58 protein-coding genes (1 of these 58 running past the window's edge) are annotated in these 54,753 nt (G+C 67.2%); 40 read left to right on the plus strand and 18 right to left on the minus strand.

Going from position 1 to position 54,753, the window contains the following annotated elements; genetic code table 11:
* The 3 genes from ACYVGT_RS03905 to ACYVGT_RS03915 form a co-directional block, all read left to right on the plus strand.
* Window positions 1-824, plus strand: the 3' portion of a protein-coding gene (locus tag ACYVGT_RS03905; RefSeq protein ID WP_460854988.1) for a hypothetical protein. It extends 478 nt beyond the left edge of the window; the window shows 824 of its 1,302 coding nt (coding positions 479-1,302); its start codon lies beyond the left edge, outside the window; its stop codon occupies window positions 822-824.
* 223 nt (window positions 825-1,047) lie between these two features.
* Complete coding sequence (locus ACYVGT_RS03910) at window positions 1,048-2,283, plus strand: acyltransferase family protein (RefSeq protein ID WP_460854989.1); 1,236 nt, start codon at window positions 1,048-1,050, stop codon at window positions 2,281-2,283.
* Between the two features lie 14 nt (window positions 2,284-2,297).
* The gene (locus ACYVGT_RS03915) at window positions 2,298-2,912 is read left to right on the plus strand and encodes a TetR/AcrR family transcriptional regulator (protein WP_460854990.1); all 615 of its coding nucleotides are present in this window, start codon (window positions 2,298-2,300) and stop codon (window positions 2,910-2,912) included.
* A gap of 132 nt (window positions 2,913-3,044) precedes the next feature.
* Here the strand turns inward: ACYVGT_RS03915 and ACYVGT_RS03920 are convergent, their stop codons facing one another.
* Window positions 3,045-3,272: a hypothetical protein gene (locus ACYVGT_RS03920; RefSeq protein ID WP_460854991.1), complete on the minus strand. Its 228-nt coding sequence runs from the start codon at window positions 3,270-3,272 to the stop codon at window positions 3,045-3,047.
* Between the two features lie 437 nt (window positions 3,273-3,709).
* Here ACYVGT_RS03920 and ACYVGT_RS03925 point away from each other — a divergent pair, with 437 nt between their 5' ends.
* From ACYVGT_RS03925 to ACYVGT_RS04010, 18 genes are all read left to right on the plus strand, one after another.
* Window positions 3,710-4,798 carry a hypothetical protein gene (locus tag ACYVGT_RS03925; protein ID WP_460854992.1) on the plus strand — a complete coding sequence of 363 codons (1,089 nt, stop codon included), beginning with the start codon at window positions 3,710-3,712 and terminating at the stop codon, window positions 4,796-4,798.
* A gap of 46 nt (window positions 4,799-4,844) precedes the next feature.
* Entirely contained in the window at window positions 4,845-5,618 is a 774-nt protein-coding gene (gene cpaB, locus ACYVGT_RS03930; protein WP_460854993.1) for a Flp pilus assembly protein CpaB, read from the plus strand.
* Between the two features lie 10 nt (window positions 5,619-5,628).
* The gene (locus ACYVGT_RS03935) at window positions 5,629-7,278 is read left to right on the plus strand and encodes an AAA family ATPase (protein ID WP_460854994.1); all 1,650 of its coding nucleotides are present in this window, start codon (window positions 5,629-5,631) and stop codon (window positions 7,276-7,278) included.
* A gap of 66 nt (window positions 7,279-7,344) precedes the next feature.
* The gene (locus ACYVGT_RS03940; protein WP_460854995.1) at window positions 7,345-7,731 is read left to right on the plus strand and encodes a TadE/TadG family type IV pilus assembly protein; all 387 of its coding nucleotides are present in this window, start codon (window positions 7,345-7,347) and stop codon (window positions 7,729-7,731) included.
* 52 nt (window positions 7,732-7,783) lie between these two features.
* A complete protein-coding gene (locus ACYVGT_RS03945) occupies window positions 7,784-9,115 on the plus strand; it encodes a CpaF family protein (protein ID WP_460854996.1) in 1,332 nt (443 codons plus the stop codon).
* Window positions 9,112-10,041 (plus strand): type II secretion system F family protein, encoded by a 930-nt coding sequence (locus tag ACYVGT_RS03950; RefSeq protein ID WP_460854998.1) that lies wholly within the window; start codon window positions 9,112-9,114, stop codon window positions 10,039-10,041. The genes ACYVGT_RS03945 and ACYVGT_RS03950 overlap by 4 nt, the downstream gene beginning before the upstream one ends.
* Window positions 10,042-10,068: 27 nt before the next feature.
* Complete coding sequence (locus ACYVGT_RS03955) at window positions 10,069-10,977, plus strand: type II secretion system F family protein (RefSeq protein WP_460854999.1); 909 nt, start codon at window positions 10,069-10,071, stop codon at window positions 10,975-10,977.
* 6 nt (window positions 10,978-10,983) lie between these two features.
* The gene (locus ACYVGT_RS03960) at window positions 10,984-12,363 is read left to right on the plus strand and encodes a sensor histidine kinase (protein ID WP_460855000.1); all 1,380 of its coding nucleotides are present in this window, start codon (window positions 10,984-10,986) and stop codon (window positions 12,361-12,363) included.
* A complete protein-coding gene (locus ACYVGT_RS03965; RefSeq protein ID WP_460855001.1) occupies window positions 12,360-13,052 on the plus strand; it encodes a response regulator in 693 nt (230 codons plus the stop codon). The genes ACYVGT_RS03960 and ACYVGT_RS03965 overlap by 4 nt, the downstream gene beginning before the upstream one ends.
* A 162-nt stretch (window positions 13,053-13,214) precedes the next feature.
* Window positions 13,215-13,487: a hypothetical protein gene (locus tag ACYVGT_RS03970; protein ID WP_460855002.1), complete on the plus strand. Its 273-nt coding sequence runs from the start codon at window positions 13,215-13,217 to the stop codon at window positions 13,485-13,487.
* A 98-nt stretch (window positions 13,488-13,585) separates the two neighbouring features.
* A complete protein-coding gene (locus tag ACYVGT_RS03975) occupies window positions 13,586-14,725 on the plus strand; it encodes a pilus assembly protein TadG-related protein (RefSeq protein ID WP_460855003.1) in 1,140 nt (379 codons plus the stop codon).
* 32 nt (window positions 14,726-14,757) lie between these two features.
* Complete coding sequence (locus ACYVGT_RS03980) at window positions 14,758-15,789, plus strand: OmpA family protein (RefSeq protein WP_460855004.1); 1,032 nt, start codon at window positions 14,758-14,760, stop codon at window positions 15,787-15,789.
* Window positions 15,790-15,809: 20 nt separating this feature from the next.
* On the plus strand, window positions 15,810-16,358 hold the full coding sequence (locus ACYVGT_RS03985) for a hypothetical protein (RefSeq protein WP_460855005.1): 549 nt from the start codon (window positions 15,810-15,812) through the stop codon (window positions 16,356-16,358).
* 49 nt (window positions 16,359-16,407) lie between these two features.
* Entirely contained in the window at window positions 16,408-17,013 is a 606-nt protein-coding gene (locus tag ACYVGT_RS03990) for an aggregation-promoting factor C-terminal-like domain-containing protein (RefSeq protein WP_460855129.1), read from the plus strand.
* A gap of 4 nt (window positions 17,014-17,017) precedes the next feature.
* The gene (locus ACYVGT_RS03995) at window positions 17,018-17,404 is read left to right on the plus strand and encodes a hypothetical protein (RefSeq protein WP_460855006.1); all 387 of its coding nucleotides are present in this window, start codon (window positions 17,018-17,020) and stop codon (window positions 17,402-17,404) included.
* 56 nt (window positions 17,405-17,460) lie between these two features.
* On the plus strand, window positions 17,461-18,276 hold the full coding sequence (locus ACYVGT_RS04000; RefSeq protein ID WP_460855130.1) for an HTTM domain-containing protein: 816 nt from the start codon (window positions 17,461-17,463) through the stop codon (window positions 18,274-18,276).
* Between the two features lie 173 nt (window positions 18,277-18,449).
* Window positions 18,450-19,838: a C2 family cysteine protease gene (locus ACYVGT_RS04005; RefSeq protein WP_460855007.1), complete on the plus strand. Its 1,389-nt coding sequence runs from the start codon at window positions 18,450-18,452 to the stop codon at window positions 19,836-19,838.
* A gap of 55 nt (window positions 19,839-19,893) precedes the next feature.
* On the plus strand, window positions 19,894-20,349 hold the full coding sequence (locus tag ACYVGT_RS04010; RefSeq protein ID WP_460855008.1) for a hypothetical protein: 456 nt from the start codon (window positions 19,894-19,896) through the stop codon (window positions 20,347-20,349).
* A 197-nt stretch (window positions 20,350-20,546) separates the two neighbouring features.
* Here the strand turns inward: ACYVGT_RS04010 and ACYVGT_RS04015 are convergent, their stop codons facing one another.
* Window positions 20,547-21,437: a hypothetical protein gene (locus tag ACYVGT_RS04015; protein ID WP_460855009.1), complete on the minus strand. Its 891-nt coding sequence runs from the start codon at window positions 21,435-21,437 to the stop codon at window positions 20,547-20,549.
* A 399-nt stretch (window positions 21,438-21,836) separates the two neighbouring features.
* On the opposite strand from ACYVGT_RS04015, the gene ACYVGT_RS04020 reads away from it, so the two are divergent.
* Window positions 21,837-22,001: a hypothetical protein gene (locus ACYVGT_RS04020; protein ID WP_460855010.1), complete on the plus strand. Its 165-nt coding sequence runs from the start codon at window positions 21,837-21,839 to the stop codon at window positions 21,999-22,001.
* A 364-nt stretch (window positions 22,002-22,365) separates the two neighbouring features.
* Complete coding sequence (locus ACYVGT_RS04025; protein WP_460855011.1) at window positions 22,366-22,953, plus strand: hypothetical protein; 588 nt, start codon at window positions 22,366-22,368, stop codon at window positions 22,951-22,953.
* 84 nt (window positions 22,954-23,037) lie between these two features.
* Here ACYVGT_RS04025 and ACYVGT_RS04030 read toward each other — a convergent pair whose 3' ends face one another.
* The 7 genes from ACYVGT_RS04030 to ACYVGT_RS04060 form a co-directional block, all read right to left on the minus strand.
* The gene (locus tag ACYVGT_RS04030; protein WP_460855012.1) at window positions 23,038-24,249 is read right to left on the minus strand and encodes a PI-PLC domain-containing protein; all 1,212 of its coding nucleotides are present in this window, start codon (window positions 24,247-24,249) and stop codon (window positions 23,038-23,040) included.
* Entirely contained in the window at window positions 24,246-25,634 is a 1,389-nt protein-coding gene (locus tag ACYVGT_RS04035; protein WP_460855013.1) for a hypothetical protein, read from the minus strand. Before ACYVGT_RS04035 ends, ACYVGT_RS04030 begins: the two co-directional genes overlap by 4 nt.
* 326 nt (window positions 25,635-25,960) lie before the next feature.
* Complete coding sequence (locus ACYVGT_RS04040) at window positions 25,961-26,362, minus strand: hypothetical protein (protein ID WP_460855014.1); 402 nt, start codon at window positions 26,360-26,362, stop codon at window positions 25,961-25,963.
* A 115-nt stretch (window positions 26,363-26,477) separates the two neighbouring features.
* A complete protein-coding gene (locus ACYVGT_RS04045) occupies window positions 26,478-27,932 on the minus strand; it encodes a hypothetical protein (RefSeq protein WP_460855015.1) in 1,455 nt (484 codons plus the stop codon).
* Between the two features lie 299 nt (window positions 27,933-28,231).
* Window positions 28,232-28,951, minus strand: a complete 720-nt coding sequence (locus ACYVGT_RS04050; RefSeq protein ID WP_460855017.1) for a hypothetical protein — start codon at window positions 28,949-28,951, stop codon at window positions 28,232-28,234.
* A gap of 140 nt (window positions 28,952-29,091) precedes the next feature.
* Window positions 29,092-29,427, minus strand: a complete 336-nt coding sequence (locus ACYVGT_RS04055) for a hypothetical protein (RefSeq protein WP_460855019.1) — start codon at window positions 29,425-29,427, stop codon at window positions 29,092-29,094.
* A 3-nt stretch (window positions 29,428-29,430) separates the two neighbouring features.
* Complete coding sequence (locus tag ACYVGT_RS04060) at window positions 29,431-30,627, minus strand: ParB N-terminal domain-containing protein (RefSeq protein ID WP_460855131.1); 1,197 nt, start codon at window positions 30,625-30,627, stop codon at window positions 29,431-29,433.
* 272 nt (window positions 30,628-30,899) lie between these two features.
* Here ACYVGT_RS04060 and ACYVGT_RS04065 point away from each other — a divergent pair, with 272 nt between their 5' ends.
* The 10 genes from ACYVGT_RS04065 (at window position 30,900) to ACYVGT_RS04110 (ending at window position 37,897) form a co-directional block, all read left to right on the plus strand.
* Window positions 30,900-32,111, plus strand: a complete 1,212-nt coding sequence (locus tag ACYVGT_RS04065; RefSeq protein WP_460855021.1) for a hypothetical protein — start codon at window positions 30,900-30,902, stop codon at window positions 32,109-32,111.
* A 19-nt stretch (window positions 32,112-32,130) separates the two neighbouring features.
* Window positions 32,131-32,640 carry a hypothetical protein gene (locus ACYVGT_RS04070; protein WP_460855022.1) on the plus strand — a complete coding sequence of 170 codons (510 nt, stop codon included), beginning with the start codon at window positions 32,131-32,133 and terminating at the stop codon, window positions 32,638-32,640.
* 364 nt (window positions 32,641-33,004) lie between these two features.
* The gene (locus ACYVGT_RS04075; protein ID WP_460855023.1) at window positions 33,005-33,364 is read left to right on the plus strand and encodes a hypothetical protein; all 360 of its coding nucleotides are present in this window, start codon (window positions 33,005-33,007) and stop codon (window positions 33,362-33,364) included.
* Between the two features lie 625 nt (window positions 33,365-33,989).
* Window positions 33,990-34,502: a hypothetical protein gene (locus ACYVGT_RS04080; RefSeq protein WP_460855024.1), complete on the plus strand. Its 513-nt coding sequence runs from the start codon at window positions 33,990-33,992 to the stop codon at window positions 34,500-34,502.
* 28 nt (window positions 34,503-34,530) lie between these two features.
* Window positions 34,531-35,028, plus strand: a complete 498-nt coding sequence (locus tag ACYVGT_RS04085; RefSeq protein WP_460855025.1) for a hypothetical protein — start codon at window positions 34,531-34,533, stop codon at window positions 35,026-35,028.
* 46 nt (window positions 35,029-35,074) lie between these two features.
* On the plus strand, window positions 35,075-35,707 hold the full coding sequence (locus tag ACYVGT_RS04090; protein WP_460855026.1) for a hypothetical protein: 633 nt from the start codon (window positions 35,075-35,077) through the stop codon (window positions 35,705-35,707).
* A 79-nt stretch (window positions 35,708-35,786) separates the two neighbouring features.
* On the plus strand, window positions 35,787-36,536 hold the full coding sequence (locus ACYVGT_RS04095) for a hypothetical protein (protein WP_460855027.1): 750 nt from the start codon (window positions 35,787-35,789) through the stop codon (window positions 36,534-36,536).
* 55 nt (window positions 36,537-36,591) lie between these two features.
* Window positions 36,592-36,885 carry a hypothetical protein gene (locus ACYVGT_RS04100; protein ID WP_460855028.1) on the plus strand — a complete coding sequence of 98 codons (294 nt, stop codon included), beginning with the start codon at window positions 36,592-36,594 and terminating at the stop codon, window positions 36,883-36,885.
* A 26-nt stretch (window positions 36,886-36,911) separates the two neighbouring features.
* Window positions 36,912-37,391 carry a hypothetical protein gene (locus ACYVGT_RS04105; protein WP_460855029.1) on the plus strand — a complete coding sequence of 160 codons (480 nt, stop codon included), beginning with the start codon at window positions 36,912-36,914 and terminating at the stop codon, window positions 37,389-37,391.
* 182 nt (window positions 37,392-37,573) lie between these two features.
* On the plus strand, window positions 37,574-37,897 hold the full coding sequence (locus ACYVGT_RS04110; protein WP_460855030.1) for a hypothetical protein: 324 nt from the start codon (window positions 37,574-37,576) through the stop codon (window positions 37,895-37,897).
* 55 nt (window positions 37,898-37,952) lie between these two features.
* Here ACYVGT_RS04110 and ACYVGT_RS04115 read toward each other — a convergent pair whose 3' ends face one another.
* Window positions 37,953-38,441 (minus strand): nitroreductase/quinone reductase family protein, encoded by a 489-nt coding sequence (locus tag ACYVGT_RS04115; protein WP_460855031.1) that lies wholly within the window; start codon window positions 38,439-38,441, stop codon window positions 37,953-37,955.
* 335 nt (window positions 38,442-38,776) lie between these two features.
* Here ACYVGT_RS04115 and ACYVGT_RS04120 point away from each other — a divergent pair, with 335 nt between their 5' ends.
* The 3 genes from ACYVGT_RS04120 (at window position 38,777) to ACYVGT_RS04130 (ending at window position 41,160) form a co-directional block, all read left to right on the plus strand.
* Entirely contained in the window at window positions 38,777-39,664 is an 888-nt protein-coding gene (locus ACYVGT_RS04120; RefSeq protein WP_460855032.1) for a S1 family peptidase, read from the plus strand.
* Between the two features lie 137 nt (window positions 39,665-39,801).
* Window positions 39,802-40,047 (plus strand): hypothetical protein, encoded by a 246-nt coding sequence (locus tag ACYVGT_RS04125; protein WP_460855033.1) that lies wholly within the window; start codon window positions 39,802-39,804, stop codon window positions 40,045-40,047.
* Window positions 40,048-40,392: 345 nt separating this feature from the next.
* Window positions 40,393-41,160, plus strand: a complete 768-nt coding sequence (locus ACYVGT_RS04130; protein WP_460855034.1) for a radical SAM protein — start codon at window positions 40,393-40,395, stop codon at window positions 41,158-41,160.
* 4 nt (window positions 41,161-41,164) lie between these two features.
* Here ACYVGT_RS04130 and ACYVGT_RS04135 read toward each other — a convergent pair whose 3' ends face one another.
* Together ACYVGT_RS04135 and ACYVGT_RS04140 are read right to left on the minus strand one after the other, a co-directional pair.
* Window positions 41,165-43,660, minus strand: coding sequence for an ATP-binding protein (locus tag ACYVGT_RS04135; protein WP_460855035.1), 2,496 nt, complete (start codon window positions 43,658-43,660; stop codon window positions 41,165-41,167).
* A 100-nt stretch (window positions 43,661-43,760) separates the two neighbouring features.
* The gene (locus ACYVGT_RS04140) at window positions 43,761-44,093 is read right to left on the minus strand and encodes a VOC family protein (protein WP_460855036.1); all 333 of its coding nucleotides are present in this window, start codon (window positions 44,091-44,093) and stop codon (window positions 43,761-43,763) included.
* Between the two features lie 341 nt (window positions 44,094-44,434).
* Here ACYVGT_RS04140 and ACYVGT_RS04145 point away from each other — a divergent pair, with 341 nt between their 5' ends.
* The gene (locus ACYVGT_RS04145) at window positions 44,435-44,899 is read left to right on the plus strand and encodes a hypothetical protein (protein WP_460855037.1); all 465 of its coding nucleotides are present in this window, start codon (window positions 44,435-44,437) and stop codon (window positions 44,897-44,899) included.
* A 190-nt stretch (window positions 44,900-45,089) separates the two neighbouring features.
* Here ACYVGT_RS04145 and ACYVGT_RS04150 read toward each other — a convergent pair whose 3' ends face one another.
* On the minus strand, window positions 45,090-45,548 hold the full coding sequence (locus ACYVGT_RS04150) for a MarR family winged helix-turn-helix transcriptional regulator (RefSeq protein WP_460855038.1): 459 nt from the start codon (window positions 45,546-45,548) through the stop codon (window positions 45,090-45,092).
* Window positions 45,549-45,646: 98 nt separating this feature from the next.
* Here ACYVGT_RS04150 and ACYVGT_RS04155 point away from each other — a divergent pair, with 98 nt between their 5' ends.
* Both ACYVGT_RS04155 and ACYVGT_RS04160 read left to right on the plus strand, forming a co-directional pair.
* The gene (locus ACYVGT_RS04155) at window positions 45,647-47,137 is read left to right on the plus strand and encodes an MFS transporter (protein WP_460855039.1); all 1,491 of its coding nucleotides are present in this window, start codon (window positions 45,647-45,649) and stop codon (window positions 47,135-47,137) included.
* A gap of 105 nt (window positions 47,138-47,242) precedes the next feature.
* The gene (locus ACYVGT_RS04160; RefSeq protein ID WP_460855040.1) at window positions 47,243-47,602 is read left to right on the plus strand and encodes a hypothetical protein; all 360 of its coding nucleotides are present in this window, start codon (window positions 47,243-47,245) and stop codon (window positions 47,600-47,602) included.
* 110 nt (window positions 47,603-47,712) lie between these two features.
* Here the strand turns inward: ACYVGT_RS04160 and ACYVGT_RS04165 are convergent, their stop codons facing one another.
* The 4 genes from ACYVGT_RS04165 to ACYVGT_RS04180 all read right to left on the minus strand — a co-directional run bounded on the left by ACYVGT_RS04165 (window position 47,713) and on the right by ACYVGT_RS04180 (window position 52,052).
* Entirely contained in the window at window positions 47,713-48,141 is a 429-nt protein-coding gene (locus ACYVGT_RS04165) for a DUF7878 domain-containing protein (protein WP_460855041.1), read from the minus strand.
* 268 nt (window positions 48,142-48,409) lie between these two features.
* Window positions 48,410-48,763, minus strand: a complete 354-nt coding sequence (locus ACYVGT_RS04170) for a hypothetical protein (protein WP_460855042.1) — start codon at window positions 48,761-48,763, stop codon at window positions 48,410-48,412.
* A 119-nt stretch (window positions 48,764-48,882) separates the two neighbouring features.
* A complete protein-coding gene (locus ACYVGT_RS04175; RefSeq protein ID WP_460855043.1) occupies window positions 48,883-51,237 on the minus strand; it encodes a spermidine synthase in 2,355 nt (784 codons plus the stop codon).
* A gap of 365 nt (window positions 51,238-51,602) precedes the next feature.
* The gene (locus tag ACYVGT_RS04180) at window positions 51,603-52,052 is read right to left on the minus strand and encodes a hypothetical protein (protein ID WP_460855044.1); all 450 of its coding nucleotides are present in this window, start codon (window positions 52,050-52,052) and stop codon (window positions 51,603-51,605) included.
* A gap of 592 nt (window positions 52,053-52,644) precedes the next feature.
* On the opposite strand from ACYVGT_RS04180, the gene ACYVGT_RS04185 reads away from it, so the two are divergent.
* A complete protein-coding gene (locus ACYVGT_RS04185; RefSeq protein ID WP_460855045.1) occupies window positions 52,645-53,865 on the plus strand; it encodes a saccharopine dehydrogenase family protein in 1,221 nt (406 codons plus the stop codon).
* Between the two features lie 119 nt (window positions 53,866-53,984).
* On the opposite strand, the gene ACYVGT_RS04190 is transcribed toward ACYVGT_RS04185, so the two are convergent.
* Window positions 53,985-54,632 (minus strand): GNAT family N-acetyltransferase, encoded by a 648-nt coding sequence (locus ACYVGT_RS04190; protein ID WP_460855046.1) that lies wholly within the window; start codon window positions 54,630-54,632, stop codon window positions 53,985-53,987.
* Window positions 54,633-54,753: the final 121 nt, after the last annotated feature.

Raw genomic sequence — 54,753 nt, forward strand, 5'->3', positions numbered from 1 at the left:
CGGCACAGGAGGTGATCACGGTGGAGCCCGGAGAGCTTGCCGAGGTCCTGCCGCCGCTCCCGGGCACACCCGTGCAGGTCGTCTGGTCGGCCCCGGACGGCGCCGGCGACACCTTCACCGAAGACCTCCTGCCCGTCCTGCGCGCCCACGCCACCCGCGACGTGCCGCCGCAGCCCCTGGCCGCCGAGTACTGGGGCACGCCGCGCGCCACCGAGTTCGTCGCCTACAGCGCCCACCCGCAGGCCCTCACCTACGCGGCCCGTTCCGTGCGCACCGTGGAGTGCCGCTGGTGCAACGAAGCCGTCGCCGAACCGCAGTGCCCGTTCTGCGGCAGCACGGCACACACGGCTCCCGGCCGGCGCCCGCCGCTCGGCGGCCCGCCGTCGATCCGAGCCGTCGGCACCCCGAGCGTGCGCACCGACCTGCCGCGGGCCGCCCCGCTGCTGCCCGACGCCGACCCCTTCGCCGACGAGCTCGTTCCGGCCTGGGCCTCCGCCCCCGCCCCCGCTGTCATCGCAGAGAGCGCGGATTCCGGCGGCACCCGCAGTCCCGGGGAGGCTGCTGTGCCGCCCCCGGCCCTGGAATGGGCCCCCGAGGCGCCCGCCCTCGCCCAGGACTCGGGCCCCCCGTTCCCGCAGCGCGAACCGTCCGACGACCCGCCGCCCCCGCGCCCCCTGATCCCGCGGCCGCGTCCCCCCACACCGTTCGCCCCGGCCGTGCCGGCCGCAGCAGCCCAGCCGTGGCAGGAGCCGCCTGTCGGCCTGCCCATCGCCCCCAACGGCCGCCGCGCAGCCCACCCCATCCCGGTGCCCGACGACGCCTGAGCCCGCAGGCCTGCCTCACCGGGCATTCCCGATCCACCGTGGTGTCCGCCCCGGCCGAACCCGTGCCGGCGGCAGCTCGGCGCCGCGGCGGGTCCGCGGCGCCCTCGGCCGGCCCCGCCGAGCGCTGCCCGCCCGCTGCGCCCCCGAGCCCGTCCCTGACCTTTCCCTGATCCCTTCCTATCCATATGGACAGGAAGGGATCCCGCTCCCTAGCTTGCTGTCCATGTGGACAAGAACCGCGCACGCATTCCCGTCACCGCCCCCGGCCAGCCCGTCCGGACGGCCGAGCCGGCTGCACTACATCGACTCGATCCGCATTGCGCTGTCTGCGCTGGTGATCCTCCACCACGCAGCGCAGGCATACGGGCCGGCGGACTGGTGGTACATCGAGGGCCAGCCCAAGGCGCAGTGGATCGGGGACTTCGCCGTCCTCAACGCCCCCTTCACGATGAGCCTCTTCCTGCTGATCGCGGCGTACTTCCTGCCTGCGGCGGTCGACCGCCGCAGGGAGCGGCCCTATGTCGGACCGCGGCTGAAGAAGCTCGGCGGGCCGATCCTGGTCGGCTTCTTCCTCGTGATCCCGGTGCTGATGTACGCCTACTACCTGAACTTCCGCGGCTACGGGCCCATCGGCTTCGGCGACTACTACGTCAATATCTACCTCGGCGAAGGCGCCAAGCCGGACTCGTGGACCGGTCCGGTCTGGCCCGACCGGCAGTTCGGGCACCTGTGGTTCATCCAGCACCTGCTGGTCTACTCGCTCGCCTACCTGGCCTGGCGCGCGGTCGCCGACCGGCTGCGGGTGCGCCGCGGCCTGCCCGGCCCGCCCGGGACCCGGCCCGCGCCGGAGCGCATCGGCGGGCTCGCCGTCCTCGGATTCGCCGGCGTCGTCGGCGCCGGGACCGCCCTGATCCGGATCTGGTTCCCCGTCGACGTGTGGGTGCCGGTTGCCGAGGTCATCCAGACCGAACCGGCCGACCTCGCCCAGCATCTCCCGTTCGTCGCCGCAGGTGTGCTGGCCTACCGCCGCGGCTGGCTGCAGGCGCTCCCCTCCCGAGTGGCCTACAGCTGGCTGGCAGCGGCGGTCGCGCTCAGCTTCGCCTACCCCGCATTCCGCGCCCCGCTCACCGGCTTCTTCCAGTGGGGCGGCGCCAACGCGGGCCAGGTGGCCTGGGCGGGCTACGAGACCGTGCTCTGCGTCGGCTACGCACTCGGCCTGCTGGTCCTCTTCCGCGACCATGTCCGCGGCACCTCCCGTCTGCAGCGCACCGCGGCGGACGCCACCTTCGCGATCTACCTGATCCACCTGCCGATCGTCGTGGGCCTGCAGTACGCGGTACGCGACCTGCCGGTCGGCGCCACCGGCCAGTTCCTCACCGTCGCCGGCGCCGGCTTCGCGCTCAGCGTCGCTGCGGCCCTGGTACTCCGCCGCACTCCGGGGGTGCGCGCCATCCTGTGAAATAGACTTGCGCCGTGTCAGCCACGGCTCCCAAACCCAACCGGGGCGAGGCGCGGACGGCGCTCATCGCCGCAGCCCGCCGCCTCTTCGCGGAGCGCGACTACCGGGCGACGACGACCCGGCAGATCGCCGCCGAGGCAGGTGTCTCGCACGCACTGCTGCGCTACCACTTCTCCTCCAAGGGCGGCCTGCGCGACGCCGTCGACGAGGAGGTCCTCGGCTCCTTCGGCCGGGCCTTCGACGCCGCCGGCGCGGAGGGCCTCGAGCGCGGCACTCTGCCGGAGGCAGCGCGCGCGGCGGCGCTGGTCTTCGGGGCCGACCCGGAGCGCCGGCGGTACATCCGGCGGGTACTGGTGGACGGGGACGCACGGGCGGCAGCCCTGCTCAGCCGGCTCGTCGCGGGAGCCGAGAGCGAGATCGACCGGCTCCTCCCCGACCCAGCCCCGCTGCCGGAAGAGGACCGCCGCTGGGCGGCGTACCAGGTGCTCTTCCTGGTTCTCGGGCCGCTGCTCTTGGAGCCGTCGCTGGAGGCCGTCTTGGGGCGCGACCCGTTCGCCCCGGAAACGCTGGCCGGCCGCAGCGCAGCCAATCAGCGGCTGCTCGAACGGGGCCTGCTCGACCGGCACTGACTCCCCCGGGCGCCGGCCACGCGCCCGGGAAGCGCTCCGCAGCCGAACCCTGCATGCGCTCATGCCCGCCGACGAGCCGTCAACGCCTGAGCGCTCGGGGCCAGCCGCGCCGCACGGAGACACCCGCCTCCGTCACTCCGGCGGTTCCTCCACCGCGGGCACCCGGACCCACCGCAGCTCATCCCACCACGGATGCAGCGTCCACTCCTCCAGGTAGTCCCGCAGCTCCCGGGCCTGCTCCCGCTCGATCGCCTCACCGTCCTCCCACACGGCCTCGCAGTTCCCGCACATCACGAACTCCGACCCGGCCACCGGCATCGCCGCCACCCGGTACCGCCCCACCTCGTCCGCTCCGCACATCGGACACCGCTCTCCACTCACCCCACGACCCTCACCCCCGCTCCTGACCCAGCGCAACCGCCTCGGCGCCGCTGCGGCCCCAGAGTGATGCGATGGGACCTTGACCGATTCCGGTCAATGGACTCTGCGCTAATCCGAATCGTCATAATCGAAAATTTCTCCCGATGAAGACGACGGAGGTCACCACTTGGGAACCGGTGGTCCTCCCCCCACGTCGGTGTACGAGGCCACTGAAGGATCGGAAGTCCGCCGCTATCAGGAGGCACCACCCCCAACAGATGATCTACAACACCGTGACCGAAAGGACACCGCACCATCCACAGGCACAGCCCGTCATCGCTTAGGACCGATCGCGCACAGTAGGCTGTACTACCGCAGAAAACGGCTTTACGCCCTCCAACCTGCACACCCCTTCATGAACACCGGGAGCTCTCGAAGTGACCGTCGGCTCTTCCAGAACCACAAGCGCCGTCGCCCTCCTCGGCGACTTCCCCAGCAGCGGCCTGCTGGGGAAGTTTCAGGCAGAGCGCTTCCCGATGCGCGGGGACACCTGGGGAGAGCGCACGGACGCCTTCGTTGACTTCGTCGAAGCCCAACACGGTCAAGGGCGGAAGGTACTGGCGCTCTATCCACAATGGGATGCTGATCACGCACAGCGGGTCATCGCCTTTGCGCGGGGAGCACTGTCCACGGACACGATCGGCGCGGTCGGCATGGAGCTCTCGCCGCTCGCCCTGTCCTTGGTCTCGGATCAGCTCGCCTACCTCGCCCCGTACCTTCCGGCGGGCGTCACTGCCGCACTCGCCGTCGAGCTACCCCGCCAGGTCCTCTCAGGGGCCTGGCTGAAGCGGGTCAATAACCTCTCCAACATCCCGGTAACGTTCAAGCAGCATCTCGGGTCCCTGCTTCCGAAGACCACGTTCCTCGCCTTCAACGCGCCCGCGAAACGCGTGGGACGCGTCAAGAAGGGCGACCCCCGCCCCAACCTGCCGGGGCGCCCCATGGATCCCGTTCAAGTCCTGGTCGCGCGCCCGAACGAGCACAGCCTCGACGAGTTCAACGAGCAGCTCACTCCCGCACTGCGCGCCGTCTCCCTTAGCGCTCTCCCCGAGCAACCTATGGGTGCCAAGTACTGGGGTGTCCGGAAGTACATCGAATTCGTCGTGTTCAGCGCCCATCCGCAGGCACTGCCCAGCGCCCCCGGCTCAATTCGACCGGTCACCTGCCCTTGGTGCCGCGAGTTGGTCGAAGGCGTCCTGTGCAACTTCTGCGGAAGCGTCAACGAACGTGTCGTCGGCCGGCCGCCCACGCGCAGCGCAGACGTCCCCACCCCACCCAACAAGCGCACTGGCGAGCACATCCGGCCCGCATGGGTCGGTGCCCAGTCCAACCGGAACGCATCGGCAGACGGAACCCGTCGGCCCACCGGAGCAGCTCCGCCGACTTCCCCCGAGGCCCCCGGCGGCGCCCATCAGCCTCCCGCCCCTGCCGCACCTCCCGGCCTGCATCCGCCCGGTCGTTCCTGAACTCGCACACGTCCATTCGTCAACCCCTCCTTAGGAACGGAAGCGTATGAACCCCCGTCAGCGACGCGGCCTCCTGCTGATGATCGTCGCCGGGATCGGCGCCATCGCGGTTTTCCTCACCGTGGTGTCCTATGTCAACGGCATCAACCGCGAACTGGGCACCTACCGCACCGCGCTCCGCCTCACCGAAGAGGTGGCCCCGTACCAGCCGATCACCGAGGACATGGTCGAGCCCCACGAGGTGCCAGCCCGCTTCTTCGAGGAGGACATCTTCATCTCCGACTTGGAGCAGGTGCTCGACCAGCCTGGGCGGCAGCCGGTCTCCTCCACCTACATCTCTGAGGGGTCATTGCTGCAGACGTCGATGGTCATCCCCGCCCCGGAACTGGAAGCCGGCGAGCGGGAAATCGCCATCATGGTCAACGCTGAGACCGGTGTCGCCGGCAAAGTGAGCCGTCAGTCCCGCGTCGACATCTATGCGACCTACCCGGCCGACGGAGATGGCGGAGACAGCTGCGCCACGCGCGTGCTCACTGATGTAGAGGTTCTCGAGGTCGGCCAGGTTGGCCAGAGCACCGATGAACAGGGCCAGACGGCGGCAACTGTCCCTGTGACCTTCCGCCTCAATCCACAGGACACACTGCACCTCACGCACGCAGAGGCGTTCTCCTCGTCGCTGCGCCTCGGACTCATCAGCCCCGAGGGCTCCGGCGAGCCGGGCGACATGCAGTTCTGCAGCAATGACCAGCGCCAGCTCGAGGAGGAGAGCCAGGGCGACGGCAACGGCGGCGGTGGCGGCAACGCCGGCGGCGACAACTAGGGACTGGGACATGCCGCACAGGATTATTATCGGCGTCCCGAGCCCCGAGCTCGAGACATCACTCACGGTACGGTTCGACGAGCTTCCGGATGCCGAGATCGTCAGTGTGCACCGCTCCTATCCGGAGCTGAGCGAAACGCTTCGCACACTGCCCGACCTGGACGTGCTTATCGTCCATGAGAGCCTCGGACCGCTGCCCGCCGTGGAACTCATCCGCGACGTCACGCGCAGCCATCCGCAGCTCGCGGTCCTCCTCATGGTGGACGAGTACAACCCCGAGGTCTTCGCACGTGCAATGGAGGCCGGTGCGCGGGGAGTCCTGCCGCACAACAGCACCATCGGTGACCTGGATGCGCGAGTGGCCCAGGCGGCGGAGTGGTCGAAGACGCTTCGCCGCCACTTCGAGGAAAGCAACGCAAATGTGCCAGCCTCCGGGCGGCGCGGCACCATCATCACCTTCACCGGCGCCAAGGGCGGGATCGGCACAACCACGCTCGCAATCCAGATGGCCAGGGCGGCGGCGCAATTCGGCCGGTCCACCTGCCTCGTCGATCTTGACCTGCAGAAGGGCGACGTCCCGGGCTACCTGGACCTCAACCATCGCCGCAGCATCGTGGACCTGGTCCAAGCGGCGGACAGCATCAGCGCCTCCATGCTTTCGGAGGCGCTGTACGTCCATCCCGAGGGCATGCACATCTTGCTTGCTCCCCGAGAAGGCGAGCGCGGCGAGGAGGTTACCGAAATCGCGGCGCGGCAGATCTTGGCTTCGCTGAGTTCGCGCTACGAGATGGTCGTGGTGGACTGCGGGTCGCATATGACCGAAGCGACGGCTATGGCCTGCGAGCTCGCCCATACCTCCATTGTCACGGTCACCCCCGACCTGCCCGCGCTGCGCGCCGGCCAGCGGCTCATCTCCATGTGGGAGCGGCTGCAGGTCCGGGAGAAGAAGAACGTGCAGTCCATCCTCCTCCGGCATAGTCGGCACAACGAGATCCAGCCCGACTTCGCACGGAAGCTCCTCGGCGTCACGATGACCTCGACACCGATCCCTTCCCTGTATCGAAGCCTGGAGGAGGCAAGCAACACCGGCGACCCGCGCCGCATCACCGACGAGAACCTGCTGAAGCCGTTCAGCAAGGCTGCGGCTGAGTTGGGTGTGTTGTCGTCGCAAGATCCGGTGGACCAGGAAACACCCTCCGCCGCTACCGAATCTACCGAGGAGATCACGGCTCCCCCTAAGAAAATGGGGATTTTCCGAAAATCGTCCCAGCCGAAGGAAAAGAAGAATAAGAAGCAGAAGGCCGATAAGGGCGCTCAAGTAATAGAGTTTGCCGCCGTACTTCCACTCATCGGCCTCTGCGCCCTCCTGGTCTGGCAGGTGGTCCTCTTCGGCCTGACCAGTATGTACGCCGGCCACGCCGCGAACGAAGCGGCACGCCAGGCGGCCGTTACACCCGATGACCTCCCCAAGATTACCGGCGAAGCCGCGAAGCGGGTCACCTCCCCGTGGGACAACTCGAACACGTTCCATGTAGACATCGAGCACCGTCCGGACGGAACCTCCTACGCCAGGACCACCCTCGCGATGCCGGTAGTCCTTCCCGGAACCGATTCACCTTGGGACGTCAGCGGCCAAGCCCGGATCTTCTACGAACAGTGACCCGCATGGAACGCCGGCGACCCCGCATAAGCCGTTCACCGGCGCAGGAACGGAAGGGTAGGACCCATGCCACGATCCCCCCGGCAGGCGGTGCTCCGCCTCCGCCGCGCGGAGTCCGACAAGGGGTCGCAGTTCCTGGAGTTCGCGGCCTTCCTCCCCCTGGTACTGGCCATCGTCGTCATTGCGATGGAGATGTTCGCCGGGTTTCTCGCCCTAGAACGCATCGGCGGGGCTGCAAGGTCGGGAGCGCGGACGGCAGCGGAGCAGGGAACCGACGCAGGGCAGGCGGCAGCGCGGGAATCGCTGCCCGGATGGCTCGAACACGCCGACGTGACCAGCGGATTCGACAGCGGAAAGCACTACGTGGAGGTGTCTGTGGCACCGCCGTTCCTCTATAAGTCGGCGAATCTCGGATTCACTCTCACGCGCCGCGTCACCATGCCGGACCTCTGATCGCGTCCCGGCAGTACGACCGATCATCTGAAGCTGATGGAGACACCCGCCCATGGGCCTGAGGAACAGACTCTACGAGACCGCGTCTCCCTCACGTGAGACCAACGACCGCGACGGCGTCTCCCACTGGCGCCAGCGTCTTCTGACCGAGGTCAACCTTGAGGATCTGGCCAAGCTCAGCACACAGCAGCGGCGGATCCGGCTCGAAAAGGTCGTCGATCACCTCCTTTCCCGTGAAGGGCCGGTGCTGTCGGACCGGGAGCGCAGCCATCTGATCCGCCGCGTCGTCGACGAGGCACTCGGACTCGGCGTGCTCGAACCGCTCCTCGCAGACGACACCATCACCGAGATCATGGTGAACGGCTCCGACTCGATCTTCGTCGAGCGCGCCGGCAAAGTGGAGCGCCTTTCCACGGGCTTCGCCAATGACAACCAGCTGATGCAGACCATCGACCGCATCGTCTCCCAGGTCAATCGCCGCGTGGACGAGTCGAGTCCGATGGTCGACGCACGGCTGCCCAGCGGCGAACGTGTCAACGTGATCATCCCTCCACTGTCGCTGACCGGGCCGACGATCACCATCCGCCGGTTCCCCAAGCCGTTCACCATCCAGCAGCTCGCACGCAAAGGCAGCATCGATGAGCACACCGGTGCGCTGCTCGCGGCATTCGTACGGGCGCGCTTCAACATCATCATTGCAGGCGGCACCGGCAGTGGTAAGACGACCTTCCTGAACGCCCTATCGGCTTTCGCTCCCAATGAGGAGCGCATCATCACCATTGAGGACTCCGCCGAGCTGCAGCTTCAGCAGCAGCACGTCATTCGCTTGGAGTCCCGGCCCGCCAACATGGAGGGAGCCGGCCAGGTCACCATCCGAGACCTGGTCCGCAACTCCCTGCGAATGCGGCCCGATCGCATCATCATCGGCGAGGTCCGCGGCGCGGAGACGCTGGACATGCTTCAGGCCATGAACACCGGCCACGACGGCTCTCTCGCCACCGTGCACGCCAACTCCGCTGACGACGCCGTGTACCGGCTGCTGACGCTGGCCTCCATGAGCGAAGTCAAGATCCCCTTCGAGGCGATCCAGGACCAGATCAACGCCGCCGTCGACGTGATCGTGCACCTGTCCCGCTACGCCGACGGGACGCGCAGGGTCGGCGAGATCGGCATCGTCACATCGGCCAGGCGTGAGAAGTTCCAGCTCACCCCGGTCCTCAAGTTCCAGCCCCAGCCGTTGGACGAGCACGGCAAGGTGAACGGCCACTTCTACCGGAACCCCCTTCCGGATCACGTCGCGACACGTGTCCGCAATGCGGGACAGCTCGTACCCGAAGCGTTCAGTGTCGCTCCCCACTCCGTCCCCATTGGAGCAGTCTCGTGAGCCTCGATACACTGGCACTCCTTCTCGCCGCGACCACCCTCGCGATCGGCGTCTGGGGCTTTCGCGAGTGGGCCGTCGGTGCACTCGATCGCCGTGACCTGCGGTCGCGGGGTTCCCTGGAGGAACTGGAGAAGCGCTCCCTCTCGCCTATGGCGCGACTGGACGCGCTGCTGCGTCCCACAGACTTGGGAAAGATGCTCACCCGGCGCCTCCATGCGTCTGGCCTGCAGATGAAGATCTCGACCTTCATCCTGCTCACGGTCGGAGCCTCGGCACTCGCCGTCTTTTTCCTCTGGAAAGCCCTGGCCCCCGTCTTCGGGATCCTCGCTTCAATCGGCATGGTTGCGGGAATCTTCGGTTACCTCAAGCGTCAGGAGGAGCGCCGTAAGGAGGCGTTCACATCGCAGCTTCCGGAATTGGCCCGAGTCCTCTCCAACGCAACCCAGGCCGGCCTGGCGCTTCCGACGGCCATCGATATGGCCGCCGAAGAGCTCGACGATCCCGCGGGGGCCGAACTACGGCTGACCGCCCGGTCGATCCAACTGGGACAGCCGTTCGAAGAGGCCGTCGCAGACATGCGCGACCGGATGCCTTCCCGGGAAATCGGAGTACTGATCAGCACGCTGCTCGTTTCATCCCGCTCCGGCGGCGCTCTCGTCACGGCCCTGCGCAATATCTCGGGAACCCTTGAAGCCCGGAAAGAGACGCGGCGCGAGGTGCAGACCATTCTGGGCGAGGCTACTTCCACTGCTTACGCAATGCTCTTTATGGGCGTGGGCTCGTACCTTCTGATGAACACGATGATGCCCGGATCAATCACCACGATGGCTGAGAGCACTGCTGGCCTCGTCATCATCCTGATCACTATGGCGCTTTTCACAATCGGCTTCGTGGCGGTCCTCCGCATGTCGAAGATCGACTTCTAAGCATTCGCCCCCTGGAGTTGCTCGCAAATGTCACTGTCCCTGCCGGCGATCCTCCTCTTCGGCTTCGCCGCCGCCCTGTGCGTCGCCGTGTTCGCATGGGGACTGAACCTTCTCACTGCCAAAGCCCAAGTCGCGGCGGAGCTGACCGCAAAGGCCCCCAAGAAGGAGGATAACGAGGACGTCTTCATCCTTCACAAGATCACACAGGGGATCGGCTGGAGCTTCCTCCCGCTGATCAAGTCACGACTCAGCGACCAGCAGCTCGAGAAGCTGCGGCAACGCATCGACGCCGCGGGACGCCCCGAAGGGCTGACGGTTGACCGCTACCTCGCGCGCAAGGCTGGAGAGGTCCTTCTCTACGGGATTCTTGCAATAGTCCTGCTGCTGCGTGGCAGCACACTTTTCGCGCTGCTGGTTCTCGCCTTCACCTTCATGACGGAGATGCGCATCATCACCGAGCGCAACCAGCGGCAGGAACAGATCCAGAAGCAGCTTCCGGACTTCCTCGACGTCCTCGCCGTCACCGTGGGCGCTGGACTCTCATTCCGGCAAGCGCTCTCCCGCGTGTGCGATTCCATGCCCGGCCTGCTCGCCGATGAATTCCGCCATGCGCTTCACCAGATGGACCTGGGCACCAGTCGCCGCGACGCGTTCAAAGAACTGCGCAAGCGGAATAACAATGAATCACTCGGGCGCTTCGTCACTGCGCTGCAGCAGGCAGAAGAGCTCGGTGCGCCCCTTGCCGACGCGCTCATGACCATCAGCACCGATATCCGGCGCGATGACTCGCAGTTCCTTCGGCGGAAGGCGCAGAAGATCTCCCCCCGTGTCACCGGCGTTACGGCGGCAACGATCCTGCCCGGCCTCCTTCTCGTCATCGGCGGTGCCATGTTCCTCGGTCAGGACCTCGACTTCGGAATGTTCAGCGGTGGGTGAGCCTCGATGACCGGTGACGCTGCCGCCACGATCCCGAGACTCGCTGCGCTCGCGCGCCTCCTTCTCCAGGTGCGCATGCTGCTCTGCGCGGTGGTGCTCTTCCTCATTCCTCCGGAGATCCTCTCGGTCCCGACGATCATCACTGTCGTGGCGCTGGCACTGCTGTCAGGCATCGTTGCCCGCAACTGGCAGCGGCTCGTTCCTTATATCCGGTCCCACCCGCTCATCGTGGTGCTCGACGTGGTGCTGACGGAGACGGTGCTGTTCGTCGAGGGGCCGACTGGTCCCGCGTTCACGATCACGATCATCAGCGCCGCCATCGCCGGAATGCTGTACGGGGCCCGCGGGACCGCTCTCGTCATCGCCCTTCAGATCCTCTGCTACATGGCCGCCGCGGTGGGGCACATCACCCTTCTGGCGGAGGGGCCCCACACCGCCGCCGGCTACGGTTCGGTGATCTTCGTTCTTCCGTTCCTCTACCCGGTTTCCGCCGTGATCGGGCTGCGAATCCGTCAGGTCCTCGTCGAACTGTCGCACGAGCAGGGAGCACGCAGGCACGCGGAGATGACCGCCGCCGCCGCCGAGGAGCGGAATCGCCTCGCGCGCGAGATGCATGACTCCGTGGCCAAGACCCTCCGGGGAGCTTCCATGGCGGCACAGGCACTCCCGCTATGGATGGAGAAGGACCGTGAACGCGCGACTTCCATCGCGTCGCAGATCGTCGAAGCGGCTGACACCGCTTCTCAACAGGCTCGGGAGTTGATCCAGAACCTCCGAGACGCGGACGATCGCTTCAGGGGGCCACTCCATGAGGTCATCACAAGGGAACTAGCTGCTTGGAGCGCGGCATCCGGGCACCGTACAGAGTTGGCCATCGATCCTAACTGGCGGGCCGATCCCAGCGCCGAAACCAGACACGAGACGATCACCGCCTTCTGTGAAGCGCTGGTGAACGTCGATCGGCATGCCCGAGCGACTCGGGTCGACGTCAGTCTCCGGATCATCGGCGGCCGCGCAGCAATCGCAATCGAAGACGACGGGCGCGGATTTTCGCGCCCAACCGACGAGATCCTCAGCACGGAACGTGCCGGGAACGGCCATTTCGGGCTTCTGGGCATGTCAGAGCGCATGGAAAACGTGGGCGGCTCAGTCGGATTCTCCGCAGGTGCGGAGTGCGGAGCGGTCGTCACAATCGTCCTCCCCGGCCCCGCCAGCGACGCCACCGCAGCAGTCAAATCGGTGTCTGCTTCACCACCGCGTACCTCCACGCTTGCAGTGCGCGGCGGCCCGGCCTCGCCGGACCCCACATCCCCCGGAGAACTCTCCAAGGAATCGACTTCCGCTCAGCCCGAGCCAGAGCAACCTGCTACGAGGAGCCGTCCATGATCCCCCGGAAGGGAACATCCCCCGCGCCCCCGGCCACTATCACCGTTCTGGCCGTCGACGACAACGTCATCGTCCGAGCGGGCCTCGTGGCTCTACTGGAGGCATCCGAGGACATCAGCGTCGTCAGCGAGGCATCCGACGGGCAAGCGGCCCTGGACTTCGCCCGGCGTCTCAATCCCGACGTGGTCCTCCTCGACGTGCGCATGCCTGTCCTCGACGGCATTAGTACCCTCGACGAACTCACCGACCTCGCCGCGGTCATCATGCTGACGCACACCGACACGGCAGACATCATCAACACAGCCCTCGAGAAGGGCGCCGCCGGCTATCTGGTCCATGGACACTTTTCTGCGGAGGAGCTGCACCGGTCCATCCGCAGCGTGGCGCAGGGCGCCGGAACCCCCCTGTCCCCTGTTGCCGCGAAAGCAGCACTGGATGGGCGGAGAGGAACCCTCCCATCCCTGCAAGGTCGCAGATTTGAAGACCACCGCACCACCTTGGGCCTCACTGAACGGGAGCAGGAGGTACTGGCCGCGGTCGTCCGCGGATTGAACAACAAGGCGGTCTCGCAAGAACTCTTCCTCACAGAGAAGACAGTGAAGAACCACCTCAACCGCATCTTCCGGAAGCTCCACGTGACCACGCGGGCCGAGGCCATCGCGGTCTGGAACGGTGACTACGGGACGTGATTTCGCCATCGCCTCGGCTCTATGGCCAGGGAATATCCGGGCACGGCGCTTGGGCCTGAAAGTTGGGCCTGCGGGCCCTAGGCGACCTCGGCCCCGGGATCCTAGATTGGGAGTCGTCGCTGAGGCGGTAGCGCCGACAAACTCCGAAGGGGCCAAATAATGATGTTCATCCGAGAAATCGTCGCCGATATTCGCGAAGCGCGGAAGGACGACAAGGGTGCCGGCTTCGTTGAATACGGAGCAATCATTCTCCTCGTCGCCGGAATCGTCGCGGCCGTGTGGACGCTGGACGTCCCGGACACCATCGCCACCATGATCGAAGACGCCGTCGGATCGGTCGAGACCGAGGCCGAGGCGGAGCCCGGTGGCGGCGGCGAGGGCGAAGGCGAGGGCGAGGGTGAAGGCGAGGGTGAAGGCGAAGGCGGCGGGGAGTAATCTCAACCGCTTCCCAAACCGAGACGGCGTCCGATGACAATGAGGTTCGGAGCGTTCGCCATTAAATCCTCCAAGGGAAATTCGACGAGCGATACACAATGAGTCTCGTGAAGACGTCGCGCTTCGCCGACGAGCAGGGACAGGCCAGCCTGTACCTGCTCGTCGGCTTAGCGCTGTCCCTGGCCGCCCTCGCCGTTCTGTTCGTCCGACTCGGTGAGGCCAACAACATGCGCACCACTGCTCAGGGCGCCGCAGATGCCGCAGCGCTCGGAGCTGGAAGCGACATCCAAGACCGCGCCGCCAAGGCCATCGCCGGCGGCGACCTCCCCTTCGGTGTCTCCTGGAAAGCCGATACCGGCAAGGCCATCGCCAAGGAGTATGCCGCTGAGAACAACGCCTCCCTCGAGGACATCCGCGCCAGCGACAACGAGCAGGGACGTCTGGGCAACTACATCCGTGTCGAGGTCCAGAGCGACGCCTGCCAACGCGAGCTCCAGGACGACGGAAGCGTCCACTGGAACAACCGCCAGTGCCCGGACAAGGAGGAGATCGAAGCCGCAGAAAAGCGCGGCGAGACAATCCCGGTCACCACTGGAAATGCCGCCGCAATCGCACGGGTGAAGCTTCCAGACTGCCAGAGCGTCCCGATTTTCGACTTCTTCGGCGTCCAAGTCGGAAGCTACGTTGCATGCCGCGAGGCCGGTACGGACGATGCCTACAAGCGGATCTGGACGTACAGTCAGGCTAAGGAGATCACCCCGGTCAATCTTGTTGACCGGGAAGGACAGTGGATCTACAGCGAACTCAGCGGAGGCCCCGGAAGCGGACGCTACCCCTGTTCCGCTGTCGGCGACCAGAACATCACCAAACAAATGTGCGAGACCCACGAGCAGATCATGGACGAGTGGGGTGCCGTCTTTGAGAAGTACGGGGTCGGCTGCTACCGGGCTGAAGAAGACGGCGGAGAGCATCCACGTGGTAGGGCGTGCGACTACATGGTCTCTTCTGGTGGCGCGCTTCCCAGCGATGAGCTAAAGGCGGGCTCAGATGCCGCCGCCCAATGGATCATCGACAACCATGAAGAACTCGACATCTACTACATCATGTGGGACCACCACATCTGGAATCCCGGACGTGACCCTGTCGGCGATTGGGATGAGGTGAAACGCCATGTCCCCAACAGGGGCGGAAACACGGTCAACCACCTTGACCACATCCACGTCTCGGTAAACTCGTGACCGTCACCCGTCGCCGAACAAGGAGACGACGATTGTCTCAGCAGCGATTTCGCAGGTCAGTCCTACTGGTTCTTCCAGCCTTCCTACTCACCGCGTGTGTATCCGGAGGCTCAGAAGGTGACGGATCTGGTGGAAGCGGGGAAGATGGCGGACAGGGGCCGGGCTCCCCCGCCGAGACCACCCTTGAATCCCTCTCCACGGCGACAGTACTTGGCCCGGATTTTCAGGTGAACGTGAATTCGCTGGAAAGACACAGCGAGGACACTCTGGTTCTCACCATGACCGCGGAAAACAACGGCGACGAAGATGTCACGGTCAGCGAGCTTTTCAGTTATCCGAGCCGGGCGAACGGAGCCCGAAAATCAGCGAGCGGCGTGTCGCTAGTCGACACTGCGAACTTCAACAGACATCGACCCTATCTCTATGACGAAGGAGAGCCGGCGTGCCTCTGCTCAGAGTGGGACGACACTCGACTCGCCGCTGGAGACGAACTGGAGTTCTGGGTAGCCTTCCCAGCTCCTCCCGATGAAGTCGAATCAATGACCGTCAACACGACGATCACTCCGGACTTTCAAGACGTCCCAATTGTCAATGCCAAGGACCCCGATCAGGAAATCATATCCACGGAAAGAGCCGACGGGATCATCCTTCCCATTCGTTCCTTTGAGGATGAATCTGAGGGGGGCACCTCGCGCGAAGAGACCGCTGACGAAACGTCGGTGATGCTTTCAAGCGATGTGCTTTTTGATCTCAATGAGTCGAAACTCACATCTGCCGCAGACGAGGAGTTGGAGAAGGTCGCAGAAGAGGTCGACGCCAGTTCAGCAACCACCATATCCATTGACGGATATACCGACGATTCAGGCGACGACTCCATTAACGTACCTCTTTCCGAGGACCGCTCCGAGTCGGTGAAGAACCGTCTTGAGGATCTGGTGGAGAGGTCCGATGTGGAGTTTGAGACCGCTGGACACGGATCTTCGGATCCTGTCGCAGACAACGGCACCGAGGAAGGGCGCGAGAAGAACCGGCGCGTCACCGTGACATTCGAACGTGGCGAGTGACGATGGGAAAGGGGAGAAACATGAGCAAGACAGCACTACCCGTTAAGATGCTTTCCATCGTCAGCCTTATCGGACTGGCTTCATTTACTACGGCATCGTCGGGAATCGCTCCCGCCTCAGCGGAGAGTGACGAATCCGGCCTTCCTAGCATCGGCCAGGCTGGTGCTTCGAATTCGGGTGGTTTTGGCGAATCGACCGTCTCTGTCAATGACGTGACACGATCAGGTCAAGGAAACTACGCGACCATCACCTGGACGATATCGATCCACGGAGATGAGACCTACGAAACGAAATCCGATGCTCGCGGCGGGACCTACCGGTACAACGACCGAAGTGTCTTCCGCACGCTCGTAAAGGATTCCGAAACTGGAAAGACTTTTCACCCACTCCAGGATTCCGATGGGTTCTGCCTCTGCACGGGAAACTTCTATCCGAAATCGTCGATGGATGAGGTAAACGACGGCGAAACAGCGACCTATTGGAGTTCATACCGGATCTCGGACGACGTTTCGGAAGTGAGCCTTCACGTTCCGGGATTCGAGCCCGTAGAGGATATCCCGATCGGCTAATATCTGCCTAGTCCCGTTCTGTTCGAACGTCCTCATCCTGGTGGTCACCATGCAGCCCGGAGCACTTCATAGCCGTGAAAACCGGCCGAATAACGATCGCGGTGCCGCGCAGTTCCTCGAACTGAGTGTTATTGCACTCTTTTCGGCTGGCATCATCGCGGCCGTCGCCCAGGTCGACCCCGGAGGGCAGTTCAATGGAATCGTTCGCGAAATGGTCTGCCTCGTCGAAGGGCCCGAGTGCGACGGAAAAACGTGGACTGAGGTCGACCGTCCAAAACAGCCTGAAAAGTACAGCTTCGGTGGAACCCCATCTGGCGGACGCGCTGGCGACGTCGAAGAGAACAAGGAGATCGGTAAGAAAATCGCTGCGGAACGCGGATTCACGGGCAGGGAATGGGAGTGCCTGGAGACCCTGTGGAGCCATGAGAGCAACTGGAACCACAAGGCAGTGAACCCCAGCGGCGGTGCCGCTGGAATCCCCCAGCTCCACCCCTCAGCCCACAACCCGCCTGCTGGCTATATGGACAGCCCTGAGGTTCAGATCGAGTGGGGCCTTGATTATATTGAGGGACGCTATCAAACCCCCTGCCAAGCGTGGGCCTTCTGGCAGAACCCCTCTCCGCAGCAGCCAGGGTTCTCTACGAACTGGTACTGATGGCATGATTTCTTCCACCTGGCAGATATGTCCGAATTGCGGAACCAGGGAATTCCTGACCACGCTGCGCCGCGATATGCTATTTTTTCTGGTGGTCGCAGTCATTTTTCTCCAGATCTCCATTCCACTCTTCCGGCAGATTTCGAACGAAGGTCATTGGGCGCGCTTCTCCTGGAGTATGTTTTCCGGCAAGGCCGCGGCCTCGTCCATCGTGGTGGTGCACGAAGACGGCAGCCGATCGCTTCTGGCTGGGGGGCTAGGTGGCAGCAATCGCTCAGGCAGCGTCGTCGGTCCGTCCGTGGTCCAGCGAGCATGCTCGGACATTGAAGGCGCGGTAGAGGTACGCGCAGTCCGACCTCATGGTGAATCCGTTTATCCGTGCGGAGCATAGCGGTGAAGCAAGCTGCCCCTTATCTTCACTTCTCAGCAGCCATCTCAGAATCCGTAGTGAACGGACGCCGCCTCGCTTCAGCGCGAATTCTCATCGGAGCGGCAGGGATTGTTAAAGGCTTTGCGGTTCTTCCAGACCTTATCGCGGCTGAATCAACGTCCCCGCGACACGAGCTACTCGCGATCCCATCGGTACCATGGCATGTAGTCTTCGCCATCTGGATACTCTCTGCAATCATGGTAGTCGCGGGACGAGCGATTCCTCTGACCGCAGCGATTCTCGCGTTCTGCTGTGGATACACGCTTACCCATAGTGCAGGCTTATACGGAAACCACCTGACTCTGCTGACGTTGATGAGCATGTTTTTGGCGTTCACTTCTGGCGGGCGCCTGTTCGGGGACAGCATGGCTCGCTCCTCGCACACCGGGTGGCCGGCTCTCCTCATGATGACCCAGGTCAGCACCATGTACGGCCTCGCTGCCTTCGCCAAGATCAACCCGTCCTTCCTCCTGGGGGAAGTCGCTATCACGTCTATCGGGGTCGATGGGGCGATTCTTCCGCTACCGCTCACATCTCTTCCTGCCATGGTGATCGTTGTGGCGTCGGTCGGTGTCGTCGCCCTCGAGGGCTTTTTGGCGGTCGGGCTCTGGTTCGCACGGGCTCGTGGACTCGCCTTCGCCGGCGGAGCCGCCCTGCACCTCGGAATCCTGGCAACGATGGACGCGACTCTTAACCTCTTGGTCTTCATGTTGGCGAGTCTTGCTGCCTACCCGCTCTTCGGCGGATGGAGCCGAGGTCGTATGCATGACCGGCTCGTTCCGGGGACCGCGCCGAAAACCAAGCACGGAGTGGCTGCGGAGATCGGCCGCTAGCGAGAGCTGCCTGTACGGATTCCATGAACTTCTTCCGGCTTTAGGCCCCACCGTTCTCTGATTTGGGTCCGTGGGCTCATGTGGCCGGCAGAGGAGCGGCTCTAGAGTCCGACGGTGCACCTGTGCACACCCCCACCGCGGTCTCTCATCTCAGAACGGGCCTCCACCTCCTCATGGTCAGCATCGAACCGCACCGTCGACTCCGCCGCTCCCAACCTCCCTCCCGAATCCGACCTATCAGACCGGAGTGGCACTGCCGCACCGATCAGGGTGCCGGCTTCACCGAATACGCTGCCGTCGTCTTCCTTGTCGCGGCGATCGTCGGAGCGGTCTTCATGACCGACGTGCCTTCCCAGGTGGCCGGATTCGTCGACGACGCCGTGTGCGAGGCAACCTCGTCTGCCGGGAACGAGGATGACTGCGCGGAGTCGGAAGGCGATCAGGAGGGTTCGCCGCAAGCAGGCGGTCCCGACGACGGGTCGGGGGGGCATGGTGCTCTACCGGGCGGTACAGGCGGCGGGGGGCCGGAGCTTTCCGAGGATGACATCGACGCTGGCCGCTCGGCTGCCGACGACATCCGCGAGTACTGGGACGAGAACACCGGCTGGTTCGGCTGTGTCTTCATGTGCCCTGACGAGCCGAAAGAGGTACTTGAGGATCTCACCGACTCCGAGCTGGAGGCGCTGTTCCACAGCCTCACAGAGGATGAGATCCGCAGACTGCTCGATGAGGATGGGGTGCGCGAGATCGCGCTGTCCCGCCTCAGCCTGGATACGCTGCGCATGCTTCGGAAGATCGACCCTGACGGGATCGAGCCCGACTTCAACGACGTCGGAGGAGACGGCGCCAATGAGGACTCCGGCAAGGCCGACGGTCTCTCGTGGGGCCGGACCGACGAGAGCCAGGTGGATCTCTGGCCGGACGACGGTGAGATCAGCATGAGCGACATCAACCAGGGATCCCTGGGCGACTGCTGGTGGCTGGCCGGCATCGGCGCCGTCGCCGAGAAGCACCCTGAGGTGGTCAGGGACATGATCAAGGAGAACGGCAACGGCACCTACACGGTCACGTTCCCGGACACCGGCGAGCAGGTGACGGTGACTCCGGACATGGTCATGGAAAACGGCGCTCCCGCCTTCGCTAAGCCGACTGACGGCGTTATGTGGCCGCTCATCCTCGAGAAGGCATATGCAGAGCGCGAGGGAAGCTTCGGAGAGATCGAAGGCGGTTGGCCCAAGGACGCCATGCACACCGTCACTGGCGAGGACAGCAAGTCCTACGGGCCCGACGACGTCGACCAGCAGGACCTCGCGGGATGGCTCGACGGCAACAAGACCGCAGTCACCATTACCACTCCCCCAGAGGGCGACGACAACGGTCCGCTCTACGACAAGGATCCGAACGCCGGCGGACTGGCCAACAACCACGCCTACATCGTCCAGGGGATGGATTCCGACGGAAACGTCACCCTGTATAATCCCTGGGGCAGGTCGCACGCAACGTTGACTCAGGAAGAGTTCCAGGAGCATATCCAGTCCGTGGAAATCAACTCCTATGGATAATGCTCAAACGTTCGGTCGAAAGAGAAAAATGCTGTCGGGCAAACGAGTAACGGGAATGCTCTTCCTGATCGGAGTCTCCGCAATGATTGTCTCTGCGGCGTCCGCATGCGGCGGTGAGGGCGACGAAGGGCCGCCCCCTGCCCTGGAGACGGTCTCTCCGGACACGGAGACGCCTTGGAACCCCAAGAGCCCTGCACCTGAGCCGGAGGCAGGTGCAGAGGAGACACTGACCATCGCCCAGAGCACACAGGGCTCCGCGGTGGGGCTGCGCCTGGGCGTGCTCTCCACGAAGGCGGGGAAAGCCCGGATCTCCGTGGTCGTCGAGAGCGGCCCGGCCAAAGACAGCGAAGAATACGTCGAAGGGGAGGCGGGGACCTCGACGACGCTGGACAGCGGCCACACCGTCGCGATCAACGAGGTCACACCTGCCGACCCCGATGCTGAAGACGAAGGGAACCAGGGCACCGGAGCGGGAACCGGGTCGGTCACGGTGACCCTGACAGCTCCCTGAGAAACCTCGGTCGGGCGGCGCCGAAAACTCCGGCGCCGCCCTTCTGTTTCTCCCTAAACTGCCCAGACCGGCGGCACACGACCCCTACAGGCAGCGCCACTTCCAGCTCGCCTGGGGCGTGCTAGGCCCGCACAAAGCCAGCCATCCCGATTGGGACATCTCAAGCCGGTGTTCGGTCAGTTCGCTGGATGGCCTCCTCAGGCCGCGTCCATACTCTCCTGGATGGTGCCGACGTTGTCGTCGGCGGGGGCGGAGATGTCGAAGTCGGATCCCCAGTCGGTGTAGCGGACGGTGCTGCGGGCCGTTTCGCCATCCGGGGTGGCCATCTCGATGGCGAAGGATTCAGGGAGGCCCCGGTCGGTCACTGCGAGATCCCAGGAGACCTCTTCCAGGCCGGCGTCCGCGGCGTCCTTGAAGCTCTTGTGGTCGCGGTCCGCAAGCGCGGAGGTGGCGGTCGTGCCGGAGTAGACGGTGACGGTGCCGTTCTCCTCGGAGTCAGTGGTCTCGGGGTCCCCGTCAAGTTCGCCGAATCGGACCGCGTCCATGCTGCTCTTGCCGGCGGCCTCCTCCACTGACGTGGTCGTCTCGGTGAGCATCACGCGGAAGATCTCGGCGAAGGGCCCGATCTCCTCTTCCGCCTCGTCGATCTCACTGCGCGTCAGCCGGAGCCAGTCCTTGTCCTCGAGGAGCGGTTCCTCTTCGAGCATCATGTAGACCGTCTTGTCAGCCACGATGACGTGCGCCGTGCTGGGCCGGTCCTCACTGTTGTCCACCACCGTCATCTTCGCCGACGGCGGGTCGTCGAGCAGCAGCTGCATCGAGACGTCTTCGATCGATGCCTCCCCCTCTTCTTCCTCCTCAGGGGCGACTTCCATCGCCACCTCGACGGACAGAGCTTCCGTCATCCGCTCATTCACGAGGTCGGCAAGGTCGGCCGGGTCGTCAGGGAGCTCCGCCGGCTCCATTTCAGCGGCCGGCACCGGCGACGGCGCGGGGTCTTCCGCCGGTTCCTCTGGCTCTCCCTGGCAGGCGGTGACCAGGAGAGCCATCGTGATCAGCAGTGCGCTCTGAGGAAGGAGGGATCTCATAGTGACTCAAGCCTATTGGATCGGCAATCACTCAACAGAACGGGACACAGTGGCCAATGTCGGCCGAATACATCTCCGCTCGTTACCGCCCGGGGAGGCCTCCGGCACCGCTGTGGTCAGCTGATACGCCTTCCACACCCGATCGCGTCCCGTTCACCCCGGGTGGCTCGACGGCACAACTCCTCCTGTCGTGACACCCCAACCAGAGATAAAGTCCCTGATCGGCGCCATCGGAGTTCAGCACCGCTCGTCCTTCGCCTAGTTGGCCACGGTCCGCGGAGACCGCTGCAATGGGGTGCGACCGGTGACGCCCGCGCCTCCGATCGTACCGCCGCTCTCCGATCGTGGCTCCCGGCGCGTAGCAGCTCAGAAGAGGGCGCTACAGTCCGGAGGCTGGACATGAAGAGACATTGGACAGCGATCGCCGGAGCCGCGTCCGGTCTACTCCTCGGGCTCGCGGTCGGCTTCTCCATGGACAGCACACCGCTCGGCGTCGGAATCGGGCTCGCCCTCAGTGTCGCCTTCGGTATCGGGTTCGGTGAGCGCCGGCGGAGCAGCCGCTGAAGTGCAGCCGACCGGCATCTACTCCTCTTCCTACATCCCGGTTCTGCCTTCCACTGCCGACGGAGGCGTCCAGGGCTTCGCCACCTTCCCTCCCGGCTCCCACCAGCCCCATGAGGCGCGTGCGATCCGCCACCCAATCGGGCCCAGGCCCCCTTTTGGGCCCCTGTGCCCTGTTTCATTTTTCGATGGGCACCTAGATTGAACTGCACGAACCTCAAACCGCCGCAGGTGGTCGCCCGCTCCATACCGTCGTAGCAGTGCGTGCCCGTCTCGCCACTGCTGTCCGTTCCCCCATCCCTTGACCTCTAACTGGAGTGGGCACCTTTGCGGTCCCCGCTGAGCACAGAGGAAGAAGGAAACGGCCATGCCGTGGCGCGTCCCCGCGTTCGAACCGCCGCTGGAAAGCACCGACGACGCGGAGGTGCCCCGCCCTGGTGCGGGGCGCAGCGGTCCCCGCACCAGAAAGCTCCCCAGCCGTGCTCGTTCCAGCGTCCTGAGCGTATTCCTAGTCGCCGCCGTCACCGCCGCTGGCGGCTGTTCTGCACTGGGGATCGAAGTTCCGGCTCTGGGGTCCGAGGACGAACTGGATGAGGACCGGGCCACCGATCTCGTCGAGTCCCACCTCACCGAGATCGATGCAGCACTGCCCCAATCGTCGCGCCTCGACTCGGTAGGAGCCGCGGTCAGTTCCCGCTGCGAACCGGACGACCTGGTCCGCGTCACGAAAAAGTACCGCGTCGTGAAGCTGCCCGAGAAGGAGTACGAGGAGACGGTCGACGCGCTCTCCGAACACTGGTCGCTCAACGGCTACACCGTGCAAGAAGACATGCGCCCCGACGAACTCTTCCTCTCCGTGGAGAGCCCGGACGACGAGTTCAGCGTCTCCGTACAGCAAGGGGAGGATGACCTGATGGTCAGCTCCACTTCCCCCTGCGTCATACCTTCGGAGTGACCCTTACAGGGGCGCTGGCTCGGCCGCGCCGGCGCCCCTGCAGAGATCCGAGACAGGCACCGCGTAGAAGGAGTGGCCGCACCATTAGGTCTCTTCGCCGCAGCTGCGGATCCACCGTTCCCCGTTCCCCAGGTGGTTGGTGTTGACGAAATCGACGCCGGCCTGCTGCTGAGCAGCCCAGGCGTCCCGCCGAGCCTCCCCTTCACACGACTGACGCCCCGGTGCGACCTGGCCGTGGCAGGGGATGAAGTTCCCATTGGAATCAGCCCGCACCTGGTCGTCGGGGGCACCCCAGAAGCGGACTTTGAGCCCAGAGCGGTGTGCCCGGTCCACGATCTCGTCGAGCTCGGCCTGCTCACGGTCGTCGATCTTGTTGTTGCCCTGGTCACCGCAATGACCCTTGCCCCATTCAGCGTTGAACATCGTGAAGTTCTCTGCGTACTCGGGATCGTAGTCAGGGCTGTCGACGTCGACCTTCGGAGGAAGCTCACACCCGCCTCCCTCCGGCGCGATGTCGAAGGAGACGTTGCCGGGCTTGTTGGTGAGGACGTACTCGTCTGAGGGCCTGCCCCCGCTGAAGACGACGTTCACGTCGTCGGGCAGACCTTCCAGGTCGCGGAGTGCCTGGTCATACATCCTCCGCTTGTCTTCCTCGCTCTCCTGGCCTTTGATCTCCACCACGAGCTGGAACGGTTCATCGCGACCCGGGTAGATCTCGCCGCCGTTCTCCTCCGCTCGCTCTCGCAGAGCATCCGCGTAGGTCTCCTTCAGGGACCCTTGCGGAACACCGTGCTCGTCGTGTTTGAGGACGAGCTCGCCGTCCTCGTACTCCTGAGGGAACCGCTGCTCGCCCGTCCCGGTGCCGCGCTCCTCATAAGGCCAGATGTCGGCTTCGACACTGACCGCGCCCTGGTCGAGGGCGTCTTGTAGCGGGGCCTCGTTGTCGTAGTCGTTGTGGGCATGCAGCCCCTCTGCCCATGCCGCATCGGGATCAGCACAGCCGGGCTTCGGTATGGGGGAGCGTTCCGGGGCCGGTTGCGTCGTAGGGGTGGGCATAGGCGGCGGGTCAGGGAACAGCCCTCGCGTTTCGGCATCTTCCTCGGAACCGGCCTGCTGGGCTCCGGAGCAGTCGGCACCGCCCGTGACACGGCAGATCGCATCCGCGCAGAGTTCTGCGACCCGGCCCGGGACGCCGGCAACGCTTACGGCAGCCACCACGGCTGCAACGAGGAGGATCACGGCCCCGTACTCGGTAGCGGATGCGCCGCGGTCGCGGCGGGCGAACCACTGCATCATTCACCGTTGTCTGCCTGGTCGGACACGCAATCGTCGTACTCGACGAACCGCCGGGCGCCGCCATCAGGTCCGTCCAGCATCAGAGCATCGGTGGTGTGCCGCTCCTGCTTCGACCAGCTCACGCTTCCCCCGAACTGGAGGCCCATCTTGACCTTGGCCGCGAACTCCGCTTGGTCCGTCTCGACGTCGCCCGCGAACTGCCAAGCGCGGCCGCGCTCGTAGAAGACGTCGTCCCACGGAGGAGAGTCTTCCCCGGGCTCCTCGGCGATGTCGCCGCCGTAGTCCTCCTCACCGAGCTGGTCGGCCATCGCGTTGGACACGTAGGGCGGCGGAATGAGGCCGTGCTCGTCGATCAGGGCCTCTCCCGCCTCCTGCTCCTCGGGCGTCGTGAAGTCAAGCTGGACCATCTGGGTGACGCTCTTCGTCTCCTTCTTGCCAGCGCCGATGCCGTAGCCGTCCTCGCCGCCTCCCTGCCGGTTGCGCTCGGTCTTCTTGTCCGCGCCGACCGTGAATGCGCCCTCCGCGTTGGTCATGTAGCGGATCCCGGCGAGGCTGCCGTCCTCGTTGCGCATGATGCGCGTGCCACCGCTCCAGCTCATTTCCCCTTCGGCTCGGGCGGCGAGCGCGGTGGCGCCGAGCGAGCCAGTAGCGGTCCAGCCGTAGGTTTCCGAGGTCTGGATATTCTTGGGATTCTGGTACCAGGTGGAGCGGTCATACCTGCCGCTGACGGACACGTTGCCGTCCACCCCGAGGTTCATGTTGTAGGAGTCGCCCTGCTCTGTGGCGGGCCCGGCCCACGCCCCGATGCTCAGGTCTGCTTCGGCACCGATCTCCACAGTGGCCGTGCGCACAGCCGGTTCCACGGTGATCTCGGGCGGATCATAGGCCCCCACCAGCTCCGCGATCGCTAGCCCCATCTGGCCTTCCGGGTTCATGGTGCGGTTCTGCTCGGCGGCGATGGACTCCTCCATCTCCTCGTGAAAGCGCTCGTATTCCTCTTCACTCTTGAACATGTAGCTCATACCAGGCGAGAGGCGGGCGCTCACGCCCCCTTCAAGGCCAGCGCCGGCGTGCATCGGCGCGTCCTTGTGCTTGCCACCGAAGTCCCAGCCCTTGCCACCGGCCACACCAACCTCGGTCGTGGGCACGAAGGTGACAACGATCTGGCCGTTCGAGAGTTTCTCCTTGGCGTAGCTGTACTCCTGGCCCAATTCAAAGATGCCCAGGTTAATGGAGTATCCAGAAGTCTCTTTCACACCCTCGCGCACGCAGTAAGTGGGCCGGTAATCGATCTCCTCATCGTCTGCCGCGGAGGAGTCGCAGTCGCCCTCTCCTGTGACGGCCCGCTCGACGCGGCACAGCCCGTTTTTGATGAGATCGCCCACAGAGCTTGGACCAACAGCGAATACCGCCCCCGTTATCGCTGCTACGCACAGGAGAAGAGCACCGTATTGGCTGAAAGCGGATCCCCGGTCCGATCCCCTCGGCAGGCGAGAACGCTCGCGAAATCGGAGCACGCCGCGGCCTCCCCTCCGGGTCTTTGGTTCGGAGAGGGAAGGGCGAAACGCTCGAATCCGCAGCACGCGAGCATGCTAGAGCGCGGACGGGCGAACCGGACAGAGGCCGGGAGCCCAACCCAGGGCCCAAAAAGGGTGGGTCTGACCGACGCAGCGCAGTGGCAAATCGGCCACTGGTCTAACGCGCCGCTGCGCTACCGCATCTGGAAGACGTTCTCCTCTTGAGCGGGCAGAACAGTCCACCAGGCAAGCGCCGCGCCGACCGGGAAGCACAGCGCGCGGACAGCGAGCACTGACACTTGGGTCCCGGCGCTGATGGACAAGACGATGTCCATCACCATGTCCACGGCCACTGGGGCGATGACGATGAGGGCGGCGGGGATACTGCGGAGCCTCGCCCTGCCGTACACAAGGGCCGCAAGCGCCACCATCGCATAGCTCACCGGAAGTTGGGGGAGCGCGAACCAGAGGACCGCGCCGACATCTGACGTCGCCTGGTCAAGCGACGCCACCATTGGAACGCCGACACCGAGCAGGATGCTGAAGAACAGCCAGATCGCCGCACCCGTCAGTGGTGCAAGCAGTGCGCGGGCCATCGGACCCCTCTCTGGTCGGCGGGTCTCATGGGACGGGGAGGTGCCGCCAGATTAGTGGAGCGGGAGAGGCACCCGGGCGTCGGGCGTTGGGCCCCGTGCCGCCGCCGGCCGATGCTCAGTCACCCTCGGAACGCTCCGAAACGCAGTCCTCGTAGTGCACGAACTGCCGCTCGCCGTTCTCGGGCGGTGCCAGCATGATCGCGTCCGTCGTGTCGCTCTGCGAAACGGCCCAGTTCACACCCGCACCGAACTGGAAGCGCATACCGGCGTAGAAGTTGACCCCTCCGCCGGATGTCTTCGTGTCCGCGGTGGACTGCCACGCTCGTCCCCGCTCGTAGAAGAGGCGGTCCCAGGCTGGGGCGTCCTCATCGGGCTCCCGCACGACCCCGCCGCCGTAGTCCTCCTCTCCCAGTTGGTCAGCCAGTGAGTTCGAGACGTAGGGCGGGGGAATCATGCCGTGCTCTTCAAGCAACTGCTCGCCGGTCTCCTGCTCTTCGGGGGTGTCGAAGTCCAGCTGGACCATCTGCGTCACTGTGTTGGCCGAGGTGAACTTGGCGTCTCCGTGCGGACCGTTCTCCAGTCCGCCCTGGCCTTCCGGCCGCTTCGTCATTGAGCCGTCGGCTCCGAATCCGAAAGAGCCCTCCGCACTGGCGATATAGCGGATGTTGGCGAGCGACCCGTCCTCATTGCGCATGACCCGTGTGCCCCCGGTCCAGCTGAGTCCGCCGTCAGCATGGCCCGCAAGAACAGTGGCGCCGAGGTTGCCGGACGCCTCCCACCCGACCGTCTGGGATGTCTGGATATTATCCGGATCCTGGTACCAGGTGGATTGGTCGATCTTGTGATGGAAGGCGACCCTGCCCTGCTGACCCAGGTTCATGGTGTACGAGTCGCCCTCTCGGCTCGCTGGTCCCGCCCAGGCGCCAAAGTTATAGCCTCCGTTACCGCCGAAGCTGACCGTCTGCGTGCGGACGGTGGGCTCGACGACGTCGAGCATGCCCTCCTCTTTCATCCCCTCCTCGATAATCATCGACCCGATCGTCCCCTCGGGGTTCGCGAAGTCATTCGCTTCTTTGAGGATCTGCGCGTTCACCTCGTCGGCGAACTCTTCGTACTCCTTTTCACTGTCGAAGAAGTAGCTCATTCCAGGCGCATAGCGGACGTCGGCGCTGAGGTCCGGGTCCCACGCGCCGTGCAGCGGAGCGTCGCCACTCTTGCCCCCGAAGTCGAGGGAGCCGATCTTGAACAGGCTTGCCTCCCTCTTCGGTAGGAAGGTCACCACCACCTGCCCGTTGGCCAGTTCCTCTCGGGCATAGCTGTACTCTTCACCGAGCTTGACGATCCCCAAGGCGAAGCTCTGCCCGTAGGTGGCCTTCTCCCCCTCGCGCGCGCAGTAAGCGGGTGTGTACTCGTACTCCTGCTCAGCGCCGGACCGATCCGGTCCCCGGGCACCTGCGCATTCGTCGCTTCCCAAGGAGACAGAGCGTTCGAGCCGGCAAAGGGCGATGTCGAACAGGTTGCGGACTGCTCCCGGGGCGGCGATAAAGACTGCGGCGGCTATGGCAGCCATAGCAAAGACCAAGGCCACGTATTGGGTGAATGCTGAGCCCTGGTCCCTACGTCCGCTCCAGCCCACGGCGCTCCGACGCTGCTGTTGAAATTCAGGCGGCGGCGTGGGCAAGGTAGCCTCCCGGAAGCACGCGAGACGGCAGCGGACAGACCGTGCCCGCGGGGGAACCGCCTCGCCTGTCCCTCCGAGACTAGGAAGGCCGGTTCTGGCCGCACCAGAGGCTGAGAGCCCAATCGAGGGCCCAAACGTCAGGTTCGCCGACAGAAGAGGGCTCGAAGCGGGAACGGCTCAGGCCGCGTTTACCCGCAGGGGATATCGGGATACTCAAAGACAGGGACCTGGTGCCATTCGTCGCCCTCGGCATAGCAGAGACGCCCAGGGACGAAATCGTTGGGCGGGGACACCGCGTGCCCCCACAGCTCCTCGGGCGTCTCATAGCGAATGTAGCGCCCGGTCAGACCTTCCGCGTCCCGGTCTTCGGGGGCCTCCGCGGGAACGCCATCGATGGTGACTTCGAAGTCAGCCTGCGGCTCGTCTTGGGTGAGCTCGGCCAACGGCTCGTCCGCTGACGAGGCATAGGTCCCAGACCCTCCGCTATCTTGGCCGCCAGATGGCGCCTCAACGGTGAAATCCTGGCTGTGAAGGAGGTATTCACCCTGGTCGTGAAGGTACGTTGCGGTCCCGGTGAAGGTAAGTGCATCACCGTCCCTCGTTGCGGAGGCAAATGTGATGCTGAGCCGCGCGGCCCAATCCGGCGCCACTCCGCCTCCCCCGTCCCCGGTATCCGCAGTCTGCGCGGCGTCCGCGGTGAAGAGCTCGATCGTGTCGCTATCGGTCGCCTGAGTCTTGACGAGCCCGACCGGGGGTGCGCCTTCATTGTTGCCGGTGGGCCCACCACGCTCGCCTCGGTCCGCAACACCCGTACCTGCCTGATGCCCGGCTTCCTGGTCTTCGGGCAGGGGGTTCGGAGTTCCGCCTCCCTGGGGCGGGCTGACGCATCCTGCCGCCAGGGCGACCATGGCAGCGGACATTAGGGCCGCGCCTGCTGTGCTGCCCGGTGCGCGACATGTGGAGGCCCTCGCTATGGAATCCGGCTCCTTGCGCACGCCGCTGGGTCGCAGGCCCGAAGACCATTGAGGGGCATCCATCGCACGCTGCATCACGAACCGTCCCCTTGGCTGCGCTGCAGAGCGGTCGCGAGGGCCGTGCGGACTTCACCGGCGATCTCGTGCTGCTCGGCCGTCTCGCGCACAGCACGCAGGAAAGTATCGCCGGCTTCAGGAAGAGGTTCTTCGCTCGCGCGGGACACCAGTATTCCACCGGCGAGGTGCTGCACCTCCAGCAGGCCGGCGAGCCGACGGGCCTGCTCATCCGCTGGCGCTCCTTCGCTGCGGACAGAGCGTGCAGAGATCGTCAGCTGGAACATCAGGTCGATGAGGAAGTCCCGCCCTCGCTCGGTGGCCAGTAGAGCGCGGACCCGATCTGCAGTGCTCACGCGTCACTCCCAGAATCCGTCGTCGGGCAGATCGGACCTGTGGATCTCGCGGGGAAGGTCGTCGACGTCGATGCCGCGCTCCTGAAGGATCTTGATCCGATGGTTACCGTCCATAATGGTGCCATCGGGCTTCACTCTCAGCGGCTCCGCGGCCCCCGGTTTGAGCGACGCGACGATGTCGTCAGTGCTCCGATCCCGCAGCGCGTCCAGCGTACTGTCTTTCATGGCGTCTTCTGTGTGGAGCTGCTTGAGCTCACCCGGTTTCGATGTGGGTCCTGCCCGAGGATCGGGGTTGGCGCAGGCGGTTCCATCCGTGCTGCGCAGGAGCTCCTCAAGGCTGGGTGTGGGTTCGCTCGGCTTGTCGACTTCGGCGAGCAGGTCGTCCAACGACGGCCTCTTCTGATCGCCGTCGGAAGGGCGCGGAGCTCCGGCCGGGGCGAAGACCAGCGTCATTGCGGAGCCGTCGGACAGCAGCACGGGTTCGGCATCGGGAACCCCGCCGAACGCACTGCGGCGGGGCTGCGATCCTCCACACCCCGAGACGGCGTCCCGCGTCCCGGTCTTTGCTTTTCCGACTCGTGCATCCGCCGCGTCGACGGCCTTCTTCAGCTTCCGCCACCGCCCGAAGAGCTTCGCGATCTTCGGCGCTGTCTTCAGCGCTTTGAGGCCTTTGCCCCACGGCGTCAACCCGACGACGGTCGAGAGACAGGCGACGATGTCGCCTTCGGTCAGGCACTTGCGTGCATCCTCGACGCCCATGAGATCGAGGAGCAGGGTCATCAGCTCTTCGTCAAGAGCGGCGTACTTCTCCTTCGCCTCGGCCAATGCGCTGCGCGCTTCGTCCAGCTCGGAGTGTGCGTCAAACAGAGCCGAAGCTGCGGCGGGATCGTAGACGACCGTGTCCGGGTCGGCCTCGGCGCCGTCGCTGTCTGCACCTTCTTCGCTGTCGGCGCCTTCATCGCCGCTGGCCTCCGGCCCGGACGGACCGGTGGAGCTGCCGCCGTCGTCGGATTCGCCCGGATCGGATTCTCCGCACTCTTCGATGGTCCCGGTGATGCGGCAGAGCCCAGTCCTATAGAGGTCTTGGACATCAGTAGGCAGGCCGACCATCATGACCGCGCCGATCACGGCAGCGACAAGGAAGACGATCGCGCCGTATTCAACCTTGCCGGCGCCATCATCGCGGCGCCTCCCCATCATCACGAGGGTCCTCTCAGTGGCCGACGCGCCGGTCCGGGTGGAATTGTGACCACGCGCAGCGAAGCCTACTGAGCGCCGAACCTGGAGCGTGAGGGCCTCTGGGCCCAATTCGGTGGTCGTGCCGGGATACCGTGGACGACTCGTGCACTCCCTCATCGGGAAGACAGCCGCAGTCCCACCTTTCGGTCACGTACGACGCCTTCCGCGAGAGAGACAATGGGGCCCCAGGGCCCTGTTGTCCCCAATCGATCGACGGTAATTTCTCTTTACTTGTGGTCGAATCTCGCCACAACTCGGGGGAGGGTCTCTTTCGCATGCACTGGGTCTGGCGTGCCGAACACGGCGGGTTCAAAGCTGAATACGCCGCGGTAATTTTCCTGGTCGCTGCGCTCGTCGGCGCAATCTTCGCGTTCGGGCTTCCTACTGACGTCCAGCGCCTCTACGAGACAGGGCTCTGCCGCATTACCGGGGAGGATGACTGCGAGAATCCCCCGGCAGCCGACAGCGAGGCGCCCACTGAGGACGTCACGCCTTCCCCTGATACCTCCACCGATCCGACTCCCTCTCCCGAGGACCCCTCCGCCTCACCCGGCGAAGACCCCGAAGTCATGGATCCGGTGGGGGCGTTCGACGAGGACGCGGCCGATGCCTACGCCGACGCCAAGCAGGACCTGGAGGATGCGCAGGCCGACCTCGACAACGCCGAGGAGTTCGAGGTCTATGACGAGCTGATGGACCTCGTCGGAGACCTGATCGGCTACAACGACGCCAAGGCATGCCTGACCGAAGGCGACCTTATGGCGTGTCTGTGGACGGTCGTCGGCCTCAGCCCGTTCGGCAAGGGCGCGAAGCTCGTGAAAAATACGCCCAAGATCGTCAAACTCTGGAACCGATACCGCAAAGCGAAGAAGGCCCGCGGGAAGCTAGAGAGCGCCGTCGACAGCGCGCGGGGCAAGCTTGACACGGCTGCGAGCAAGTGTGAGCTCTTGGCCAACGGCGGCGGCACCAACAACCGCGTCCACCCCGCTCCTGCCGGCTACTTTCCCGGGGCTTCCGATGCGCACGTTGATCCGGGCTCGCTGACCGTCGACGCAACGGCGGACGTAGAGACCGTCTCTTTCGTCCCGGAGAAACCCAAGAAGCGAAAGACTCCCTGCGAGCTAAACTGGAATCCGACCAGCAAACCGACATTCGGGCACACATTCAATGACCACGGAAAAAAGAAGACCGCCACGCGAATGACGGATCGCGCGCGGTCCATGAACAAACCTCAGGGGCATTGGCAAATCAGTGATCAAGAGGTCAGCGACCTGATCAAAAAGAGCTACGACCCCAACAAGCCTGGACCGCAGGTGTTCGAAGCCCCGTCGTCCGGAGTGGGAAACGTCATCTATCCCGACGGAACGTCGAAAAAGGCGACGCATTTCCTGGTCGTCCTGAAGGAAGATGGTACGTTCAAGACCGGATACCCGTACATCCCGTGACGTGAGGACCCTGCACCCGATGTTCCAGATCTCTCTCACCCCTCCGTCGGCACCACCGGCCGAGTACGAAGTCGAAATGGAGTTTCTCGACCATTACGAGACCACGGTCATGGATATCTGCGTCCGCCTGCGCGGCACTGACGTGACCTTCCGGGTGAGTGGGTTCGGCGAAGAGTGGCGAACCGAAGAAGTGGAGCTGTCCACCTTCGTCGAAGAGCTTCCTGAGGCTATGGCTGCCCTCCGCGCCGGCGAACCCGCGGTGAGCTGGTTCTACGAGCAGGGCCTGCAGCGCAAGCTCTTCTACTATCCCGAGGGCGACATGGTCCGCATCCACTGCGTTCCGGACGAGCACGCACCCGGCGGCGAATATGCCTGGGAACCAAACCCCGACACAGAGTGGGTCGCCCGCGCAGACCTGGACCGGATGTTCCACGACGTCGCCGTCGCCTTCGCACAATGCGCCCGCGTTGTGGCTCCCGAGGCCCTCAGCTATGAGCCCTTTTCCACCTGGATCACGGGCCGCACCTGATTTGCGGCCGACGCGTCAAATTTTGGGAGTTCCGCGTCTGAACTTCCAAGTTGCCCCGGCTCTGCCCCAGGCCAGCCTTTCCAACCCACCGCTGTCTCCGAAAAGGCGCACGTTGGGGAACTTATTCCATGCCGACGGGGCATACCATACAGGCGCCGCGCTCTTCGTGGCTGACTTGCCGAGATGACCTCTCCGACGATCGGCCCACCGAATACTCTCCCCGCGTCCTCAGCCACGTCGGTCAATAGCTCATCCACCCCAGTGCGGCCTGTTGCCCCCACCGGATGGACGGGGCTGCCTGCCCCGCTTAACCAAAGTTGGGCCTTAGTGTTTCTGCGGGCGGCCGCGTCTGGTGGTGGGCGGATTGGACCTGACGCCTGAGTGGGAGTGGGTTCCGCTGCCGCATCTGTTTCTCACGCTTAACCGCGTGTCCGTCGGCGATACGGCGCCAAACGCTGATCAGGAGTCGGGCGGAGCAGCCGTTTACGCCTTTACGGAGAGTGTTGACTGGCTTTCTTTTCTCCCTGTCGAGGAGCATGTGGCGGCCGCGGCGAGTTACCAGAGGGGGCTTGGCGCGGCTCCGGCTGAGGAGTTCCGCCGGGCGGTGGCGGAGGGGTCTGCTGTCCTGAGAGCGGCGCTGCTGGAGCGGTCGCCGGAATTGGCACAGCGCGACGACTGGTCCCGGTTGGAAGAGGGGCTGTCCCGCGCTGAGCATGCCACCTGAGGCTGTCGGAGCTGCGACGACGTGGGCGCCACACGGGTGTGGCGTGCGTTCGGGTGGTGGAGGGCGCGGAAGTGAGGACTGGACACCCCACGGGCGGTCTTGGCAGCCCGCTCTGCGGCAGTCCTTCTTAGGAGGGTGGGACTTGTAGATGTAGTCCCCGAAGTCCTGGGCCGCCATGCTGAGGGTGTCGTACTCGACCTCGGTGTGCTCCATGAGCACCCACGTCATACCGCCCCGGTCTTCCACACCGACGATCGTCCAGGGCCAGTGGTTCTGACTCCAGACGCGGTCGCCCACCTGTACTTTCTTCCCGTCCTTGGTATGGAACCGCCGAGCCATCCGACACCTCTCACGAGTCAGGGACAACGGCAGGACACCACAAGGGAGACGGCAGGGCCAGAGTGCGCCCTGTCCTGAACCGGCCGCACTCCGTCACACACAGCACGTCCACGCGCGGAGGCTTGCGGGGGCAAGAGAGGAACAGCAAGTGGGCAACCTCTACCAGGAAGAACTCGAGTACTTCACCGAGTACGGAAAGGTCGACTGCTTCCCCCTGAACCTCGTCCTTGGAGCCGCTGACTCCGTCGCTGAGCAGCGTGGCAAGACGTCTCGCCTGGACGTCTGCATGGAGCTGCTCTCGGACCTCTTCGACAACGGCGTCGTCCCGGTCGAATTCACCGACGTCGACGACCCCTTCTGCCTGCCCTGGGGCCTCCCCAAAGGGGAGGCGATGCAGCGCCTCCGCAAGGAGATCGGCAGCTTAACGGACGACCTCGACAGCTTCGATATCTGCTGGCTGTCGGTCACGACCACGTCTCTGTCCGAGCCGCCATCCGCCCACGAGTTCGAGAACGACGTCGTACTCGACGCCGTCCAGGCACTCCTCGGGCTCATCACGCCGAACGTGCGCGCGGTGGGCATCCGCGTAGCCCGCGACCGGGAGCGGGTCACCTTCGTGTTCTGGGTCGGTGAGCACACCACGGAGCTCGACGAGGACATCGAAGAGCTCATCGTCGACATGGCTGCCATCAACGGCGGCAACACCTACGCCATGGACACCGACATCCGCATCGGCTATCCCGACTTCAGCGGCGGGGACCGCGGCGTCAGGTTCGTCTACGCTGCCAAACGACCCTGATATCAATCGGCTGACCTGCGGAGTGCCCATGCCCGATCCCCCTTCACTCAGCGGCGGGCCGACGCCCGGGTTCGTCCATGCGTGGAAGGCAGAGAAGTGCATCGCCGGCGAGGTGTCGCCCCTCGACTTTCTCGACTCCGAGGCGGGGTTCCAGAACGCGATCGCGGCGGCCTGGCTGTTCTGTCCAGGGACGGTGCACCACCGGGGAGGGGTCTTCCTGGCGGAGCGGGTGCCGAAGGCGGCGGACTACTGGATCGACCGGTGCGCGCCGGATCTCGGGGCCGCCGAGTCCAACGCGAACCGGTTGGCGCTCTTCGACGTGTTCTCCTCGGTGGGCTTCACCGACGATCTCGACTTCCCGCTCCAGCAACTCGCCGCGGCGGTGGCGGAGTGCTGGCAGGCACTCCTCGACCGGCGCCATCCGCGGCACAGTCTGAGTGTGTCGTTGCGCGATGAAGCCGACGGCGCCTACGGCCCCACGGTCACGTTCTCGAGCGGAGGGAGTTCTTATGGATCAACCGCCTGAGGCGGAACCCGAACCGCCGCGGTGCTCCGGGCAGCCAGCGCTATCGGTGTTCCGCGACATCGGCGGCGCCGATGAGTGGCATGCGTTCATCGATCAAGCGGCACAGGCGGTCCGCGGGGTGCCGGCATGGGAGGTGGCAGTCCCCGCCGCGCTGACCGCGATGCGCCCTGAGGCCGGCGCGCGGCTGCAAGCGGTGGTCCGGCACGGCTGCGACTTCGTCACCTGCCTGGCGATCGGGCGGCCCAGCGGCGCTTTCCACCACTTCCGCTCGCTCGTCGTCGAGGTCGGCGGGGTCAGGCTGTCGGGCAACGTCGAATGGGACGACCCCGGACATGCCCTCGACGTGGCCGGCCTGGTCGCCTCTGTCTATCCCGACCCCGAGGCATGGACTGCCGCGGCCCATGCAGGACAGCTCCGCCAGACTGACGCAGTCCTGCTTAATTCTCTAGGCATTACCGATGGCCTCTTCTGGATCGATGCTGACGCCGCGGAGACCGTGGCTTCCGGCCCCGACGGGGCCCTGATCCGCCGCCCCGCCGAGTTCCGCGGCAACTCCAGCCACCCGTCCACGCCGGGACGCTCCCATGTCTTTCACTTCAAGCGCGCATACCGGGACGCGTTGTGGCACGTCTCCGAAGCCTTCGGCCCAGCCGTCCGGACCTTCTGGGCCACTCCCTGAGCGGAGGCTGATCCCACGCCACGAGGCGGAGCAGGCTCCCCCACGCACGCCCCGGCGAAGACTCAACAAGGGGGTCTCCATGGCACCGGGCGCTCTCTACCCCGACCCGCCGCACCTCGACGTCGCCGCCTATCCCGACGGCGATGAGGCGGCCTGCTTCGCGCACCTGTGCCGGGTTGCCGACGCACTGGGCCTTGTCCCCAACGGCACTGTCCTCACCGCTCCCTGGGAGCTGCCATTCGCCATGGTCAGCGACCTTTCCGGGAGGACCGGCACCCTCGAACTCAGCGGGAGCGGCCTCACCCGCATGCTGGACGGCGCCGAATCCGCCCGACCGGTGCGCGCCGGTTTCGCGGCTCAGCGCACCGGCACTGCCGTCGTCGAGTACCGCCCCGCACCGCCCGGGGGCAAGCACCCTATCTCGCTGGCCTTGGCTGCCGGCCCTCTCGGCATGCCTCCGGAGTGTTGGGACAGGCGGGACCGCACTGCTGCCCGTAGCCTCGCCTCGCTGGCTACCAGCGCGCTGCGCACCGCGACCGAACAGGCGCCGTACTCCTACGGCGGCATCAGCGTCGAAGCGTCCCTGCCCGCCCCGTCTGAACTCGCCTCGGGCGAAGCGCAACTGCCGACGTCGGTCTATCTCAGCCAGCGCGTACTCGGCCTCGCCCCGGACCTCGCCGGCGCCGCAGAGGCGGAATACGGTTGTGCGGCCGCGACCTGGCCGAACGGAGCCTTCTTCTCGGCGTGGGACGTCTTCAATCCCGCAGGCTCTGCGACCGGGCAGTCCACGGACCGAACGAGCACGGCTCTCGGCCGCCTCCTCGCGTAACCTCGCCCCAGAAGCCCTCGGAACCGAGGCGCACCCGTCGATCTCCTGAAACTGAATGAACATCGTCCTCCAGCGCCGCAACACGACCGCCGCCGTGGTCTCAGCCAATGAGCACGCCCTCCTCGAAGGGGTCTCCCTCCGCGACTACCCGATGCTCGGCCATGTCGACGAATACGGGACCACCGTCTTCAACCGCTTCCAGATGCGCTCCCTGGCCGACGAGATCGAGCAGCTCACCGCGGCGCGCGTCCTCAACTCCGAGCGGGAGCGGGTCTTCCCGGAGATCGCCGAGCTCTGCCGGCAAGGCCAGCACCCGCCCCACCAGCAGCTGTCCTTCCACGGGGGATGACCGGCACGGACGGAGGAGGGCCCGCCATGGCTAGCCCGGAAACCTGGATCGCCGCCGTCAAGCGCGAGCTGGTCCGGCTCGATGGTGCTCGGGCCGAGGAGATGGCCGGGTGCTCAGCGGAGGCGATCGGAGCGATGCTTCGGGCGTTTCCCGACGTCGCTCCGCCGACCGACTACCTCGCGTTCATGCGCGAGCTGGGCGCCGGATCCGGGAACCTCTTCCGCGGGAGCGACTTCCAGTGCGCCGACTGCCTGGAAATGCCGGATTACCTGCGCGAGTGCCGTGCCGAAGACCCGCAGGTGCCCATCGGAGAGCGGTTCTACTTCGGGCACCACCAGGGCTACGTCCTCTACTTCTTCAAGCAGGGCGACGGGCGCGTCTGGTGCTACGAGCTGGAATCGGCCGGCGAGGAGGTCGCGGCGCGCAGCTTTCCCGCGTTCGTCACGGACCACCTCGGCATCCCTGCACATCTCTGGGCCGTGTTCCGCCGACGCGACGCGCAGTAAGCGCAGTTAGAGCGGCTGACCGCCACCGCAGTGCCCGAGAGGGGGGCGCTCCGCTGTCCACAGGAACCCCGCCGCAGCCCTTGACAAGCCTGGCGATCCGCGCTGGTATCGCCTCGGCTAGGTAAGGCTAAGCAAAAGTGGTGGCACGATGCTGAATGCGGAACGCAGGTGACGGGCAAGTAATGGGCACGTCCGGAAGCGCGGGATTCCCGGGGATCGAGGACCTTCACGGCCGGTTCCATATGGACTGGGACCTCGTATTCGCCACCGAAGTGGAGGCGATAGAAGACTTCGCCGAGAGCGACAGAATCCGTGCGCTCGCCACCATCCGCGAACTGGAATACCTAGCCGGCAACCTGCCGGAGAAGCGGATCAGGAGACTCGTCTCAGCCATAGCGGGACCGGTGGCCAGAGACCTCGGGCAGCCGCGGTGGGCGAACTCTGCGCTCTGGGTCCGCGACAGGATCGCCGAATACCTCGATCGGACCAGCGGGAAGCAGCCCTGAGCATTGTCCGGCCGAAGCGCCCGGCAGACGCCGGCTGCGCTGCCCCGCGGACCGCTCACCTCTCGTCGACCGGAACCAGCCGGAACACGGGGATGATCCGCTCCGTGCGCCGCTGGTAGACGTCGAAGTTCGGCCAGGTGCGGCACAGCTCCTTCCAGGCCCGGACGCGCTCCTGCGACTCCAGCTCCTCGGGGACGACCGTCGTGCGCCACCGCCCCTTGCTGATCTCGGCTGTCGGCGCCTCGCGCAGGTTGTGCACCCACGCGGGGGCGGCCGGGGCGCCGAAGCTGGATCCGGCGAGCAGCCAGCGCGGCGCCGCCTGGCCGCCCTCCCGCACGCACAGCAGCGGCGTGGAGCGCAGCTGTCCGCTCTTCCTGCCCCGCACGGTGAGCAGAACGTTCGGCAGCCCCGCAACGTCGAGGAGCCCCAGGCGGCCGCACGTGATCCGCTGCAGGCCCTTGTCGCACGCGGTGATCGGGCGCAAGAGCCGCGGGAGCCACGGTTGGGCCCCCAGCCGGACGGCGAGCGGGGTCAGTACTCCCATGGCCGAACCGTAGCGCCTGATCGGCGGGGCCTCCGAGCGCCGAGCCGGGGATCCGCGCGCCGGCCGGCGCCGGCGCCGGCGCATCGACGACCGGCAGCACCCCCCTCCTTTCGTCGCCCCCGCGCCAGGCGCGGAAGCCCACATTCGTCGGCTTTCCGGTTCGTTCCCGGGGGCGATGACCCGGCGCCCCGCAATTCCTAGCGTGGTGTGTGTCCGAAAGCAGCCGCTCGGTGACAGTCCGGCGTCAGCGCTCCCCTGGCGGAGCCTGGCCGCCAGCCCCCAGCGAGCCGCCGCTGACACCGCAGAGAGCGCACCCTCCGCACGGAAGGCAAGGCATGTCCGACACCCCCAAGGCCCCCGCACGATCCCACCGGAGCCGCCGTCCCCGCCGCACGTCCGCCCTGATGGGGGCCGCCGGCGCGGTCGGGGTCGGGGTGTTCCTCGGCGGGACGGTGCTGGCCTCGCCGGCCGGGGCGGTCATCAACGGACATGACGCGACCGAGACCTACTCGTTCATGGCCGCGCTCTACGACGACAAGGGCAACCACTACTGCGGGGGCGCGCTGGTCGACGAGGAGTGGGTGCTGACCGCGGCGCACTGCGTCATGGCGGACGACATGAGCGTCCGGGTGGGCAGCACCGACCAGTTCGAGGGCGGAACCGAGCGCGGGGTCGCCGAATCCGTGCTGCACCCCGAGTTCGACGCCGAGGACGTCAGCGACCACCCCGACTACGAGAACACCCAGTTCCTGCTGCGCAACGACCTCGCCATGCTGAAGCTCGACGCCCCGGTGGACGAGGAGCCCGTCGAACTCGCCGCGGACCGCCCGGAGCCGGGAGCACCGGTGCGGGCCATGGGCTGGGGCATGGTCGACGAGACCGGTGAGGCGGACAAGCCGGCCACGCTCCAGCAGCTCGATTCCGAAATCGTGCCGGCCGAGCGATGCGCGGAAATGGATCCAGAGAGCGACCAGTGCTCGGAGCACCCCACCGAAGAGGCCCAGCTCTGCATGTCCGACTCCGGCGGGCCGATCGTGCGCCGGGAGGAGGGCTCCTGGGAGCTGGTCGGGGTGGCCAGCCGGGACGGGGACTTCGAGGAGGACACTCGCTGCGTGGGGCCGATGGTCCTCACCGACGGGGTCGCCCACTCCGATTGGATCACGTCGACCTTCGCCGGCAGCACGCCGGGCGCCGGGCAGGCAGCAGCCGCAGACGCCCGCTGAAGGCTGGGCTCCCCGGCTCCGACGGCCGGAACTGAACCCTCCTGGCCGTGGTGAACCAGCTCGAAGCAGTACGGCCAGGCGCCGCAGCCTCTCCCCGCACCGGGAGAGTCCATGGAATCCACTACCGAAGGAAGTGCATGTCACTGACCTGGACGCAGCGCATCACCGCCGGCCTCGCGGTCGGAGCCGCGGCCGTCGCCCTGCCGTTCGCGGCGGCGGGCCCGGCCTCCGCCGCGGACTGGGAACTCGCCGGCCAGTTCGGTACCCACGCCACCTGCATGGCGGAGGGTGACGACTACATCAACAAGGAGAACGACAACCACGACTTCACCGAGTTCAAGTGCGAGCCGAACGGTTCCGCATGGCAGGTCTGGGTGCGCTGACATCCGGCGCCCCAGCGGCTCCGCCACGCGGTAGCGGTCCGGACGGCTCCCGCCACCGGCCTTCCGTCCAGTACGGTGGCTGCCGTTTCACCCCGATCCGCCCGGCACACGCCCGCTGAAGCGGAGCCCCGCCCCACCGGAAACCCTCCGGTGGGGCGCTTCTGTGCCGGTGCCGAGGCAAGCCCGAGACTCAGCCGCGGGACGGGCTCATGGTGCAGATGTGAATCCGGTTCCTTTCCGGCCCCGCCCTCGCTGCGCGCACCAGAAAGGAAAGACGTAGAATTCTCGGGTTTCCTCGGCCGATGGAGCACAAGGGGAAGCCGAACCCCGGGTGAAAGGGGCCACGTGTCATCCGACGTGAACGATCTGCAGATCAGCCAAGTCGCCGTGGAACTCACCGACAAATGCCAGCTCTCCTGCATCCACTGCTATGCCGATTCCTCTCCCCAGCGCGGGCACGGGACGATGACCACCGGTGATTGGCGGCGGACGATCGACGAGACCGCCGCCATCGGCGCGGAGGAAATCCAGTTCATCGGCGGTGAACCCACCCTCCACCCCGACTTCGCACCCCTCGTGGAATACGCGTTGGCGGCCGGGCTGCGCGTCGATGTCTTCTCCAACCTGGTCCGCGTGCGAGCCAGCTGGTGGCCGTTGTTCGAGGATCCGCGGGTCACCGTCGGCACCTCCTACTATGCGGGCAACGCGCACTCCCACCAGGCCGTAACCGGACGGCGCGGCAGCTACTCCCAGACGCGGAGGAACATCGCCGAGGCAGTCGCGCGGGGCGTGCAGATACGGGCCAGCATCGTTGATCTGGGGGAAGCGGAGGCTGCCTGTGCCGAGTTGGCGTCACTGGGCGTCGAGCGGGTACGGGTGGGTGCTCTGCACGCGGTCGGCCGTGCGGACGACGGCAGCCCGCTTGCCCTCTGCGGGCACTGCGGGGTGGACCGGATCTCGGTCAGCAGCAGCGGAGACGTATCCCCCTGCGTCATCACGCGCATGCTCACCTTCGGCAACGTGCGCACCGTCGGCCTGTCCGCATCGCTGGCCCGGCTGCGCAGGTGGTTCACGGCCCACCGCACCACCGAGACCTGCTGCCCCGGCGACTGACCGGTCAACGCAGGCGCTCGGCAATGCGCCTGCGGCGTTCGCGCGCCTCAGGATCGCCGAAGGCACTGAGGAGCGTTTCCGCTTCGCGCAGGGCTGCGCGCACGTCCCCGCTGCGCGGGTCAGCCCGTGTGCCGTCGGCGGAGTCCGGGCCTGATTCCGCCTCTGCTTCCGCATCGGCCCCGGCTGCGGCACGACCGAAGCTCTCCAGGGAAACGGCCAGGGGCCACGGTTCACCGACCTCGCGGGCTACGGTGGCAGCCCTTCGGTGAAACTGCGCGGCTTCGGTCATGCGCCCCATGCTCTGGTACGCCTCGCCCGCACCGTTGAGGCACTGCACTTCGCGAGACCTACTGCCCAGCGCGGTGTACAGGGTCAGCGCGCGCTGGTAGGAGATGAGCGCTTCCGCGCCTTGGCCGCTGCCTCGCTGGATTGCGCCGAGGGCGAGCAGCGCCCACCCCTCGTTGCGCTGGTCGTTGCGCTCGCGGGCCAGCCCGAGACCGGCCTCGGCCGCGGCGAACGCTGCTTCGGTCCGCCCGGCGCTGGCGTGCGCCTCCGCGGAGTAGACCAGGGAGATCATCTCCCGCCACTGGTCGCCGGTGCTGCGGCTGATCTCCAGGCTCTGCTGGGCCGTGCGGGCCGCGTCGTTGAACCTGCGGGCGCCCGAATAGGCGGCCGAAAGGTTGAACAGCGACGTCGCCTCATGGCCGGCGGAGCCGAGGCTGCGGGCCGCTTCCAGGTTCTCCTCAAGCAGCCCGGCTGCCTCGTCGAACCTCCTCAGGTGCAGGAGGACGACGCTGACATCGTTGGCGGAGAGGAACGCGCCTTCGGCGTCCCCGCTCTCCCTGCGCAGCGCAAGGATCTCCTCGTGCATTCGCAGCGCCTCGTCCCGCCGGCCGCGCGAGCTGTACAGGTCCGCCAGCAGGGACCGGGCCGTCGCTTCGGCGTCAGTGTCGCCGTCCCGCCGGGCCGCCTCGAGCGCGGTGCCGGCGATCTGCTCCCGGTCCGCGATCGGGCCCCGGCCCATGAACACCGGCTGCAGGGTAAGGGCGAGCTGCCATGCCGCACGGTCCTGGCCCGATTTGTCGGCGGCGGCGACAGCGGCGAGGAGATTGGCCCACTCGGAGCTGAACCACAGGTCAGCTTCGCGGTGCGCATCGAATCCGAGGACCGAGTCGGGCGCCGGCAGGGCGGTGGGGGCGGGGAGCCTCAGCGGGGAGCGGAGCGCGGCGGCCGCGGCTGAGGCGGTGTGCAGGTACCAGCCGAGCACCCGGTTGAGGGCGGCGTACTGCTCTGCAAGGGATTCTTCGTGGTGCACGGCGTCGGTGGCATAGGCGCGCAGCAGGTCGTGGAACTGGTAGCGGTCCCGGGCGGTCTGCTCGGCGAGGTGCGCGCCCACGATCCCGTCGAGGTGCCGTCGGGCGGCGTCGACGGGCACGCCGGCGATGGCCGCGGCGGCGTGCACTCCGAACTCGGGGCCGGGGTGCAGGCCGAGCAGCCGGAACATGCGCGCGCCGCCCGGCGGAAGCGCCCGGTAGGACCACGCGAAGACCGAGCGCACCGTGTCGCCGGCTTCGCCGTCCTCGCTCGAGAGGGCGTCCCAGAGCCCCGACTCGTCGCGCAGCGCCTGGATCAGCTCCTCCAGCGGCATCCAGGGCCGTGCTGCAGCCCGTTCGGCGGCGATGCGCAGGGCCAGTGGGAGCCGGGCGCAGAGCCGGGCGAGTTCGGCCAGCTCCGCTGGGTCGTCGCCGGTCCGGTAATCGCCGGTGATGGAGCCGATCAGCGCGACCGCCTCTGCTTCGGGCAGGATCTCGACGGTGACCCGGCGCGCTCCGTCGCGCGCGACCAGGCCGGCCAGCCGGCTCCGGCTGGTGATGACGGTCCGGCAGGCGTCTCCGGCCGGCAGCAGGGGGCGTACCTGCGCGACGTCGGCCGCGTTGTCCAGGACGAGCAGGACCCGGCGGTCGGCCAGGAGCGAGCGGTACAGGGCCGACTTCTCTTCGGCATCCGCGGGGATCTGCTCCGCCGGCACGCCCAGGGCGGGCAGGAAGCGGTCCAGGGCCTGCTCGGCCGAGACGGGTGCGCCGGGGTCGTAGCCGCGAAGGTTCACGTAGAGCTGGCCGTCGGGGAAGTGGCGGCGGGCCCGGTGCGCCCACCGCAGCGCCAGAGCGGTCTTGCCGACACCGGCGGTTCCCGCGATCACGGTGAACGCCGCAGCGTCATGGCCGGCCTGGGAGAGGGCGGTTTCGAGCCGGTCGAGTTCGCTCGATCGGTTGACGAAGCCGCGGACATCCCCGGGTAGCTGGCGGGGGACGGCGGCGGCCTCGGCGCCGGTGCCGTGGAAGTGCACCCCGCCCTGGACGTGTCCGGCCTGCAGCACGTTCTCCGCGGAACCGGAGACCTCCGAGCGCGTCGCGTCCCGCGGGAGCGGAACCTCGTCGCCGTACCCTGCGCCCCGCCGGGCCGCATCGCGCCCGGCCGGGTCCCTTCCGCCCGCGCCCATCAGTCTCTCCTGGGGTCGGAGCCAACCCCGCCAATGGTAGCGAGTGGCGCAACAGAGCGGCAGGGGACGTTTCCGGCCGGCAGGAATGCGTCCCGCGGGTTCAGTGCCCGGCCAGGACCACCCGGTTGCCGTCAGGGTCGGCGAGCTGAAGGATCCGAGCGCCCCCGCCGGGTTGCGGCGATCCGTCCGCGATGCCGGCGGCGTTGAGCCGAGCGGCGGCCGCGTCCATGTCGTTCTCGTGCAGGACAACCGTGGAGCGCCCGGCACGGTCCGGTTCAGACCAGACCTGAAGACCGGCGTTCTCGGCGAAGTACCACTCGATCAGACCGGCCATAGGCCGCGCGTCGGGCCCGCGCTCGAGCAGGCGCGTGTACCACTCCTCAGCCCGGTCCAGATCGGTGACAGTGCACTGGGCAAGCAAGCCGATGATCATGAGAACCCCCCGTGCTGGTTGTGCCCGCGCATGCCCGAGCCAAGCAGGACGCGAGCCGCCGCCGACTGCCCAGGGCCAGCCACGGCCCGCCCGACCGGGTCGGAACGGTTGGCCTGAGGGGCTCCGGGCGAGGGTCAGAAAAACGGCATACGGTACGCCGATTCTTGATTGAATACCACATACCAGCACGCATGGCCGGATGCGGACACTCGGCTTGGCGCTGTTCACAGGATCGGCTTCAAGTCTCCCCACCACTTTGGCCCCAAGGGCCTACGTTCCCCTCTTTTGCCGTGAGTAGCCTCTCCGATACATACCGCACTCACATGCAGCAAAGAGGGGCCATGGACGACCAATGCGCCCAGCCGCAAATGATGCATTCGAGAGAAATGGGTTTGATGCAAATGGGAAGCATGAGGCGACGACGCGACCCGACTACTCACCCCGTTCGAGAATTTTCCCTCGTTGTTCAGGAAGTATTGACAACGGCGGACTCCTACAATGCGGACGAATCCCTAGAGCCGGGCCTGGAGCGATTGCTCGCACTGGCCATCGATCACCCGGAAGCGAGGAGTGGGTTTGAATCCGAGCTCGTCAAGCTCCTCGATGGCCCCATTGAAGGCGTCGTTGAAATCATATCATTTTTGATGCACAATCTTCGCTGGGGGCGCATAAATTATGAGATTGCACTAAGGATGAAGAATCCAAAGGATGTCAGCCATATTCGTCTCTACAAGTCGATGTTGGACTCTTTTTCTGACTCCTGGAGGGACCGAGGCATGTATACGAGGTACTCCAGCAGGGGATGATTCGAGCCATCCCCTGAGGCCGGCGAGGCTCGGCATTGGCAGAACCTTGGGATCCCATAGGGAGTTCTAGCGCGCATCTCGCCAACGCTATTGCTTAGCCCGTCAAAGCTGGCTGCGGCGGGGGCAGGTGGCATTCTTGATCGACACGTGTCCCGAGCTTGTTCCGATATTGCACGAACGCGGAAGGCCCCTACGGCCTGGGCCAAGTGCGGCCGGAGCGGGCCTCGATGGAGCGGTTGAACTTGCTGAGCAGGTCTGCCAGGGCCGAACGGTCTTCGTCGGTCCAGTCGGAGGTGACCTGGGTGAGGGCGGCACGGCTGGCGCGGCGTTCTTCGGTGAGGACGCGCTCGCCCTCGGAGCTGAGGCGGAACTTGCGCGCCCTGCCGCCTTCGGGGTCTGCAATGCGCTCGGCGTAGCCGCTGCGGACGAGGCCGGTGGTCTGGCGGTGCAGGGTCGAGGCGTCGAGGCCGGTGACGGCGCCGAGGTCGCCGATGCTTGCCGGTCCGCTGGCCTGGAGCAGGGAGAGCAGCGTGTAGGCGCTCTGGTCGAGCACTCCGCCGCGGCGCCGGGTCCCCGCGGGGAGGCTTGCCAGGTGGCGGCCGAACACCATGGCCTCGTACTCGATGACGGGGATGGGATCGGCGGTCATGGGCCAAGTGTGCCACAGCAAAATTGCATGATGCACATCTCAGTACCGGGTTGCCCGTAGCGGGTCGGCGGGTCCGCGCTTAATTGTATGGTGCATGCATGAGCTTAGACAGCGACGTGCAGGTCGACGATGCCGCCCCATCCCCGCCAGCAGCGAAGCCCGGCATGATCGTCGGCATCCTGGCAGCGACGGGCATCGTCGTGTCCCTCGCACAGACGCTCGTGGTGCCGATCATCGGCGCTCTCCCGCAGATCTTCGACACCAGTGCCTCCACCACGTCGTGGGTGATCACGGTGACCCTGCTCGCGGGCGCCGTCTCGACCCCCGTCGTGGGCCGCCTCGCCGACATGTACGGCAAGCGGCGCATGGTGCTCATCGCGCTCGTCCCCTTCATCGTGGGCTCGGTCGTCTGCGCCCTGGCGACCGACGTGGCCGTGATGATCGCCGGCCGCGGCCTCCAGGGGCTGGCGAGCGGGATCATTCCGCTCGGCATCTCGCTGCTGCACGACGTGCTGCCCAAGGAGAAGGTCGGCAGCGCCATCGCGCTCATGAGCTCGTCGATGGGCATCGGCGGAGCGCTGGGCCTGCCGATCGCCGCGGCGGTCGCCGAGTTCGCCGACTGGCGGGTGCTGTTCTGGACGACCGGGCTCGCCGCCGCGGCCACCGCCGGCGCGGTGTGGCGCACCATCCCCGCGGCCGCGCCGCCAGGGCGGCCCCAGAAGTTCGACTACGTCGGTACCGCCGGACTCGCTGCCGGACTCATCGCGCTGCTGCTGGCCGTGTCCAAGGGCGCGGAGTGGGGGTGGACCAGCGCGGCCACCCTGGGCTGCCTCGCGGCCACCGTCCTGGTATTGGCCCCCTGGGGCTGGTACGAGCTGAAGAGCCGCAGCCCGCTGGTGGACCTGCGGACGACGGCGCGGCCGGTCGTCCTGCTGACCAACCTCGCGTCCATCCTGATGGGCTTCACGATGTACGCGCTCAACCTCATCCTGCCGCAGGTGATGCAGCTGCCCGTGGAGACCGGCTACGGGCTCGGCCAGAGCATGATCCAGATGGGGCTCTGGCTGGCCCCGATGGGCCTCGGCATGATGGCGGTGTCCAAGCTCGGTGCGCGGATCAGCCGAGCCCGCGGCCCGAAGGTCACGCTCACGCTGGCGGGCCTGGTCATCGCGGCCGGGTACGGCGCTACGGCCCTGGTCCTCGCCACGGTCGGCTCGCGCTCCCCCGGCCCGGCCGAGAGTGCGCCCGTGCTGGTGACCCTGGTGCTTCTGCTCGTTGCCGCGACCATCGTCGGCTGCGGCGTCGGGCTTGCGTTCGGCTCGATGCCGGCGCTGATCCTGAGCGCGGTGCCGGCGAGCGAGAAGGCCGCGGCCAACGGCTTCAACTCGCTCATGCGGGCGGTCGGGACCACGTCGTCCGCGGCTGTCGTCGGCGCAGTGCTCTCGGCGATGGTGCAGCAGACCGGCGGGCACGCGATCCCGACCCAGGAGGGCTTCCTGCTCTCCCTCGTGGTCGGCTGCTGCGGTGCCCTCGTGGCGGCCGCGATCGCCTCGGCCATTCCCAACAAGGCCGCGGCGCCGGCCCACTAGCGCGCACCGGCCCGGCCGGCCTGCCCGGTCGGCCGGGCCGCGGCTTCCTCTCTGACACACCGGGTGAGGCCACCGGGGTGTCGACCTGCGGCGTAGCGTCTCCCCATGAGTGACACTGCCGTCGCGCGGGAGTTCTTCGACGACTACACGCGCGCCCTCCTCAGCCGGGACCCCGCAGCCATCGCCGGCCACTACGCCGTCCCCGCCCTGATCGAGTTCCCGGAACAGCCCATCGCGGTCACCGACCCCGCGCAGACCGAGCAGTTCTTCACCGCGGCGATGGACCAGTACGCCGACGTGACCGACGCCCGCGCCGCCGTCACCGTCGTCGCCGCAACCGGCCACAGCATCTGGGCCGACGTCACCTGGACCTACGACGCCGCCCCCGGCGAGCGCCTCCTCTACCAGCTCATCCGCACGGGCGGAGTCTGGCGGATCGCGGTGCTGACGCCGATGGATGGCTGACCTCGAACTGCAAAGGCTGACCATGCCGTTGGGCGGCACCGGTCATTTCGTTGATCGCATGGACGATCACTCGTCGGCGTACGCGCACTCGCGAGGGACCGCACGTCCGGTCACTCAACTCCGCCGGCTAGAAGGTGCTGCCGCAGCCCTAGGCGCGCCGCATCAGCGCGAATCCCGGCGGTGAAGGCGGCGATGGAATGCGCCAAGGCCGGCCAGGGCGTCGCGCGAGAGTGGACGTGCGGGGTGAAGGCGGACCAGACGGTCCACAAGCCATCGGGGGACGGGGTGAGGGAGACAGCACCGTCGTCGGCGAAGGACATCGACGCGAAGGAGAAGGGAGCGGTCGGCGGGTCGGCGGAGCCGGCCCACACGGTGAGCTGGTGAGCCAGCTCCGCCACGGGAAACGCCGGTTCGGCGTACACCGTCCGGCCGCCATCGGCGATCCGGAAGTCCCCTTCGACGTGCACGAAGTAGTCCGCGGCCGTGTGCACCCGCAGGTCGGCGCAGTTGACGCCGGTACAGGTGAACTCGACACCCATGGGCGCCCTCCTACGGCTTCTCCGGCTCCTCGAACTGTTCGGCGTCCAGCCGGTGGCGGTGAGTCAGACTGGGGCGGCAGCCGTCTGGAAGCAGTGGATATCGGGATAGGGGAACCATTCGGCCTCGACGGCGCCACCGGGCCCGTCGCGGGTGGCTGCGGCGAAGGATAGCCCCGGAGCCCGCTGCTCGGAGAGGCGAGGTGGCCTCTGGCATGGAGGCGACCCGAAGGCGACTGGCCGGCGGGGGCCCGCAGCGTCCGGCACAGCGTCATCGCGGCGCACGCACCGTGATGGTGGCGGTCGATGTGCCGCCGTCGCCGTGGTCAGGGTCGTAGTCGATTGCGTCGATGGTGAGGCGGTGGCCGGCAGCGAGGGCGAAGGCATCGCCCGGGCCACCGGCGATCGACTCCGGCTCGGTGGCTCCGGACTCCTTATCGCGGCCAGCGCTGCTGCCGGCACCGGCGGGCGAGGCTGAGAGGGACGCCTCGCCAACCGACACGCTCAGTACGCCCACGCGCAGGCCTACAAGCGTGCCCTGGGCGTTGGCGGCGATGGTCTTGGTGTCCTCGGTGCCGGGCGACACCGACGGCGTCGGGTTCGCGGTCCGCTGCTCAGGAGTCACGTCGGGCAGCGCCGGCTCGCCCGTGCTCGGCGGTTCGCTTCCGCACGCGCTCAGCAGTGCTGAGCAAAGGAGCGCAGCAGCTGTGGTCCGCTGAAGGGGAGTTCGCATGGCCACCCCACTCACCACGTCAGCAGCGGCAGCAGGGGCGAGTAGGTGTCGGTCCAGACAGGGCCGTCCGTGGGGAGGGGTTTCCATTCGGGGGCATGCGGGGCGTCGTCGGCGCTGAGGGGGGCCAGAGCGGACGGGTCGGCGGCGAGGGTGATCCAGGTGGAGGCGTGGGAGTTCGGGTCGGCTTCCTCGCCGTCGTCGGTCAGGTTGTCGTGGCGGCGGATGGCGCCGTGCAGGCCCGCTTCGGCGGCGGTGGCGCCGACCATGGGGGCGAGGTCGAGGTTGCGGTTGCTGATGTGGACGGCCAGCACACCGCCGTCGCCGAGGCTGCCGGCGAACTCTTCGAAGGCCTCGCGGGTGAGCAGGTGGGTGGGGATGGCGTCGGAGGTGAAGGCGTCCAGCATCAGGACGTCGTAGGTGCCGGGGGCCTGCTCGGCGGCGAGGAGGCGGCCGTCGCCGACGCGGGTCTCGACGTCGCAGGCGCAGTCGTCGAGGAAGGTGAACCGGTCCGGGTCCGAGGCGAGGCGCACCATCTCCGGGTCGATCTCGAAGAAGTCGAACTGCTGGCCCTCGCTGCCGTAGGCCGCGATGACGCCGGTGCCCAGGCCCACCACTCCGACGTTGCCGGCGTCGGCGCCGTAGGCGGCGAAGACGTCGCCCACCGGGCCGCTCTCGGCGTAGTAGGAGACCGGGGTCGCTCGCTCTGCGGGGTCGAGGAGCTGGAAGCCGTGCACTGTGGTGCCGTGGGCGAGCGAGCGGCGGCTGTCGTCTTCAGTGATGGCGTAGGCGCCGAAGAACGTTCGCCCCGTCTCACGTCCCTTCTCCACCCCGGTGGCCGTGACCATGGCGACCAGGGCGACTCCGACCGCTGCGACCACTCCGGCCACGATCGCGTGGCGCGGGATCACCACCAGCGCCGCACCGGCGCCGACCACCGCAGCGGCGAGCACGAACGACGGCTCGCCGGTGAGGGCCGCCGCACCGGCGAACAGCAGCGCGCAGAGGATCAGCCCGAATCGGGCGGCACGGTCGCGGCGGAGCCGCTGCGCCGCCCGCGACGGCACACGGGTCAGCAGGCCCAGCAGCGCGGCGGCGATGAGCACGATCGGGTACTCCAGGACCCGGTCGAACACCAGTGGAGCGATGATCCCGTTGAACAGGCTGCCGAGCGCGCCGCCGAGGGACGTCAGCAGGAAGAACTCGGTCAGGCGCGACGGCTCGGGGCGATCGGCCGCGAGGAGTCCGTGGCAGGCGAAGGCCACCAGCGTGAGCATCACCAGGGCGGCAGCCATAGCCAGCGGCGTGGGCGCCATGCTGGGGATCAGCGCGAGCACGGTGAGCGGGATGACCCCGATGAGCACGGCGTCCACGGTGCCGTTCACCCAGCCGTGCTGCCGCACGCCGAACGCGATGATGTAGGTGCCGAGGAACAGCGCCAGCGGCACGACCCACAGCATCGGGACGGCCGCCACGTCGGTCGACATGTAGGTGGTGACGCCCTGCATGAGGGACGACGGCAGTGCCGCGAGCCCGATCCACAGCAGCCGCCGGCGCCAGGTGACCGCGCGCCCGGCGGCCGGCGGGGCGGCGTCGGCAGCGGCCTCCGGGGCCGGTTCCCCGCCGGCGGCGGGCGGCGTGGACGCCTCCCCCTCAGGCAGGGCAGCCTCACTGGCCGCTGCCGGTCCCGCGGCGGGCTGCGCCGTGCGCGCGCCGTAGCGCAGGACCGCGAAAACGCAGCCGGCGACGAGGAGGGCGAAGAGGATGTAGCCGCCCGTCCAGACGAGGGTCTGGGCGCCGGTGCCCAGCGTCGGCTCGACGGCGAACGGGTAGGCGATCAGCGCCCCCAGGCTGCCGACGTTGCTCGCCGCGTACAGGAAGTAGGGGTCCTTGGACCGGGGCAGGCCGAGCCGGGAGTACCACTCCTGCACCAGCGGCCCGGTCGTGCTGAGCACGGCGAACGGCAGGCCGATCATCACGCACAGCACCAGGAGGAGCCAGAGCGCGGTCGGCACGCCCTCGCGCGGCACCGACCATTCGGGCAGGGCGATCGGCAGCACCAGCAGCGGGACCAGGAGGACCACCGTGTGGACCAGCGGGTGCAGGCGGCCCAGCAGTCGCGGCGCGTAGTGCGCGTAGGCGTAGCCGGCGAGCAGCACCGTCTGGAAGAAGAGGAGCGACGTCGTCCACACGGCCGCCGCTCCGCCGTACGGCGGAAGGAGGAGCTTCGACACCATCGGCTGGACGGCGAACAGCAGCAGCGCGCTGAGCAGGATCGCGGCCGTGAACAGGATGTTCATCGGAACCGCACGGGGCGCTGCGGAGCGGGCGGCCGCGGGAGCGGCGGGCGCCTCCGTGTCGGTGGCCATGCGCACTCTCCAGAGGGGCGTCCGGGCGGGGGCTTGCCCCAGTCTGCACACCGCGGGTCACTCGCGCCGCGTGCCTCCCAGGCGGTTGGCCTCCCTGCCCTGGTGGGCTGCCTGGCCGCCAGGCCCATGTCCGGATCCGGACACGTCACGGCTTTCGCGCAGGTTCGCCCGTGTGTCTCGGGCCGGGATGCTCCCGGCGCCTAGGGCGGGTTGGGTGAATGGCGTTCACCGCGAGCGGTGTCGGCGGTGCACCCGTCGCACGGCCGGCGAAGGAGCCAGGGCGGGTTTTCCCTGTCGAGGAGAGGAGAACGCAGCGAGGGGCGTGCCAGGGCGCCGCAGCAGGACAGGTGTCCACCCAACACGCCCTAACCGCGCACCCCGGCGCCCGCCCGCGTCTGGCGCAGGCTGTAGGGGATGAGGGCGCCGGCCGCGAGGACGAGCCCCGCGAGCCGGCAGCCGGTGAGGGCCAGCCCGACCGCGGTCTCGTTCATGACGAGCAGGTAGACGGCCTCGATGAAGAGGGCGACCACGGGGAACCCGAAGGCGCCGGCGAGCATCCGGGGCAGCCGGACCGTGTTCTCCACGCCCGCAGCGACGGCGCCGAGGAGCACGGTCAGCAGGTAGACGATGCCGGGCCCGACGCCGTAGTAGAGGACGGTGTCGCCGACGCCGATGCTGGCGTCAGGATCGGAGAGCTGCGCGGCGCTGACCATCGCGCTGATGGCGCTGAACACCAGGAACGCCAGGATCTGGACGGCGGGGGCGAGGGCGAGGCGGATCATGCTGCTCCAGACACCGGGGGATCGCCGCTCCACCGGCGGAGCGGAGCGCCGGAACGGGAACAGCCTGGTCGCGCCGCATCCTATCCCTGGGCGCCGCAGCACAGTCCGAGCCCCCTCTCCGGGATCCCGTGGCTCTCCCCCGGCTCGGCGGTGCAGCATCGGGGCCGAGGGCACTGGCCCGGCAGGTTCAGGGCAGGGCCATGGGTCTCCCCTGCTTCTGTTTCGCCGGTGCTCCGGCAGCGCATCCTCATCTCCTGGCGGCGGCGCTCGTGCCCGAGGACCGTAGCCGGGTGTGCAGGACGCAGGGGGCGTTCGCGCCCAGCATGGTGCGGGCTCGCGGTTCGCACGGCGGATCGCGGACCCGCTGGAAGCGGCAGGGGCGACGCCGGCTCCCGCCGACGCGAGCGCCCCCTGCCGACGTCTGCTTCGCCCGGGGAATCGCGGTCGGGGATGCGCGGGCTGCGCCGGATCGCCCCCAGCGGCCCCTTCCGTGCGAGGCAGCCGCACGCGGGCTCCACGGGGCGCGACCGGCTTCCGGCACCTTCCGGGCATCTGCGGAGGCACCGCCGGCGATCCCCGGGACGGCCTCGTGTGGGGATGCGGGTGGCTTCTAGACTGGCGCCCTATGACTGAGCTTCCAGGTGGGCCCTCCGGGGGCCGGTACGACATTGTTCTGTACGGGGCGACCGGATACAGCGGGCGGCTCACGGCCGAGCGGATGGCGGGGCGGCTGCCGACCGGGGTGCGGTGGGCGGTCGCGGGCCGGAGCCGGGAGAAGCTGGAGGCACTGCGGGAGCGGCTGGCGGCGGACGGCGCGGAGCCGGATGTGCTCGTCGCTGCTGCCGATGACCAGGAAGCGCTACGGGCGCTGGCAGCCTCGACGCGGGTCGTCGCTGCGGCGGCGGGGCCCTACTCCGAAGTCGGCGAGCCGCTAGTGGCGGCCTGCGCCTCCGAGGGCACCGATTACGTGGACCTGACCGGTGAGCCGGCGTTCGTCGACCGGATGTTCGCGGCCCACCACGCCACCGCCGAGCGGACCGGGGCGCGGCTCGTGCACGCGTGCGGGTTCGATTCGGTCCCCTACGACCTGGGCGCCTACTTCACTGCGGGGCTGCTTCCGGCGGATGCGCCGATGTCGGTCGAGGGTTTCGTGCGGGTCGCCGTGCGCCCGTCGGGCGGCACGTGGCAGACGCTGGTGGGCACGCTCGGCGACCCGGTCGCGACGGCGCGCGCGGCGCGCGAGCGGACCGCGGCCGAGGAGCGCAGCCGCGAGGAGTCCGGTGCGGAGGGGAACGGCCGGCGGGCGCGCAGCACGCTGCGACTGGTGCCGCGGATGCGGCTGGCCGGCGGCTGGCCGGTGCCGATGCCGACCCTGGACCCGCAGATCGTGCGGCGTTCGGCGGCTGCGCTCGACCGCTACGGCCCCGATTTCCGCTACGGCCAGTATCTGGTGCAGCGGAAGTTCACGACCGCTGCCGCCGTCGTCGGCGGCGCGGCGGGCCTGGTGGCCGCGGCTGCGGTGCCGCCGCTGCGCAGCCGCCTGCTCGGCATGCAGGAGCCCGGCGGCGGGCCGACGGCGGACGAGCGGTCCGAGCGCGGCTTCCACGTGACGTTCGCCGGGGAGGGCGGCGGCCGCCGCGTCGTCACCGACATCTCCGGCGGCGACGTCTACGACACGACGGCTGCGGTCTTCACCGAGGCGGCGCTCTGCCTCGCCTACGACTCGCTGCCGGAGACCGCCGGCCAGGTCACCACGGCCACGGCCATGGGCGACGCGTTGGAGCGCCGCCTGCGCACGACCGGCGCGCTGAGCTTCGAGATCCTCCGCGAAGAGGGCGTCGACTGACCGGGGCGGCACCTCCGTTCGCGCTCCTTCCCTGAGGACCGGCCGCCGCACCGCGGCGACGGCCCTGCGCGGCCAGAACCCTGCGTGGCCAGAATCCTGCTCCGCCCTCGGCGTGCAGGTCAGGGTTCCCAGACGAGGGTCTGCTGGTGGACGCGGCGGCCTCGGAAGCGCACTCCGGGGACCGGAGGCGTGCGGCCGTGTGTGCGGAAGCCCAGGTGGGTGAAGAATCCGACGGCGCGGTCGTTCTCGACGAGGGTCTGGGCGTAGCCGCCGGCGCCGCGGTCGCGCAGGGCGCCCTGCCACGCACGGACGAGCGCGCCGCCGGCCCCGGTGCCGCGGGCTTCGGGGGCGAGGTTGATGTGCAGGTGGCCGGGCCAGCGCGGGTCGTCGAGCTCGCCGGCGGAAGGGAGCCGGCGCAGTGCAGCTCCCGCGGCATCGGCGGCGCTGCGGGCGAAGAACGCCAGCGGCCGCGCCCGGAGCATGAGCCGGTGGCGGCGGATCGCGTCGGCCATCCGCTGGTCCTCCGGTGGCAGGGCGGCGGGGGCGGCGGCCCCGACGAGGTAGCCGACCGGAGCGCCGTCGGCCCGGACCGCGACGAAGCACGTCTCCGGCGAGTGGTCGAGGTAGGGCGTGAGGTAGATGTCGGCCTCCGACGCCGGGTGGCCCCACAGCGACTCGGTCGGCGCGCCCTCGCCGACGCGCGGGGACAGCGCGAGGAGGCCGGCGCGGTCCCCTGCGCGGTAGGGGCGGGTCTCCATGGGCGCCATGGTGTCCTCCTCGGCAGGCTCATTTTCTGTGTACATAATAAACGGTTTGTCGGGTCCGCTCTCCCCCGCTGAGAGCCGTGGCTCCCTCGCCCGGGGGAGGAGTACTGCCCGCCGGCCGCGG

Source organism: Nocardiopsis coralliicola, from assembly GCF_054779695.1.

What these genes read in the sequence shown, in the direction of transcription:
- ACYVGT_RS04185 (WP_460855045.1), top strand. Translation starts at nt 52,645, where the DNA reads ATGACTGAGCTTCCAGGTGGGCCCTCCGGGGGCCGGTACGACATTGTT.
- ACYVGT_RS04135 (WP_460855035.1), bottom strand. Translation starts at nt 43,660, where the DNA reads ATGGGCGCGGGCGGAAGGGACCCGGCCGGGCGCGATGCGGCCCGGCGG.
- ACYVGT_RS04100 (WP_460855028.1), top strand. Translation starts at nt 36,592, where the DNA reads ATGAACATCGTCCTCCAGCGCCGCAACACGACCGCCGCCGTGGTCTCA.
- cpaB (WP_460854993.1), top strand. Translation starts at nt 4,845, where the DNA reads ATGAACCCCCGTCAGCGACGCGGCCTCCTGCTGATGATCGTCGCCGGG.
- ACYVGT_RS03960 (WP_460855000.1), top strand. Translation starts at nt 10,984, where the DNA reads ATGACCGGTGACGCTGCCGCCACGATCCCGAGACTCGCTGCGCTCGCG.
- ACYVGT_RS04040 (WP_460855014.1), bottom strand. Translation starts at nt 26,362, where the DNA reads ATGGCCCGCGCACTGCTTGCACCACTGACGGGTGCGGCGATCTGGCTG.
- ACYVGT_RS04115 (WP_460855031.1), bottom strand. Translation starts at nt 38,441, where the DNA reads ATGGGAGTACTGACCCCGCTCGCCGTCCGGCTGGGGGCCCAACCGTGG.
- ACYVGT_RS04045 (WP_460855015.1), bottom strand. Translation starts at nt 27,932, where the DNA reads ATGGCTGCCATAGCCGCCGCAGTCTTTATCGCCGCCCCGGGAGCAGTC.
- ACYVGT_RS03940 (WP_460854995.1), top strand. Translation starts at nt 7,345, where the DNA reads ATGCCACGATCCCCCCGGCAGGCGGTGCTCCGCCTCCGCCGCGCGGAG.
- ACYVGT_RS04010 (WP_460855008.1), top strand. Translation starts at nt 19,894, where the DNA reads ATGCTCTTCCTGATCGGAGTCTCCGCAATGATTGTCTCTGCGGCGTCC.
- ACYVGT_RS03990 (WP_460855129.1), top strand. Translation starts at nt 16,408, where the DNA reads ATGCAGCCCGGAGCACTTCATAGCCGTGAAAACCGGCCGAATAACGAT.
- ACYVGT_RS03970 (WP_460855002.1), top strand. Translation starts at nt 13,215, where the DNA reads ATGTTCATCCGAGAAATCGTCGCCGATATTCGCGAAGCGCGGAAGGAC.
- ACYVGT_RS03975 (WP_460855003.1), top strand. Translation starts at nt 13,586, where the DNA reads ATGAGTCTCGTGAAGACGTCGCGCTTCGCCGACGAGCAGGGACAGGCC.
- ACYVGT_RS04025 (WP_460855011.1), top strand. Translation starts at nt 22,366, where the DNA reads ATGCCGTGGCGCGTCCCCGCGTTCGAACCGCCGCTGGAAAGCACCGAC.
- ACYVGT_RS04125 (WP_460855033.1), top strand. Translation starts at nt 39,802, where the DNA reads ATGTCACTGACCTGGACGCAGCGCATCACCGCCGGCCTCGCGGTCGGA.
- ACYVGT_RS04050 (WP_460855017.1), bottom strand. Translation starts at nt 28,951, where the DNA reads ATGGTCGCCCTGGCGGCAGGATGCGTCAGCCCGCCCCAGGGAGGCGGA.
- ACYVGT_RS04140 (WP_460855036.1), bottom strand. Translation starts at nt 44,093, where the DNA reads ATGATCATCGGCTTGCTTGCCCAGTGCACTGTCACCGATCTGGACCGG.
- ACYVGT_RS04190 (WP_460855046.1), bottom strand. Translation starts at nt 54,632, where the DNA reads ATGGCGCCCATGGAGACCCGCCCCTACCGCGCAGGGGACCGCGCCGGC.
- ACYVGT_RS04120 (WP_460855032.1), top strand. Translation starts at nt 38,777, where the DNA reads ATGTCCGACACCCCCAAGGCCCCCGCACGATCCCACCGGAGCCGCCGT.
- ACYVGT_RS04070 (WP_460855022.1), top strand. Translation starts at nt 32,131, where the DNA reads ATGTTCCAGATCTCTCTCACCCCTCCGTCGGCACCACCGGCCGAGTAC.
- ACYVGT_RS04110 (WP_460855030.1), top strand. Translation starts at nt 37,574, where the DNA reads ATGGGCACGTCCGGAAGCGCGGGATTCCCGGGGATCGAGGACCTTCAC.
- ACYVGT_RS04080 (WP_460855024.1), top strand. Translation starts at nt 33,990, where the DNA reads ATGGAGCTGCTCTCGGACCTCTTCGACAACGGCGTCGTCCCGGTCGAA.
- ACYVGT_RS04020 (WP_460855010.1), top strand. Translation starts at nt 21,837, where the DNA reads ATGAAGAGACATTGGACAGCGATCGCCGGAGCCGCGTCCGGTCTACTC.
- ACYVGT_RS03955 (WP_460854999.1), top strand. Translation starts at nt 10,069, where the DNA reads ATGTCACTGTCCCTGCCGGCGATCCTCCTCTTCGGCTTCGCCGCCGCC.
- ACYVGT_RS03995 (WP_460855006.1), top strand. Translation starts at nt 17,018, where the DNA reads ATGATTTCTTCCACCTGGCAGATATGTCCGAATTGCGGAACCAGGGAA.
- ACYVGT_RS04085 (WP_460855025.1), top strand. Translation starts at nt 34,531, where the DNA reads ATGCCCGATCCCCCTTCACTCAGCGGCGGGCCGACGCCCGGGTTCGTC.
- ACYVGT_RS04015 (WP_460855009.1), bottom strand. Translation starts at nt 21,437, where the DNA reads ATGAGATCCCTCCTTCCTCAGAGCGCACTGCTGATCACGATGGCTCTC.
- ACYVGT_RS03945 (WP_460854996.1), top strand. Translation starts at nt 7,784, where the DNA reads ATGGGCCTGAGGAACAGACTCTACGAGACCGCGTCTCCCTCACGTGAG.
- ACYVGT_RS04165 (WP_460855041.1), bottom strand. Translation starts at nt 48,141, where the DNA reads ATGGGTGTCGAGTTCACCTGTACCGGCGTCAACTGCGCCGACCTGCGG.
- ACYVGT_RS03965 (WP_460855001.1), top strand. Translation starts at nt 12,360, where the DNA reads ATGATCCCCCGGAAGGGAACATCCCCCGCGCCCCCGGCCACTATCACC.
- ACYVGT_RS03935 (WP_460854994.1), top strand. Translation starts at nt 5,629, where the DNA reads ATGCCGCACAGGATTATTATCGGCGTCCCGAGCCCCGAGCTCGAGACA.
- ACYVGT_RS04160 (WP_460855040.1), top strand. Translation starts at nt 47,243, where the DNA reads ATGAGTGACACTGCCGTCGCGCGGGAGTTCTTCGACGACTACACGCGC.
- ACYVGT_RS03985 (WP_460855005.1), top strand. Translation starts at nt 15,810, where the DNA reads ATGAGCAAGACAGCACTACCCGTTAAGATGCTTTCCATCGTCAGCCTT.
- ACYVGT_RS04155 (WP_460855039.1), top strand. Translation starts at nt 45,647, where the DNA reads ATGAGCTTAGACAGCGACGTGCAGGTCGACGATGCCGCCCCATCCCCG.
- ACYVGT_RS04145 (WP_460855037.1), top strand. Translation starts at nt 44,435, where the DNA reads ATGGACGACCAATGCGCCCAGCCGCAAATGATGCATTCGAGAGAAATG.
- ACYVGT_RS03920 (WP_460854991.1), bottom strand. Translation starts at nt 3,272, where the DNA reads ATGTGCGGAGCGGACGAGGTGGGGCGGTACCGGGTGGCGGCGATGCCG.
- ACYVGT_RS04005 (WP_460855007.1), top strand. Translation starts at nt 18,450, where the DNA reads ATGGTCAGCATCGAACCGCACCGTCGACTCCGCCGCTCCCAACCTCCC.
- ACYVGT_RS04105 (WP_460855029.1), top strand. Translation starts at nt 36,912, where the DNA reads ATGGCTAGCCCGGAAACCTGGATCGCCGCCGTCAAGCGCGAGCTGGTC.
- ACYVGT_RS04150 (WP_460855038.1), bottom strand. Translation starts at nt 45,548, where the DNA reads ATGACCGCCGATCCCATCCCCGTCATCGAGTACGAGGCCATGGTGTTC.
- ACYVGT_RS04095 (WP_460855027.1), top strand. Translation starts at nt 35,787, where the DNA reads ATGGCACCGGGCGCTCTCTACCCCGACCCGCCGCACCTCGACGTCGCC.
- ACYVGT_RS04060 (WP_460855131.1), bottom strand. Translation starts at nt 30,627, where the DNA reads ATGATGGGGAGGCGCCGCGATGATGGCGCCGGCAAGGTTGAATACGGC.
- ACYVGT_RS03910 (WP_460854989.1), top strand. Translation starts at nt 1,048, where the DNA reads ATGTGGACAAGAACCGCGCACGCATTCCCGTCACCGCCCCCGGCCAGC.
- ACYVGT_RS04175 (WP_460855043.1), bottom strand. Translation starts at nt 51,237, where the DNA reads ATGGCCACCGACACGGAGGCGCCCGCCGCTCCCGCGGCCGCCCGCTCC.
- ACYVGT_RS04030 (WP_460855012.1), bottom strand. Translation starts at nt 24,249, where the DNA reads ATGATGCAGTGGTTCGCCCGCCGCGACCGCGGCGCATCCGCTACCGAG.